The organism is Bacillus carboniphilus, from assembly GCF_020524035.2.
Classification (GTDB): domain Bacteria; phylum Bacillota; class Bacilli; order Bacillales; family JAIVKR01; genus Bacillus_CC.
Window position 1 is genome coordinate 1,672,468 of sequence record NZ_CP129013.1, and the last position, 57,671, is coordinate 1,730,138.

Here is a 57,671-nt window from a genome sequence, read left to right on the forward strand (position 1 = left end):
CATGGAAAATTTCTCGCGTTGCAATGTCACGAGGAACCAGATTACCATATGCTGGATATTTCTCTTCTAAGAAATACCATGGCTTCCCGTCTTTATATGTCCATACTCGACCGCCTTCACCGCGAGCTGACTCACTCATTAATCTGAGCTTATCGTCTCCAGGTATAGCGGTTGGATGAATTTGAATAAATTCTCCGTTTGAATAATAAGCTCCTTGTTGATACGCTATGGCAGCTGCAGAACCTGTATTGATAACAGAATTAGTTGACTTTCCAAAGATAATCCCTGGACCACCCGTTGCCAAAATTACCGCATCAGCTCGGAACGAGTGCACTTCCATATTCGTTAAGTTTTGCGCAACTACTCCTCTTGCGCGTCCTTCATCATCTTTAATCACACCTAAAAATTCCCAACCTTCATACTTTGTCACGAGACCTGCTACTTCATGTCTCCTAACTTGCTCATCAAGCGCATATAACAATTGCTGTCCTGTTGTTGCACCCGCAAATGCCGTTCGATGATGTTGCGTTCCACCGAAACGACGAAAGTCTAAGAGTCCTTCAGGTGTACGGTTGAACATAACCCCCATACGATCGAGCAGATGAATAATGGAAGGTGCCGCATCACACATCGCCTTTACAGGTGGCTGATTCGCTAAAAAATCTCCTCCATAAACCGTATCATCAAAATGCTCCCAAGGAGAATCTCCTTCTCCTTTTGTATTTACCGCTCCATTAATCCCGCCTTGAGCACATACAGAATGTGATCGTTTAACAGGTACTAACGAGAATAAATCAACAGCTATCCCTTTTTCTGTTGCCTTAATTGTTGCCATTAAACCGGCCAATCCACCGCCGACAACAATTAGTTTTTGGTTATTCATATGACCCACTCCCTTTGTGTTCAACTATTCCAAATTGTTCAAAGTCGTTAACTTGTCCTGAACACGTGTTTTACTAGCTATTTGATCCCACATAATTAAACAAATGCGAAAATTGCTCGAACTCCAACAATTGAAAGAGCAATGAAAATTCCAATGGTAACATAAGTTGAAATGACTTGTGAACGAGGCGTTACAGTAATTCCCCAGCTTACTGCGAACGACCATAAACCATTTGAAAAGTGGAAAATGGTAGCTAATACACCTACTAAATAAAAAATAAGATAAAAAGGACTGCTTAATATACTTGCCATCATGTCATAATTCACTTCTGCACCAAAAAATGCTTGTACGCGAGTTTGCCATACATGCCAAGCAACAAAAATTAATGTAATGATGCCAGATACCCTCTGTAGCATAAACATCCAATTTCTAAAATAATTATATTGAACGTTATTGTTTTTTGCTGTAAATGCAATATAAATCCCATAAACCGCATGATACAACAAAGGAAGAAATATAATGAATATTTCTAAAACATATCGAAACGGTAAATGTTCCATAAAAGCAGCTGCTTCATTAAATGCTTCAGGACCTCTTGTTGCAAAGTGATTAACAACAAGATGCTGAATAAGAAAGACTCCAACAGGAATCACTCCTAGTAATGAATGCAGCTTTCGATTAAAAAACTCTTTATTTCCCGCCATTAAAATACCCCCTAGTCTTAAATAGTTCGTTTCTCCATACTCCCCGATTGTTTCCCACATTTAAAGAACACTATTTTCTACTTAATAGTAGAATTCTTCGACAATAATTGTGAATAAAATGCGACAAATTCATTTTACTCCCATCATGTGGTAGCGTCAAGAAAACGCATTCAACAATTCTAATTTTTCGAAAGTTCTTATCTCAATTTTATTTTATCAATATATCTCTGGAAAGCAAATTAATATTAGGAAAAGTTTTTATTTTCTTTCTCAACAGCCCTAGACAAAAATATTTTCAAAAAACATTACATATATTTCAATAAAGGCGAATGCTTGTTATAATAGACAAGAAGAAAGAAAGAGGGGAATTTTGTGAAAGAAAAACCATTTGATCTAAAATTAAAGGATTTAGAAGATATGACGACACCAGCATTTGGCTATGAATTAATTAGGAATGAGTTAATATCTGATATGCTTGGTAAGCAGTCAAACCAAATGCTTTATTGGGCTGGGAAAAGTTTAGCGAGAAAATACCCGCTATCAAGCATTGAAGAAGTTCAATCTTTCTTTACTCTTGCTGGATGGGGTAATTTATCATTGACCACTCAAAAGAAAAATGAAGTCGAATTTGAATTAACAAGCCCCTTAATATCTAAACGATTCCAAATAGAAAAGGACCTTACTTATAAACTTGAAGCAGGTTTTTTAGCTGAACAAATTCAACAAATGAATGGTTCTATTACAGAAACATACGAAAAAATGAAATCGAGAGCTAAAAAGGTAACTTTTACAGTGAAATCAGATGTGAAAGATCCAATAGATTGATTTATTCCCTCTTACAACTACCTTTAGTGCTTGTTCAAAAAGTAGGGAAAAAAGGACGCTGAATAGAAAAGCTGAAACCCTTTGTAAGTCCATCATCTAAGAACAGCCGCGTCCTGCGGCTAACGATGATGCTAGCACATCGTGTGCATCGCCGACAAGCATAAGGCGAACATAACGTGAAGGTGTTCTTTACCTTCACTAAATGTTTGACTTATTCTGAAGATCTACTAAGAACAGTCACGTCGTGTGACTAACGTAGATCCACCTAAATCCTTTAGGCGTCTCCCGATGTAAGGGTTAGAACGAGGCGGTATGCTAAAGGAACACGGGCTAAGTTCAGCCACGTCGCGCGAGCTAACGATGTTGCTTGGCCATCCAGGCCATCGTAGGACTTTTTGAACAACCTCCTTTAGGATATTTCTTGTAAGAGGGCTGTTAAACTCACTTTAAATAAACTGCCTTTTTTGAAATAATAAGAGCGTCATGAAGCGCTGAAACTGCCAGCTCTTTTTCTTCCGAAGAAATGATAGTAGAGACTTTTATTTCCGACGTACTCACCATTTTAACTTCAATACCCTCATTATCTAAAACTGTAAACATCTCTGCAGCAACACCTGGGTTCGACACCATTCCAGATCCAACAATCGATACTTTCGCTAAATGACTTTCTATATCTATATCTTTAAAATTAAGTATTTGTTTTTTTTCTTTTAACACTTTAACTGTTTGAGATAAATCATCTGTTTTTATTGAAAAAGAAATGGTCATTCGGTTTTGTTGGGGGGCACCTTGAATGATAACATCTACATTTACTCCTTTATCAGCAAGAAGCGTGAAGATCGATGACAACGATAACATTGGTACATCTATAAGGGTCACTCTTGTAATGTTATCATCAAACGCAACACCACTTACTATATGACTTTGCTCCACTCTTTTGTCCTCCTCTATAACAGTTCCTCTCTCAGAGCACATACTTGACCTTACTTCAAGTCGAACTTGATAGTTTTTAGCAAATTCTACTGCACGTGGGTGAAGTACACTTGCTCCTAAATTTGCCATCTCTAACATTTCATCATATCCTATACGGTTTAACTTTTTCGCCTTTTCTTCAATTCTTGGATCAGTCGTAAAAACACCCATTACATCCGTATAAATATCACACTTTTTTGCTTTCAAAGCTGCCGCAACAGCAACTGCCGTTGTATCTGACCCCCCTCTTCCAAGTGTTGTAATATTATTATTAACACAAATTCCTTGAAATCCTGCAATGATCACAATTTCATCTTGTGCAAGATGCAAATTGATCCTACTTATATCAATGTCCATAATTCTTGCATTTGTATGAAAAGATTCTGTCATAATTCCAGCCTGCCATCCTGTCAAAGAAACGGCACGATGTCCTCTCTCATTAATCATCATCGCTAGTAAAGAGCTACTCATTTGTTCTCCTGTTGAAAGTAACATATCTAACTCTCGGCTAGATGGACTCATTGTGATTTTCTGAACAAGAGACAGTAGTTGGTCTGTTGTATCCCCCATAGCAGAAACAACAACCACTACTTGATTTCCACTTGTTTTCTCTTCGATGATTTTGTCTGCTACCTTTTCAATTTTCTCAATAGAGCCTACTGACGTACCACCATATTTTTGAACGATAAGACCCATTTCATCACCTACTTTCATAAAACATAAAATACAAAAAGAGCAGTAAAGAGATTTATCTCATTACTGCCCTTAATAGCGATCATTAAGAACGATGAGATAGCACTCCAAAGGACCAGACTAAATCCTTTGACAGTTTTATACTTATTCAGTATAAAACCAGTGTAACTAATAATGGTTTTAGTTCACACTTCGGCGAGTATTCCCTTTTGATATTTTTCACCGGAGACCATTCTCCTCCAAATATCTACTTTTGAAGCTCGCACCTCTATCACAAGTTTTTTGTATCATAACAGACTATGGCTGAAATAACAACCACTATTCTTTAAACTTATCGGTTATATTTTGTGCTATATTAACTGGCATACCAGCGTTTCTTAATTCTTCCATCGATGCTTCCTTAATTTTCTTAATTGATTTAAAATACTTCAACAATTGTTTTTTTCGTTTCTCACCTACACCTGGGATATCATCTAAAGAGGACTGAAAAGACGATTTCGTTCGCAATTGTCTATGAAAAGTGATTGCAAATCGATGTACTTCATCTTGAATTCGTTGTAGCAAATAAAATTCTTGACTATTTCTCGTTAAATGAACCAGTTCAGGGGGGAGTTCCGATAATTAAATCTGAAGTCCGATGTTTTTCATCTTTCACTAAACCTGCCACAGGAATATCAATTCCAAGCTCATTTTCTAAGATATCTGTAGCAGCAGCAAGCTGTCCCTTCCCACCATCAACAAGAATAAGATCAGGAAGTGGTAGTTCTTCCTTAAGCACCCTTGTGTATCTTCTTCTAATCACTTCCCGCATGGACTCATAATCATCGGGGCCTGCTACGGTTTTTAATTTATATTTTCGATATTCTTTCTTGTAGGGCTTTCCATCAATAAAGACGACCATAGCTGATACAGGATCTGTCCCTTGAATATTTGAATTATCGAATGCTTCGATTCTGTTAGGTGTAGGAATTTCAAGTTTTTGTCCAAGCTTTTCTACCGCTTTAATTGTACGTTCTTCATCCCGTTCAATCATTGAAAACTTTTCTTGTAAGGCAATTTTGGCATTCTTATGTGCTAATAATAATAACTCTTTTTTTGGACCTTTTTTCGGCTGTAGAGTCTTTATTTGCAGTAACTGCTCGACAGATTGGGCATCAACATTATTAGGCAAAAGAACCTCTTTCGGTAAAAAGTGATTATTCTGTTGATAAAATTGCCCGATAAACGTTAAAAACTCATCTTCTGGATCTTGATACATCGGGATTAACGAAACATCACGTTCAATTAGCTTTCCATTGCGAATAAAGAATACTTGTATGCACATCCATCCTTTATCATAAGAAAAAGCGAAAACATCGCGATCAAGCAAATCGGTTAAATTCATCTTTTGTTTTTCCATCGTTGCCTCTATATGATGAATTTGATCGCGATATTCTTTCGCTCTTTCATAGTCAAGAGCTTCTGAAGCTCTCATCATTTTATTTGACAATTCATTTTTTATATCATGATAGCCACCCTTTAGAAATCTTGTAATTCCTTCTACCATCTCTCGGTTTTCTTCATCTGAAACAGAATAAACACAAGGAGCTTTACATTGCTTAATATGATAATAAATGCACACCTTATCAGGCATTATTTGACATTTTCGTAGGGGATACATGCGATCTAGAAGTTTTTTTGTTTCTCTCGCAGATTGTACATTTGGATAAGGACCGAAATAACGGCCCTTATCCTTTTTCACTTTTCTTGTCACAATAAGTCTAGGATGTTTTTCTGCTGTAATTTTAATAAATGGATACGATTTGTCATCCTTTAACATAATATTGTATTTAGGATCATACTTTTTTATTAAATTCATTTCTAAAATAAGCGCTTCAATATTGGAAGAGGTAACAATGTATTCAAAATCTTCAATCTCATTAACGAGCCGAGTCGTTTTTCCATCATGTGATCCAGTAAAATATGATCGAACCCGATTTTTTAGGACTTTGGCTTTCCCAACATAAATAACAGTGTCATCCATATCTTTCATTAAATAGCATCCTGGTTGATCAGGTAATATAGCTAATTTATTTCGTAATTTTTCATTCATGTCAATCACTCGTTATCATTCATTATTTTGCTTAATTGTATCAACACCTAGCTGTAAAGTGAAGTAGAAAACATATCAAAAAAAGCCAAAGCTGATTTTTTAAGTACAAAAAAAGATCTGATAAAGATCAGACCTTTTTTTTATATATGCTTAGTCAATAACTCTTTCAAAGCTTCCTTAGGTTGGAATCCAACAACTTGATCAACTACCTCGCCCTCTTTTAAGACAAGTAGGGTTGGAATGCTCATTACTCCAAACTTAGATGCTGTTTCTTGATTCTCATCCACATCTACTTTTACAATTTTAACATCATCACTCATTTCTTGATCAAGCTCATCTAGAACAGGAGCGATCATCTTACATGGCCCACACCAAGGTGCCCAAAAGTCAACTAAAGTGACACCTTCATTTGTTTCAGTACTAAAATTCTGGTCCGTTGCATGAACTATAGCCATTATTAATTCCTCCTAAATGTTAACAAAATTCTCATTATGAATGGTTCAATACAAGTGTTAAGAGAGGTAACCATGAATTTAACTGGTTAATCAAAGTAAATCATAGACATTGGCTACTTAACTTCACCAAGACTATATAATTCCCAAGAAGTTCATCTCTACACATTCACTTGAATGATATCATACTAAAAGTATATCACCTAACCTTTTAAAAATGCGAACTAAACGCTTTTTTGATTATGGATACCTTACAATACAGGAATAAACTTAGTCATAATTAAAACCAAAAGCGTGCGAATTAGTCTGCACGCTTTTGGTTGCCTTATCTATTCGAATCATAAAATTAAGAGTGTACTTTTAGTTTCTTAAGTTCTTCTGTAAGTAGAGGTACAACATCAAATAAATCGCCTACAATACCATAATCAGCAATATTGAAGATGTTCGCCTCTGGATCTTTATTAATAGCAACAATGACTTTTGAGTTAGACATTCCAGCTAAATGTTGGATTGCTCCCGAGATTCCACAAGCAATGTATAAATCAGGTGTAACTACTTTACCTGTTTGTCCTATTTGTAAAGAATAACCGCAGTACTCAGCATCACAAGCTCCTCTTGAAGCACCGACTGCTCCGCCTAGTACATCAGCAAGCTCTTTTAGAGGCTCAAAACCATCCTCACTCTTCACTCCTCTTCCACCTGCAACAACTACTTTCGCTTCTGATAAATCTACACCGTCAGTAGCTTTCCTTATAACTTCTGCAACAATCGTCCGTAAATCTTTAATTTCTACATCTACTTTAGAAATTTCACCAGAGCTTGATTCGTTTTTATCTAAAGCTGCAATGTTGTTCGGACGAACAGTAGCAAATAATAAACCATCCGTTACGATTTTCTTTTCAAAAGCCTTCCCAGAGTATATTGGACGAGTGAAGACAACATTTCCACCTTCTACTTCTAAACTAGTTACATCTGAAACTAGTCCTGAACCTAGTTTTGCAGCTATTTTAGGAGCTAAATCTTTTCCTTGTGAAGTATGGCCAAGTACGATCCCTTCTGGGTTCTCTTGTTCAATGATAGATAATAAAGCTTGAGAATAGCCATCTGGAGTATAATTTTCTAGCTTCTCATCTTCAACATAAACAACTCGGTCTGAACCATAAGCAACCATTTCATCCCCTAAGGTACTTACTTCTTTGCCGATCAGTGCAGAAACAATTTCTCCTCCCTCAGCCATTACCTTACCAGCTGCTATAGCTTCAAATGAAACATTACGAAGTGATTGATCACGGACTTCACCAACTACTAATATTTTTCGACTCATCTTATGTTCCCCCTGTTTTGAAAATTTACCGTATATTTCTCCACATCAATCAATGATTATGTGATGCAAGAAGTTGATGGAAGAGGAGAAAGCACTTTTCTACATATCCTCTTACCGTTTCTTTTTGTTCACATGTTTAATATTTGCTCAAAATAACCTTCCTTTTTGAACACGCACTTAAATAACTTTTGCTTCCTCACGAAGAAGGGACACAAGTTCTTTAACTTGACTATCCAACTCTCCTTCAAGTACTCTACCCGCTTCTTTTTCTGGTGGAAGAAAGACCTCAATTGTTTTAGTCTTTGCTTCAACGTCGTCTTCATCAATATCTAAATCATCGAGTTCAAGTTCTTCTAAAGGTTTCTTCTTCGCTTTCATAATTCCAGGAAGAGATGGATAACGAGGGTCATTTAGACCTTGTTGTGCAGTCACTAGTAAAGGTACCTTTGTTTCAATAATTTCAGAGTCACCCTCAACATCTCTCGTTATTTTCACATCTTCACCATTTATTTGAAGTTCCGTAATTGTAGTAACATAAGAAATATTAAGCAATTCAGCTAGTCTTGGTCCAACTTGACCAGATCCACTATCAATAGCAACATTTCCCCCTAAAATGAGGTCAACATCTTTATCCTGCAAATATTCGAATAAGATTTGTGCTGTAGAGAACTGATCCCCATCTTCTAAGTCATCTTCAGTATTAATAAGAACTGCTTTATCTGCACCCATCGCTAAGGCAGTACGTAATTCCTTTTCTGCCTCCTCAGTACCAACTGTTAAAACCGTTACTTCCCCACCGTGCTCATCACGAACAGTAATAGCTTCTTCAATGGCATATTCATCATAAGGGTTAATAATGAATTCGGCACCATCTTCATTAATGGCTCCTCCACTAATACTAATCTTTTCTTCAGTATCAAATGTTCTTTTCATAATGACATATATATTCATATTCTTATCCCCCTGTATCGTTAAGACTAATAATATATAAAAAATCATAAAGATTTTGTTCAACAAACATCCTATTTTTTGAGCTGTATGGCTCTATTCCCCTTGAAAAGAAGGCTTGCGTTTTTCAATAAATGCACTTATTCCTTCCTTGGCATCATTGCTCTTAAATACTTCCCCAAATATTTCAGCCTCTTTATGAACACTATCGTCAAAAAAGTGATTGTACTGATAGTTTACAAGATCTACAACACCCTTTACTGAAATCGGACTCTTGGTTGCAATTTTCACAGCCAACTCTTGCGCCTTTGAAAGTAGTTCTTCTTCTTCGACGCAGTGATTAGCTAGGCCCCATTTATATGCCTCCTCACCTGAAATTGGTTCAGAGGTAAGCATCATCTCTAACGCTTTCGCATCTCCTACATAACGAGGTAACCTTTGCGTACCAGCAAAACCAGGAATGATTCCTAATTGAAGCTCTGGCAATCCTAACTTCGCTTTTTTGGCTACTATCCTCATATGACAGGCCATCGCTAACTCCAGTCCCCCACCTAGTGCAGCCCCATGGATCACTGCAATAATTGGTTTAGAAAACCTTTCAACCTTACTGAATAATTCTTGACCATTTTTACCTAGATCAGCAAATTCTTCTCCTGATTGAACGGTAGTAAATTCTTTTATATCAGCACCTGCAGAGAAAAATTTCCCTTCTCCTCTTAACACAATCACTCTAACTTGATCATTTGTTTCCAACTCATCAAGCAATGATGAAAGCTCTTTCAAAACAAAGGACGACAATGCGTTCGCTGGAGGATGTTGAATTTCAACAGTAGCGATACGACTTTCAATTGAACATGTTAAATTATTCATACTTCCCCTCCTTAACTCCTTCCACAACCGTGGATAAGTAACTCATTAATACTTGGAGATAGATTAACTAGATCATACTTCTGATCGTTCATAACCCAAGTTGTCACTGCCTCGTCAATTGTTCCAAAAATCATATTTCTAGCAACTTTTGTATTCAATTCTTTTCTAAATTCATTTCTTTGAATGCCATACTCAATAATTTGATCTAGGACAAGAAAGTACCCTTTCAACACTTCATTAATTCTTAAACGAAGCTCCTTGTTGGATTGACGTAACTCAAGCTGGGTAACAATTGCTAAATGATGATCTTCAGCAAGTAATGCTAAGTGCTTTTCAATCAACGCATATAACTTCTCTTCAGCGGTTTCTTTTCCCTCTATCTGTTGCTCAATTTTTTCTACAAATAGACCCATCTTTTCTTTAAATAAAGAAATTAAGATGTCATCTTTATTTTTAAAATATAAATAGATGGTTCCGTCTGCAACTCCAGCTTGTTTGGCTATTTTTGAAACTTGAGAAGCGTGATAGCCATTCTCTGCAATAACAATAACAGCTGCATCAATTATTTGTTTGTACTTTGGTCTTTTATCTTTCACTTTCGTTCTTCCCTTCAAAAATGAATGAATCATCATTCATATATTATGATAATGATATTTGCGAATTTTGTCAACAATGACACTTTAGATTAAACTCTTTTATCGTCATTATAATTTATCTATTCCTGTCATTGAAATAGTATACCCAATAGAATGTGAAGTTTTCATTATAATTAGAAAAGAAAAACACCTATTTAGCGTCCTTTTTTTCCCTACTTTTTATACGAAAATAACCTTCCTATTTTCATTTATAGTGGGGGTCACTAGGCCATGTCAGTTTTGAACACTCACTTATAACGTTATAAAAGTCCACGAATATCTATTTTATCAAATATGTTTTTCAATTTATATAAAATTTAATTAATTGTTAAAAATCAGAAGAAAAGGAGCTCGTCCTGCGAGTCTCCTTTTCTTAAATCAATTTACTTTTTCAATCTTTTTCTTCTCTTCTTCTACTAATGTACGTCTTAAAATTTTTCCAACAGCTGTTTTAGGTAATTCGTCTCTAAACTCATAAATTTTAGGTACTTTATAAGCCGCTAAACTCTTTCTGCAAAATTGATCAAGCTCTTCTTCTGATATTGTTTTTCCTTCTTTTAATACAATGTAAGCCTTAACTGTCTCTCCACGATAAGGGTCTGGCACACCAGCAACAACTGCTTCCTGTATATCTCTATGTTCATATAATACTTCCTCTATTTCACGTGGATATATATTATATCCTCCGGCGATAATCATATCTTTTTTTCGATCCACAATGTAGAAGTATCCGTCTTCATCCATATACCCAATATCGCCCGTTGAAAACCATCCATCTTGTAGCACGGCCTCTGTTTCTTCTGGGTTATTCCAATATCCTTTCATCACCTGTGGGCCCTTAATTAATAACTCTCCCCTCTCATTTGGCTTTGCCCTCTCTTCACCATCAAACGATTGAATCTTCGCATCTGTGCTAGGATAAGGCACACCAATACTTCCTAATTTTCTCATTGTCTTTTCCTTAACAAAAAAGTTAGCATGTGTTGTAGGCGACGTCTCTGATAATCCATACCCTTCTATAACGGTACCTCCCGTTATTTCTTCAAATTTTTCTTGCACTTCTACAGGCAGTGGTGCTGAACCACTAACGCATCCCTTAATAGAAGACAAATCATATTTTTTAATGTCAGGATGATTAAGTAATCCGATATAAATCGTCGGAGCCCCAGGAAAAATAGTCGGTTTAATTTTTTGAATTGTTTTTAACACTTCTTTCACATCAAATTTTGGTAAAAGAACCATCTTATATGCGTTCATCACACTTATATTCATGACCGTGGTCATTCCATAAACATGGAAGAATGGTACAACTCCTAAAATGGACTCTTCCCCTTTTTCACAATTTAACCATTGTACATTCATCATTGTATTAGAAACTAAATTTTCATGTGTTAGCATAACACCTTTTGGAGAGCCCGTCGTTCCTCCAGTATATTGAAGAATTGCAACATCCTCTTTCGGATTGAATTGATAATCAATTTCTGAGGTCTCTGACTGTTTCATAATTTCTGTCCATAGATGGGAATCACCTTTATGTTCAACATCAACAACGACGTTCTGTTTTCTCCCTTGAACAATCGGATAGAGGACATTTTTAGGAAACGGCAAATAGTCCTTCAAACTGGTAACAATGACATGCTTTAACTTGGTTAACGCTTTCACTTTTGATACCCTTGGGTATAATAAATCTAATGTAATTACGATGTCAGCACCACTATCGTTAATCTGATATTCTATCTCTTTTTCCATATACAGAGGGTTTGTTTGAACCACGATACCACCAGCGAGTAATGTCGCGTAATAAGCAATAACAGATTGTGGACAATTCGGAAGCATAATAGACACTCTGTCCCCTTTTTCCAATCCTAAATACTTCAAATAATTAGCCATTTTCAGCGAACTTTCATAAACTTCTTCATAGGTCAATTTCTTTCCTAAAAAATATATAGCTGTTTTTTGAGGGTACTCTTGGGCTGTTTTCTTTAAATATTCTTGAAGAGGAATATCATCCCATTCAACTTCTGTCGCTAACCAATCTGGGTATTTTTGTAACCAAGGTTTTATTGTATCCATTAAATATCTCTCCCTATATACTAGATCCTATTCTACTTTTTTTAGTTTTTCTTTTTCTTCTTCAACTAAAGAACGCCTTAAAATTTTTCCTACAGCTGTCTTTGGCAATTCCTCTCTAAATTCATAAATTTTAGGTACTTTATATGCAGCAAGGCTTTTTCTACAAAACTCATCTAGTTGTTCCTCCGTTAACGTTTTACCTTCTTTCAAAACAATAAAAGCTTTCACGGTTTCACCACGATAGGGATCAGGTACACCGACAACAACCGCTTCTTGGACATATTCATGTTCATACAAAACTTCTTCGATCTCACGAGGATAAATATTATAACCACCAGCGATAATCATGTCTTTTTTTCGATCAACGATATAGAAATATCCATCTTCATCCATATATCCTATATCTCCTGTTAAAAACCAGCCATCCTTTATTACTGCGCGAGTTTCATCTTCTTTTTTCCAGTATCCTTTCATTACTTGTGGTCCTTTTACCCAAATTTCCCCTTTTTCGAATGGCTTAGCCACTTCCTCCCTTCCATCTAGTGGTTTAATCATTGCATCAGTACTGGGCCAAGGAATACCAATACTTCCCTTTCTTCTATTTCCTTTTTCCTCACCATAAACGTTCGCATGAGTTACTGGCGATGTTTCAGATAACCCATAGCCCTCAATTACTGTACCTCCTGTTACTTTTTCAAACTTGTCTTGAACCTCAACTGGTAAAGGTGCAGAACCACTTATACATCCCTTAATGGACGATAAATCATACTTTTTCACATCTGGATGATTTAGTAGAGCAATATAGATTGTTGGTGCACCTGGGAAAAGAGTTGGTTTTAATTTATGAACAGTTTTCAAGACGGTTTCAGCATCAAATTTAGGTAATAAGATCATTTCATACATTTCAATGACACTGTAAAACATCACCATCGTCATACCGTAAACATGAAACAAAGGAACAACTCCTAGCATAGACTCTTTCCCTTTTTCAAGTGAAAACCATTCAGTACACATTCTAATATTTGACAGAATATTTTCATGAGTAAGCATGACACCTTTTGGAAAACCAGTCGTTCCACCTGTGTATTGAAGAATGGCCGTATCCTCTTTTAAATTACATTGAAGTTTAATTTCTGAAGGGTGAAAATGTTTGAGGATCTCTGTCAAGAGATGAGTATCTCCTTTATGTTCAACCTGAACAACAACGCCATGTTCTTTTCTTTGCATAAAAGGATAAACAAGATTTTTCGGAAATGGTAAATAGTCTTTCATTCTCGTGACAATAATATGCTTTAACTTTGTTAACGCTTTCACTTTAGTCACTTTTGGATATAATAGATCTAATGTAATGATAATATCTGTGTCACTATCGTTAAGTTGAAATTCTAGTTCTCTTTCCATATAGAGCGGGTTTGTTTGTACAACAATACCTCCTGCTTGTAATACTGCAAAATAAGCGATGACCGCCTGCGGACAATTGGGAAGCATAATGGAGACTCGATCCCCTTTTTCAAGTCCTAAATGCTGTAAATAGTTAGCTAATTTAAGTGAGCTCTCATAAACTTCATCATATGTTAGCTTTTTTCCTAAAAAGTGAACAGCTGTTTTTTGAGGATGTTCTTCTGCTGCTTTTTTTAAATAGGCATGAAGCGGGATATTTCCCCACTCTATTTCTTGAGGAACTCTTGATGGGTAATGTTTAAGCCATGGTTTTTCAGTATTTATCAAACGTTTCTCCCCCTTTGTTTGATTCATTTGAGAGGTTATTCAAACTTCCCCTAAATTTTTGACCAACCTCTTTAAACCTTTATCAAGATTATACCAAACTTGAATTCAGAAATATAAATATTTTCGAACTTTTTATTTATATATCCAGTTATTTAGTTAAAAAGAACTAAAAAAGAAGCTAAAAGTCCCAGAAAACAGAACTTAAAGCTTCTCTTTACTACAAAGTAAACATTAAATAAAATATTCCAATAATCAAAAACAACGTGGAACAGATCATTAACACCTTCGCCAAAGTTTCCATCTTCTCCACTCCCTAAATCGCTGAACCAATCACAAACGACAAGCCAACAGAAATAACTAATGATATAAATCCTACCGCTCGATTATCTTTTTTGATTTCCGCATCAATTTTAAATCTAGGTGTCATAAATTCAAAAATAAAATAACCAAATAATAATAAAATAAATCCATATAGTCCCCAGCCAATCATTTGAAAGAGAGAGTCATGTTGCTCTATAGAATACCTGAAAATGTTACATATCCCTAATATCTTTCCTCCCGTCGCTATCGCTACGGCGACGTTTCCTTTTTGAACTTGCTCCCAATTTTTATATGAAGTGACTAACTCGAAAATCGATAAAACAATAATACACAAAACAACAACACTGTAATATGCCGCACTTTGAACAAGTTGATTTTCCCAAAATCCATTCATACGTAAATCTCCTATTTATTTATTTTAACTCAACAACCGTTACACCTGTTCCTCCCTCTGATGCTTCACCGAACCGAATCTTTTTTAACGGAGCGGTTATTTCTTAAATATTCTCTCACTCCATTTCTTAATGCTCCTGTTCCTTTTCCATGGATAATTGAAACTCTTGGGTACCCAGCTAGCATCGCATCATCAAGGTATTTTTCCACTCTTAAAAGGGCATTTTCGTACCTTTCTCCTCTTAAGTCTAGTTCAATTGAAACATGAAAGTCTTTCCCTTTGACAGATGAAATAGCTTGCTTATGCTCTTGTTTAGGAGTCGAAACATATTGTAAATTTTTTTCCTCAACGTTCATTTTCATAATTCCGATCTGAACTTGCCATTCTTTATCATTAATTTTTTTAATTAAACTTCCTTTTTGATCGAGATTAATGATCTTTACTTCATCCCCAGATTGAAAATTCCGATTAGAAATCTGCATTGATTGAGATTTTTTCTTTTTAGATTTCATCTCAAATTCAGGTAAAGATTCTTTTAACTTCTTTTTCGCCTCAATTAATTCATGCTCTTTAATATTAGCATGTTTCTCTTTTTGCATTTTCCTTAAATGACGAATGATTTCGCTTGCTTCTTTTTCAGCTTGATGCAGTTTTTCTTCTGCTTCAGCCTTTGCTTTTTCATATACTGCATCAAGCTTTTCTTGAAAGTCATCATTTTGACCTTCCCATTTTTTTCTTAGTTCTTCCGCTTCCCTCCGCAACCTTTGTGATTCAAGCAACTCTTCTTCTGCACTTTTTTTCGATTGTTCTAAAGAAGAAATCATCGAATCCACTTCATTTTGCTCAGAGCTCATCAATGCTCGAGCATCACTAATCACATGTTCTTGTAGACCAAGACGTCTAGAAATTTCAAAAGCATTACTTCTCCCTGGGACGCCAATTAACAATTTATACGTTGGACTTAATGTTTCAACATCAAATTCAACACTCGCATTTGTTACACCTTCTCGATTATATCCGTAAGCTTTCAACTCTGGATAATGTGTCGTTGCTACTACTCTTGCTCCGCGATGATATACTTCATCTAAAATTGAAATCGCAAGGGCTGCTCCTTCTTGAGGGTCAGTTCCTGCACCAAGTTCGTCAAATAAAACAAGACTTCGATCATTAGCCTTATGCAAAATTTCAACAATATTGACCATGTGAGAAGAAAATGTACTCAACGATTGTTCAATAGATTGTTCATCACCTATATCAGCGTAAATATGTTCAAACACGGCCATTTTTGAACCCTCAAGTGCTGGAATTTGCAAACCTGACTGTGCCATCAAGGTAAACAAACCAATCGTTTTAAGGGTCACCGTCTTTCCACCTGTATTCGGTCCTGTAATCACCATCATGGAAAAAGGAGTTCCAAGCTCAATATCATTGGCGACTACTTCATCAGCAGGTATTAACGGGTGTCTCGCCCTCTTGACTTGAATCATTCCTTCATCATTCATTGTTGGCATGGACGATTTAGTTGCTTTTGCATATCTTGCTTTCGTGAACATAAAATCCACTTCTGCTAAAACGTTAACATTATGCAAAAGCTCATTTGCTACTTCAGCAACGGAAGAAGATAAGGAGATTAATATACGTTCAATCTCTTGTTTTTCTTTTACTTTTACTTGTTGTAATTTATTATTTAATTCAACGACCGCTTGAGGTTCAATAAATAACGTTTGACCTGAGGAAGATTGGTCATGAACAATACCTCCATAAGCAGCTCGATATTCTTGCTTAACTGGCAATACATAGCGGTCGTTTCGAATAGTGATAATGGCATCGGATAACTGTTTTTGTGCAGCAGAAGATCTTGTCATTCCTTCCATTTTCTCGCGCACCCTTGCTTCTGTTAACCGCAATTGACTTCTTAACGTTTGTAATGTAGGACTTGCAGAATCAACAAGACCCCCGCTCTCGTTTATACAACGATAAATTTCCTTTTCTTGAGTCGTTAACTGGGCAATTTGGCTGATATAATCATGTAAATGAGGAAGGTTAACGTCCTCTTCCTCAAGTACTTTTTCGATAAAACGCTTCACATTCCTTGAAGCATACATCGTCCCCGCAATCGATATCAACTCATCTGGTGATAACACACCACCAATTTTTGTTCGCTTTACATTTTCTTTTACATCTGTTAATCCGCCCAATGGGATATCTCCATTTAAACGTAAAACTGTGCTAGCCTCTTCTGTTTGTTGTTGAAGCTTTTGAACCTTAGACAAAGTATTGGCTGGTAAAAGTTCGATTGCTTTTGCCTTTCCTAAAGAGGAAGAAGCGTAATAGGCTAATTGTTCACGTACTTTATCAAATTCTAATACTTTCGTCGCTTGCATTTTTCTCTCTCCTTGCTTAACAGCTTGCTTCATTTATTTGTACAAAAAATCTTTTAATTGGTTTACATCCATCGTATTTAAAACGTTTCCGGACAAGATTCTTGCCCTTCTAGCCGCGGCCACTCCAATATTCATATGCCCTAACATATCAATATTATGAGCGTCCGTGTTTATAACCAGTCTTACCCCTTTCTTTTGTGCTTTTACTAAGTGTTCCATACGTAAATCTAATCGATTAGGGTTGGCATTTAACTCTAATGCCGTGTTTGTTTCTTTCGCCAGCTCAATAAGCCCATCCACGTCAATCTCATAGCCTTTTCTTTTCCCAATTAATCGACCTGTTGGATGAGCAATCATGTTAACATGATGATTTTTTAAAGCCACCTTTAAACGCTCCATAATCTTTTCTCTATCTTGAGAAAAGTTAGAGTGAATCGAAGCAATGACAAAATCAAGTTCTTTTAAAACGTCATCATCAAAATCTAACGTTCCATCCGGTAAAATATCCATTTCAATTCCTGAGAAAATATAAAAATCATGATATTTTTTATTTAACGCATCAATTTCTTTCTTTTGTTCCCTCAAGCGTTGTGGTGTTAAACCATTGGCTACCTTCAAAAACTGTGAGTGGTCCGTTATCGCCATATACTGATAGCCTTTTTTTCTACAAGCCTCTGCCATTTCTTCAATTGTATAAGCACCATCACTCCATGTTGAGTGCATATGTAAATCACCTTTTACATCCTTTTGGTCAATAAGTAGTGACAGTTCATCTACCTTGTCCACTTCCGAACCATCAATTCGCAATTCAGGTGTAATAAAAGGCAAGTCAAAATGATTAAAAAATGCTTCCTCTGTTTCAAAATGCTGTATTTCTTCCGTCTCAACTTTTTCAACACCGTACTCACTAATCTTTTCCCCGCGCTCTTTTGCTAATTGTCTCATTTTAACGTTATGGTCTTTCGAGCCTGTAAAATGATGTAACGTAGTAGCAAACTCTTCTTTTTTCACAAGGCGGAAATCTACACTCACATGATAATCATACTCAAGTTCAATCGATACTTTCGTATCCCCATTTGCAATGACATCCACAATATGAGGAATAGATAGAAGCTGTTCCCTCACTTTTTGAGGGTGATTGGTTGATATAATAAAATCTAAATCCTTTATCGTTTCTTTTAACCTTCTGATACTACCTGCCCTAGAGAACTGCTCAATAGAATGGAAAGATTGCAAGATATTTTCTATATCATCAGCGACCGGAAGCATAAACGCTAAAGGTAACCGCTCAGGTCTACTTCCTAACTCTTCAATCTCGGCTAATATTTTTTCTTCTGTTTTTTTACCGAAACCCGCTAATTCTTGCACTTTTTTCTCTTCACAAGCTTTTTTTAATGTTTCAATATCAATAACTTGCAATTGATGGTATAGTTTCGCAATTTTCTTCCCACCTAATCCAGGAAGTTTCAGCAAAGAGATTAGCCCTTGTGGGACATCTTGTTTTAATTCTTCGAGCACAGAAGATTTGCCGGTTTCAATAAACTCATTAATAACGGTGGCTGTTCCTTTACCGATTCCTTGAATTTTCGTGAAATCCTCTATATTCGTTAAGCTCCGTTCATCTTGTTCAAGGGCATTAGCCGCTTTTCTAAAAGCCGATATTTTAAAAGGATTCTCTCCTTTTAACTCCATATGAACAGCAATCGTTTCGAGTAGTTTGATCACATCTTTTTTATTCACCATCATTTACACCCCACATCCAATTATCCATTAGCTCTATCATATCTTTTTTTACACAATAAAACAAAAAAGATAAGGGAAAACAACCCTCATCTTTTTTCTATTAAATACTGACATAATCAATCCAAAGAGCTTGAATCTTAGACGAAAAATATGGAGTATGATTCACCATCATTTTTGCAATGACTGAACCATCCATCGCTGTTTGTAACTGCTCGATAGGAAGTAAAGCTGCAATAAACAGAAGGATAAACAAAATTAAATAAACTTCTAAAAAACCTAAAAGAGCCCCTGCATATCGATTCAATTGTTTCAAAATTGGCAACATTGCAACAAAGTCAAGCATTGATCCTATGATTTGTAAAAGAAACTTTGACCCTATGAATAGAATAACAAAAGCAATCGCCAGGTAATAAGCCTGTTCTAAGTTATCACCTTCTAATAAAGCAAAAACCGGAGCAGTTGAACTGAAAGATGGATATGGAATCCATAAGTTAAGGTGTGGTGCTAAGTCATCATAATAAAACACGGCGACTATATAGGCAACAATAAAACCAGTTAAATGAATGGTTTGCAAAATAAAACCTCTTTTAATGCCAACTAACAAACCACTAAATAAAATAAACAGTAAAAGCAAATCAAGCATGTGTTTCAATCCTTTTCCTCAAGTAATGATTCTAATGCTTCATAATCTTCCTTTAATTTTAAATAATCATGAACAACATTAATCGCCGTCAAAACAGCTAATTTATTTAAATCTAGGGAAGGGTTTTTATCACTAATTTCTCTCATTTTTTCATCGACAATGGACGCCACACTTCTCATGTGGCTAATACTTTCAGGTCCAACAACTGAAAATTGTTGACCATATATATCAACTATTGCTTTATTTTTACGTTCATCAGACAAGATTGGAGCCCCCATCCTTTACAATCCTAAACCTTATAATAACATGATCTATTAAGTTATGGAAAGATAGACATGGAAACGATAAAATAAAACTACAATGAACACCACCATCATATATTATTAAACTGATTATTTAAGATGTTGTTTATGATACATAAAGAAAAAGGAGGAATTTGATTGTCACATAAAGTAATGAAGGTCGATAAAAAGCGCTTGGAAGAAATGAAAATGTTCTATAAAAAATATCAAAAGAATGTCGTTCCCTCTGGAGCCATTTTTACAGCTAAAAAGGATTTATGTACTATTACAGCTTATCACTCTGGAAAGGTTCTCTTTCAAGGGAAAGGCGCAGAGAACGAAGCAAGCTTTTGGGATAAAGGAGATCAGACCCCCCAATCATATAATAAGGGTTCAGCTGATAAGCAAGCCCCTTTACAACAAAAGAAAAAAGCGAGTTCTGTTCGTAATCATACCTTTCTACCTCCTCAAAATATTGCTGATATGAGTATCATTGGAACGGATGAAGTAGGTACTGGTGATTATTTTGGTCCTATAACGGTAACAGCAACTTATGTCAATCATGATGATATAGAACTAATGAAGGAACTTGGTGTAAAAGATTCAAAACATCTAACAGACAAACAAATCGTTGAGATAGCAAAAATATTGATCAAGCATGTACCTTATAGTTTACTTGTCTTACATAATCCAAAATATAATCAACTTCAAAAATCAGGTATGTCTCAAGGAAAAATGAAAGCTATTTTACATAATCAAGCGATTAGTCATTTATTAGATAAGATTTCTCCAGAAGAGCCAGAGGCGATTTTAATTGATCAATTCACATTACCCACCAACCTATTTCAAATACCTTCAAGGGAAAAACGTTCCAATGAAGGATCTCACATATTTTAAAACAAAAGCTGAAGGCATACACGTTGCTGTAGCAGCCTCATCCATCATCGCAAGATATTCTTTTTTAAAAGAGATGGACAAGCTATCTGAAATGGTAAACATTGAAATACCCAAAGGTGCGAGTGCAAAAGTTGATCAAGTTGCCGGAAAGATTATAAAAAAGTATGGAGTCGAACAGCTCGATGAAATGACAAAAAAAACATTTTGCAAATACAGAAAAGGCGAAAAAAATAGCAGCAAGACTTTAAGAAAAGCGCAAGCTCCCGTTTAGTAACCAAAGAAAGCACCATCCAAATAAGGACCTATTTATATACTTTCTTACTCTTTAACATAGACAAAAAGACTCGTCAAAATTGACGAGTCTTTTTGTTTTATTATGATAAGAAAAATTAACTTCTCAAAGTAGCAGCAAATTTCTCTTCTAACACTTTTAATACTTTTTCATGCTTACTTGTCACTTCTTCATCTGTTAATGTTTTTTGTGGGTCTAAATAAGTCAGTCTATATGCAATCGACTTTTTCCCTTCAGGTAAGTGTTCTCCTTCGTAAACATCGAAAATAGAAACTTTCTTAAGCAAGTTTCCTCCTGTAACACGGATTTGTTCTTCTAAATCTCCAGCTACAACTTTTTGATCAACAACAAGAGCAATATCTCTTGAAATAGAAGGATACTTTGGAATAGCCTTATATTCCAATTCAGGAACAATAACATTCATAAGGCTTTCTAAAGCAAGCTCAAACACATAAGTTTCTTGTAAATCATGCTCTTTTTGAACAGTTGGATGAAGCTGTCCTATATAACCGATAAGCTTACCATCAAAGATGATCTCAGCTGTTCTTCCTGGATGCAGTCCTTGTCTTTTCGCCTGCTTATATTCCACTAAGTCTAAAACATTTAATGTTTGAAGAACACCATCAACAATGCCTTTTGCCACAAAAAAATCTAAAGGCTTCTTTTCTCCTTGCCAAGGATGACTCTCCCATAAACCTGTCAATGCTCCTGACAAACGCTCTTTTTCTGTTAGCGTTTCATTTTCTTTTAAAAAGACCGAACCGATTTCAAATAAAGCTACCTTCTCTGATTGTCTTGCTATGTTATGCTTTAAAGCTTCAATTAAATGTGGAATTAAACTCAATCTAAGAGCACTTCGGTCCTCACTCATCGGCAAAGCTAGCTTTGTTAATTCAGAATCTTCTAAGGCAAACTGCTTCGCTCTTTGCTCACTTGATAAAGAATACGTAATGGCTTGGTATAGTCCTGCTCCTTCTAAAAAGCGACGAACTTTTCTTCTTTTTTGCTGATACGTCGTTAACTGTCCAGGGGTTCGCTCTCCTACTGGTAAAGTAGTTGGGATGTTGTCATAGCCATACAATCTAGCAACTTCCTCAATTAAATCTTCTTCAATTGAAATATCTCCCCGTCGAGAAGGAACATGAACAATTACTTTCTCTCCAATTATTTCAACGTCAAATTGCAAACGTCTGAAAATATCACTGACTTCTTCTTGTGTAATGTTGGTACCTAAGGTAGCATTAACTTTTCCAACCGTTGTGGTGACTGTATTTACTTTCCAATCATACGTATCTACTTCAACTGACCCTTTCAACACAGATCCACCTGCTAGTTCTTGCAACAGTTTTGCCGCTCTTTCTGCCGCTAAACGGACACGACTTGGATCAATGCCTTTTTCAAAACGAGTGCTTGCCTCACTTCTTAAGTTATGGGCTTTTACAGAACGACGAATGCTCTCTGGATTAAAATAAGCGGCTTCAATTAACACGTTTGTAGTATCAGATTGAACTTCCGTATTCGCTCCGCCCATGACTCCTGCTAAAGCAATTGGCTCACGTCCATCAGTAATGACTAACTGATCTGAAGATAGTGTTCTTTCTACTTCATCCAATGTAGTTAACGATTCACCTTGCTTAGCAAAACGTACTAGAACCTCCTTAGAAGAAATTCGATCATAATCAAACGCATGTAAAGGTGTACCATACTCTAATAAAATGAAATTAGTAATATCAACTACATTATTATGTGGTCTAATCCCAGCAGCCATAAGTCTTGCTTGAAGCCATAGAGGAGAAGGAGCTATTTTAACATTCTCAACGACTTTAGCAATGTATAATGGATTCGCTTCAGCATCTTCTACTGAGACTGCAACAGTTGCATCTGTTCTTTTTTCAACTGCTTGATGCTCAGTTGGAGGATAGCTTACCTCTTTATCTAAAATTGCCGCCACTTCATGTGCGACGCCAAGCATACTTAATGCATCCGCTCGGTTAGGTGTTAAACCTAATTCTAACACCGTATCATCCAAGTGCAATTGAGCTAAAGCATCTGCTCCCACTTCAACATTTTCAGGGAAAACGAAGATTCCTTCTGCATACTCTTTAGCAACCAGCTTGCCCTCTACTCCTAGCTCTTGCAAGGAACAAATCATGCCATGTGATTGCTCACCTCTAAGTTTTGCTTTTTTTATTTTAAAGTTACCTGGTAATACCGCTCCAACCTTAGCGACAATAACCTTTTGACCTTTATCGACATTCGGAGCACCACAAACAATTTGCACTGCATCCTCTCCCCCAATATCAACTAGACAAACGTTTAGCTTATCAGCATCCGGGTGTTGATTTTTTTCTAAAACGTGACCAATTACGACACCTTTTATTCCTTCATTAAGCGTTTCAACGCTTTCTACTTCAATTCCTGACCTTGTAATTTTTTCTGCTAAATCACTTGGTGAAATTCCTAATAGATCAACATATTGTTCAAGCCATTTATATGAAACGTACATAGAGCCAACCTCCTTATAGTTGTTTAAATTGTGATAAGAAACGCAGATCATTCGTGTAAAAATGACGAATATCGTCAATTCCATATTTGAGCATGGCAATTCGTTCTTGACCAATCCCAAAAGCAAAACCTTGATATTTTACAGGATCAAATCCAGCCATTTTTAACACATTTGGGTGAACCATGCCCGCTCCTAATACTTCAATCCATCCCGTTCCTTTACAAACGTTACAGCCTGCCCCGCCACATTTAAAACATGATACATCTACCTCAACTGAAGGTTCGGTGAACGGGAAAAAGCTTGGACGCAAGCGAATTTCTCTTTCTTCACCAAACATCGCCTTTGCAAACACTTCTAACGTCCCTTTTAAATCACTCATTCGGATATTTTCATCAACAACAAGACCTTCTATTTGAGCAAATTGATGAGAATGGGTGGCGTCGTCACTATCTCGTCGATACACTCTTCCTGGACAAATAATTTTCACTGGACCTTTCCCTTCAAATTGCTCTAACGTGCGAATTTGTACGGGAGAGGTATGTGTTCTTAACAATGTTTCTTCGTCGATATAAAAAGTATCTTGCATATCTCTTGCAGGATGAGCCTTCGGAATATTTAGTGCTTCAAAGTTATAGTAATCAGACTCAACTTCTGGTCCTTCAGCGATTGAATAGCCCATGCTTAAGAACAGATCCTCAATTTCCTCTGTTACAGCTGTAAGAGGATGGGTTCCACCTTGCAATATTGGGCGTCCTGGTAGCGTTACATCCACTGTCTCATTCGCTAATTTTTTCATTACTTCTTCTTCTTCTAATTGCTGTTGCTTTAAAGAAATTTTATTAGCGATTTCTTCACGAACAACATTTGCTAATGCCCCTATTTTCGGACGTTCCTCTTTTGAAAGTTTCCCCATCCCTCTAAGCACTTCTGTTATCGGGCCTTTTTTTCCTAAATACGATACGCGAATCTCATTTAATTTTTTGGAGCTTTTCACTTCATTTATGGCATGGATTGCTTCTTCTTTTAAATGCTGTAGCTTTTCTTGCATGCTTGATCCTCCTTTTTTAAAAACGGAAAAACACAAAAAACTCGCCCCAAAAAAGGGACGAGTTCGTCGCGTTACCACCCTTGTTAGTGATTTTTTTAAAATCACTCACCTCAGCTCACAATAACGGTGTGATCACCGAACCGCCTTTACACGTCTGTGGTCTAGGCGTCAACTCGAGAGGTGAACTTCATATGCAGCATACATTAAAACGCTTCCAGTCTATGGCATTTTATCCCTTGTATGTCACTCACATATTACTCTTCTCTGTCATCGTTTTTCCGTTCTTTTTGTTGATTTTTATTATATGTAATACAAACAGTAAATGCAACCCTTAATAACAAGGTTAAGTCACAACCCATATCCCAATAGACATAGCTAAGAAAACCATCCCACCGCAAAACATTAATATTCTCAACGCAAGTGTATGATGATTTTTGGATACTGTTTTAAACAACTTATGAAAACCCATGAATATCCAACCTGTTATTAAGAAAAAACCCGTGTCGTCAAATCCATCATTTGTTTCCTTATAAAAATCTTCAGCTTTTTTTGAAAAGGTAAAGTAAAAGGTGAATATACTTAAGAGTCCAGTAATAATCGACACACCTAGTACCTCCATAAATCCCATTCCAACGCTCCTCTCTTCTTAAAAAGACTAGCGATAATAATACATCAAAATCCCTGCCGCAACAGCTACATTTAATGATTCAGCTTGTCCATAAATAGGCAAAGAGACATTTACATCTGTTTGGGTCAACAGCTGTTTATTCATCCCCTTCCCTTCATTCCCAACAATGATAGCAAAACGAGAAGGCTTTTCAAGCTTATTATAGGACTCACTATTTTCCAAAGCTGTTCCAATGACCTTTATTTGATGATTTTTCAAATGTTCAATAGCCTGACTTAAATCTTCTTTTACAATTGGCAGGTGAAAAATGGAACCTTGGGTAGAACGAATCACTTTACTGTTATATAAATCAACCGTTCCTTTCCCTATAATAACTGCATCAAAACCAGCCGCATCAGCTGTACGAATCATCGTCCCTAAATTCCCTGGATCTTGAACGCCATCGACTAGTAAAAATCGTTTCTTTGTAAAATCAATAAGAGTGGTACTCATATGACAAACGGCTACTACTTCTTGGGATGTTTCCGTTTCTGACAACGACTTCATTACTTGTGTCGTAGTACTAATAATATCGGCCGTTTTCCAATGATTTGGGATTTCCACTCCCTCTGTTTTGATAATCTCTTCAACTATCCCTTTATACTTCAGTGCTTCTTCAATTAAATGAAATCCTTCTATTAAAAAAAGTTGTTGTTTTTCTCGATATTTCCGTTCGTGAAGTTTTCTCCATTTTTTCACTCTGTCATTTTGAGCCGATTCAATTTTGATCAATTCTAGACACCTCTATCTCACTTACTTCTCTTATTTTAATGTTTACTTTTCAAGAAATCCTTATTTATACATTAATATGTTTTTTACAACAAGCCCCTGCGTCGCTAAACGGGCGCTTCCGCTTTTCTTTTGTCTAGCTACAGCGCATAGCCACTAGAGGTTATAAACCACAGAGAACAGAAGATAAAGAACATCTTCTTTTTCTCCGCGTTTTATACTTGTCGTGACTGTTCAATGCGCTTCCGCTTTTCTTTTTATACTACAATATTTACATGAAAATTGAAATGTAGGAAACATTAAAAGTATCAAGAATAAATGAGGTGAAGAGATGAATTTAAATTTACGACATGCCGTCCTTGCTAATGTTTCCGAAAATACACCAGCACAATTAGAAGATACGATAGTAGATGCGATTAAAAGTGGTGAAGAAAAAATGTTACCAGGATTAGGCGTTCTGTTTGAAGTGATTTGGCAAACCGCAAACGAAGCTGATCGTGAAGAAATGCTTCAAATATTAGAACAAGGGTTAAAGAAATAATGAACTCAATAACTTTATATTAGATTTTAGCTAGTGTTCCTTCTCGATAATTAGGGTCACTAGCTTTTATTTCGAACATTACAAACATCTCATTGTTCGCCTTATTACCACCTAGAAATGATCTAATTTTCTGATAGAATAGTGTGACATATAAAAGATGGTTGTTTATAATTGGAATAATAAATACACTAAATAGGGGATGTAATTTAAATGATGCCGAATTTCAAAAATCTATACTCGATAAAAGATCCCTCCCAATGGAAATCAACCTACAATGAAGAGATAAAGAAATTAGATAAACTATACCAAGAAGAGGAACAATTACTATATAAATACTATATTGATGGACAAAAACCTAAGAGAATGGACGAAATAGATACCATCAAAACGAATATTTTGATGGACAAAAGTCTAAAAAAAACACTTATTGACGTGGAAAGAAACCCTAAAAGACAATAAATTATGGAACAGAAGACTCGAAGTTTTTTTATCTAAGCTTAATATTGAAGAACTAGAGTGTCATCCAACTATAAGTAGGATTCAAAATGAACTTCAAGAGAAATTAATGAATCAAACATTTTTTATTAATGGTGAGGAGTACAGCATAGGAAAGGTACAATCGACTGTTATGGAGAATGGTGATCGTGAACTGCGAAGAAAACTGTTTATGCAATCAAGTAAAATTGCCAAAGAAAATGAAACTCTTTTTAGAGAGCTATTGAAAATTAGAAATACACTTGCTCAACAACGTGGATTCGACAATTATTATGAACTTGTTTTCAACCTTAAAGAAATTAATACTAATACATATTTTAAAGAAATGAATCTCTTTTTTAGAGAAAACAAAAGAAAAAACGGAATATTGGAATGAAAAAATTCAAAAGAAGTTTAATTGGAAAACCATCCATCACTATGATCAATATTATACTACCTTTAACTTTCATGAAATTGATCGAAGTCAATTCACATCGAAAAAAATAATAGAAGTGTTAAAAGATATTACAGAAACCATAGGATTAGATATGAATTCTCTTCCTATGTCTATTAAACTTTTAGAAATCCCTTATGGGGGGATTTTGTATGAACATTTCTCCTGATGATACTAGATTAGTCATTAACAAACGAGACAGCTATTCCGCTTTCTTAACAGGAGTCCATGAATTAGGGCATGCGATTGACGGACATCTGGGCTCCTATGAATATCCAGAACTATACCGTTTTTATTCTAGTATTGCAGCTGAGGGGATAGCTGAATTATTTCAAACCATCCCAACAGATCCAACGTTCCTTAAGAAAAGTTTCACTGTTTCTGAAGAAACTTTGTCACACATCCAAGAGTTAGAGCAATTAACTTCTCTAAACATGGTGAAAATCAATTATTATTATAGTTTAGTGGAATACGAACTGTATAAGGATCCAGATGAGGATTTTCATGAAATTGCTTCAAAATGTTATAAACAAGTTTTTGGATATAACGGAGAAGTGTTCCACCCAGCTAGTGAATTATTTTACATTGAACTTCCTGTATTTTTCCAAGATTATAATTATGCTTTAGCTACAAGGGAGATGATCCGACACAAATATAAGTTAAATAGCCTCTATAACCAAGAAGATGTTTTTAACGAGATCGAAGAGAAATATATAAAACCTTGTCAACTTTTAACATGGAGTGAAAGGGTAAAGCAACTCTGTGGTGAAGAACACACCTTCAAATATTTAGCAAAAAGGGTCAATAAAACCATAGAATCTTCTACTTAAGAAAGACTCAAAAAGCTGCACTTCATAGGTTAAAAACTTTTATCTATTGAGGTGTAGTTTTCACTTAAACACTCTATCATAAGAGAAAGCTTTAAGCAGTGTAATTCAACTAACACCAAATAGAATTGTTTAAATTTCCCACTTTACTTTCAAATTTCTAAATAATATAAATATACCTGTTCCCAATAATAGTAAGTAAAGGATACTTGGATAAGAATCACTCCAAGATAATTCACTTATCCAAAGCATTTGTGTGACCTCTACACTGTGAAACATCGGAAAAATTTTAGCTATAACTTGGATATATTGGGGCAATGAATCAATTGGTAACACAATTCCTGAAGTAAACAGTAAGGCTATAAAAAAACCAGAGGATACTAGATTGGCTGTTCTAGAAGATTTTATAAATAAAGCAAGTAAAAACCCTATAGAATAAAAGATATAAATGATCAAAAAATAGAGTAGAATAAATATGGTGGTTTCAAAGAGATTCATAAAGTAGGATGCACCGTACACAAAAAATGATAGTGACATAAATAAACATGTTGAAATGATACTGAATAAAGAGAAGGCAGCCATTAGTGAAAGGAAGTAATTTCTCATATTAATGGGGTAAGTACTATACCGTTTTAATACACCTTGCTCCTTCAACTCCAAAATGGTAATAGGTATTCCCATTAATCCCACATTTGCTAGAAGAAAAACGATATTGATTGGAACCACTGTATCGATCCCGAGTACATTTTCACCAAAGTGGGTTTGCTCATCTCCAAACACCCCGCCAAAAACAATCATTAAAATAATCGGAACGACAATCAAAAAAAACAACGATATAGGTTCACGTAAAAGGGCTTTTATCTCGATTTCTAGAAATGCCATTCCATTCTCACTCCACTTCTTCCAAGTATTCCCCTGTATAATAAAAGTAAATATCCTCTAAATTTATGGGGTGAATATTATATTTTGGAGATAAGTGAATAGAACGAATTGAATCGTAATCTTCTCTCCTAAAGAAATAATTGTAAACAGAACCAGATATCTTTATATCAAATAGGATGTTTTCTTTCTCTATAATTTTATTCAATTCTTCAATGTTTCGTTCTCTAGTTTTAATTACATATCCTTTATCAAAATGTTCAATAAGATCAGTTGTTTTTCCTTCTAAAATGATTTTTCCTTTTTTAAGTAGATAAACAAAATCACTATACTGAGCAGCTTGATTTAAATAATGGTCAGATACTAGAACAATTTTATTTGAAGCATACTCTGTAATCATGTTCCAAATTTCGTCTCGGCTAAACGTATCTAAACCTGATACAGGCTCATCCAAAACGACAATCTCATAGGAGGGCATAAACAGCATCGCAATCAATACTCTTCTCTTTGTACCTCCTGAAAGTTTTTTTGTCATAATATGATAATATTCTTGCAATTTAAACTTTTCTAGAAAGGCATAAGGATCAATATTCAAGTTAAACAGCTCTTTAACTAACTGTAATTCTTCACCAACGGTACAGTTTTTCCTTAACGTATTATGTTGCGTCAAAAAGCCTACCTTCTTTTTCATTTTAATGTCATCTTTGCTCGATCCATTAATTTCTATTTTTCCCTTATCGTATTTTCTAAGTCCTACAAGGGTCTCTAAGAGTGTCGTTTTTCCACTTCCGTTTGGACCGGCAATTAAATAAACGCCTGGGTCTTGAATGAATATGTTAATCCCATTTAATATTGGGTTCTTTCCATATCTTTTTACTAGAGAATTAATCTCAATTCCCAATTTACACACCCTCTCACCTTAGTTTTAATTTTTGATGTAAAAGAACCTATACATGAAACATAATGAAATAAAATAATTCCCCGAAGAAAAAAGAGACTGAAAATTGAAATTATTAAGTTGTTAAAAATACACCCTATTCTTATGTAACTTTCAGACTACGAATACTTGAAACCATTATACTATAATGACTAGTTAATATCTGTATAAAATGATGAATTTATCTTTTTTAAGATGAATCACAATTAGCGATAAATCAAAATTTTGCTTCTCAAATAAAATTTTTTAAAAAAATGAAACCTTTCTTTCTCTCATCCGTATTAACACTTACTAGGACTGTGGATAATTCTATATAGGAGGAAAAGAGGATGGTCATCGTATTAAGAATTGTATTAATAGGCTTATTCATTTTCTTCATTTATACTGCCTTTAAATATATTTTAAATCCTAAACGAAAGCTTGATCTATCACAGGAACAAAAGCGGTATTATCTTTTAGATAACCGAGAACATGTACAGAAGAATATGCAGCTTACGTATAAAGGTGCTTTATTTGAAGGAGAGAAATATTTAGGTACTACGGAACAATCCTTTGAAGTCATCTCGATTTTTATTTGGTGCAAAAAAGAAGAACAACTTCAAGGGCTTCAATAGTGAGGACTTCCGATTTCTAGAAGAAAAAATAAAAGAACACTATCCTTATGCAAAAATTGATTGGAAAAGTCCAATTAAAGAGTTGTTGACCAATGAAAAAAGCTAACTCACTCGGAGTTAGCTTTTTTCATTATTTATTTAATTGCGCTTTAGCAGCATCTGCTAATTGAGCGAATGCTTGTTCATCTGAAACCGCTAAGTCAGCAAGCATTTTACGGTTGACTTCGATACCAGCTAATTTTAAACCGTGCATTAAACGGCTATAAGAAAGTCCATTCATGCGAGCAAGCTGCATTGATACGTGTAATCCATAGTTTACGGAAATCACGTTTTTTCTGACGACGATCACGATAAGCGTAGTTACCTGATTTCATGACCTGTTGATTTGCTACTTTATATAAACGGTGTTTAGAACCGAAATAACCTTTAGCTAACTTAAGAACCTTTTTACGACGTTTGCGAGTTACTGTACCGCCTTTTACACGTGGCATAGTGTATTCCCTCCTATTGCTTCATTTTCGAATTATTTAAGATTGTCTAACAAATGACGAATACGTTTGAAGTCACCTTTACTTACAACAGTAGCTTTACGAAGCTTGCGTTTTTGTTTAGTTGATTTATTCGCAAATAAATGGCTTGTGTAAGCGCGAGAACGTTTTAGTTTACCTGATCCAGTCTTTTTAAAACGCTTTGCAGCGCCACGATGAGTTTTCATTTTAGGCATAAGGTGTTTCCTCCCTTTTATTTCTTTTCTGTATTAGGTGCTAGAACTAAGAACATACTACGTCCGTCCATTTTTGGAGCCGATTCAATCGTACTTAAGTCAGCACACTCTTGAGAAAATCGATCTAACACGCGTTGACCAATTTCTTTATGGGTAATGGCACGACCTTTGAATCGAATACTCGCTTTAACTTTATCGCCTTTTTCAAGGAATTTACGCGCATTACGTAATTTTGTGTTAAAGTCATGTTCTTCAATTGTCGGACTTAAGCGAACCTCTTTCAAGTGAATCACTTTTTGATTTTTACGTGCTTCTTTTTCTTTTTTCTGTTGCTCGAAACGGTATTTACCAAAGTCCATAATTCTTGCAACAGGTGGTTTGGCACCAGGTGCAACTAAAACTAAGTCTAAGTTTGCACGTGTAGCAATTTCTAAAGCTTCTTGACGAGATTTAATTCCTAATTGATCACCATTTGCTCCAATTAGACGAACTTCACGAGCACGAATGCCCTCGTTTACAATCATGTCCTGCTTGCTAATAAGTAGCCACCTCCATGTTATATTAACTGAATAGCTTGAGCTAAGTTCAGCTGTTACAAATCTTTAAACCCACTAAAAAACGTGTAGGTACAAAGCACCCACACGTGTTGATTACGTAGTTAACAAAATCTCCGTGAACCTGATAACTGCTTTTCTAGCGTCAAACAGGTGAGAAGCGGGCGCCTCTTCTTGTATCAGACTATTCAATTACTCTATACATACTATCATAAGGATAAACCATTCGTCAATATTTTTTTTATCAGCGATTGACTTCCTCGGAAATTCGCTCAATAAACATATTGAAATCGACGGTTTCAGATTTTTGCTCACCATATTTTCTCACATTTACTGTATGCTCTTCAACTTCGTTATCTCCTACAACAAGCATATAAGGTGTTTTTTGCATTTGGGCCTCACGAATCTTATAGCCAATTTTTTCGTCTCTACTATCGACCTCTACTCTTAACCCTTTTTGTTGCAGTTTTTCTTCTACTTGTTTTGCATAATCTAGATGAATAGAAGGAGATACTGGAATCACTTGAACTTGAACCGGTGCAAGCCATGTCGGTAAAGCTCCTTTATATTCCTCAATCAAAAAGGCGACAAAACGTTCCATCGTTGAGACAACTCCGCGGTGAATAACAACCGGTCTATGATGCTTCCCATCTTCACCTACGTAAGTCAGATCAAATTTCTCTGGCAATAAGAAATCAAGCTGGACCGTTGATAATGTTTCTTCCTTACCAAGAGCCGTTTTTACTTGAACATCAAGCTTCGGTCCGTAAAAGGCCGCTTCACCCTCTGCTTCATAATAGTCAACATCTAACTCATCCATTGCTGCCTTTAACATCTCTTGTGCTTTTTCCCACATTTGATCGTCATCAAAATATTTTTCTTTGTCTTCTGGATCACGGTAAGAAAGGCGGAACGAGTAATCGTTAAGACCAAAGTCTTTGTATACCTCTTCCACTAATCGTACGACACGAATAAATTCATCTTTAATTTGGTCAGGACGGACAAAGATATGAGCATCATTCAATGTCATTCCTCTTACTCTTTGTAAGCCGCTTAACGCACCTGACATTTCATAGCGATGCATTGTCCCTAGCTCGGCAATTCGAATTGGAAGCTCTCTGTAACTATGCATCTCATGTTTATAAACCATCATATGATGTGGGCAATTCATCGGACGTAATACTAAATCTTCATTATCCATCGACATCGCCGGAAACATATCATCTTGGTAATGCTCCCAATGTCCTGACGTTTTATACAAGTCAACACTTCCTAATACAGGAGTATAAACGTGTTGATAGCCAAGCTTTTCTTCTTTATCGACAATGTAGCGCTCAACAATTCTTCGAATCGTTGCCCCTTTTGGAAGCCATAACGGCAATCCTTGTCCAACTTTATCAGAATTTGTGAATAGCTTTAATTCTTTTCCAATCTTTCTATGGTCACGTTCTTTTGCTTCCTCAAGCAAACGAAGGTGCTCTTCTAAATCAGCTTTTTTGAAAAAGGCTGTTCCATAAATACGTTGTAGCATCTTATTGTTACTATCTCCACGCCAATAGGCACCCGCTAAATTTAGTAATTTAAATTCCTTAATTTTACTAGTTGATGGCACATGTACCCCTCGGCAAAGGTCAAAAAATTCTCCTTGCTCATAAATAGACAGTACTTCACCTTCAGGGATATCATCAATTAACTCAAGTTTTAATTCATCACCAATGCCTTCATATATGTTTTTCACTTCATCCCTTGGAAGCTCTTTTCGTTCAACAACGAGATTTTCACCAATGATTTTTTTCATTTCTTTTTCTATTTTCGGAAGGTCTTCAGGTGTTAACGATTCTTCCATATCAATATCGTAATAAAAGCCTCCATCAATGACAGGTCCAATGCCAAGTTTTACGTTGTCATATAGCCTTTTAATCGCTTGGGCCATTAAGTGAGCTGTACTATGACGAAGAATCTCAAGAGCTTTCTCATGATCTGGAGTGACAATTTCAATCTTTCCGCTTTGAAGAATTGGGAAGCGTAAATCTAGTAGTTCTCCATCAATCATTCCAGCAAGAGCTTTTTTCTTTAGACCTGGACTTATTGAAGCAGCAACTTCTTCTGTTGTTGTACCTTGTTCAAACTCTTTCTTATTGCCATCTGGAAATGTTAGTTCAATCATTGACATATTTCACTTCTCCTTTATTAATAAAACTTTAAACACAAATAAACCCCGCCCCCAACAAGGGACGAGGTAATCAACGTGGTTCCACCCTTTTTCCTATTATTTAAATGTACCGTTAAAAAGCAGGAATCCCCCCTATCCTTTTAACCATACGTAAGAAACATAAATAATAGCTTAAAAGAACGTTAACGGACGATCCGTCAGACACTACTTAAATTTCGCGACTGAAGTTCAAAGGTGGTAAGAATACTCTGTTCGTTAGGAGGCTTCCAGCCCTTGTCCTCCCTCTCTTTAAACTCTAGAAATATTCCCGTGTCCTTATCATTACTTATCGATTATTGAATTAATACGTATTATAAGTGTATTAAAAGCAAAAATCAAGATTATTTAACATAAGAATTAAACATTCGTTTCTGCTCATAAAACCCATTAACATTATATACACATACTCGTTCTTGAAAAATATTTTGAATCGTTTGAAGCATGTTATCATCTTCTTGATCTGTATAAATAAATAATTTTTTCGGAGCAATTGAAACTAAAGGGGCTATTAACTGTGAATCTATGTACATTGGATGATGATAAATAAAATGCCGATCAATGAATTGTTGAAGCTCTTTATAAGATAATGGCAAATATTCGTTATTGAAGAGGTTATAATTTCCTTCATGAAGAAGATGTACAATTGGTAGTTGACATTGACGTGTAACAACATAGTCCCTTAAACTTTGAATAAAGTTTTGGTATTCTTGTTCCAGTTTATACTCTTCAATCGCAATTTCAACATATTGTTGAATCGTTTCTTGATAACCGTTTAACCGAAAAGTAATGAATGAATCCATTGAAAAAGATAAGTGAGGATGAATGATTTCATGTAATGCTTCCATAATATGCTTCTCTTTAGGAGTGACTTCTTCTATTTTTGGAATTCCTTCTCTCTCTCCCTCCATAATTGATTGAGTAATATGTAAGATTTCCTGCTGCTCATCTAAATCTAAAAAAAGATATTTTTGCTCAACGATCGTTAAAATTATGCCCGTGTCTTTAAAATAATGGAAATATTGAATAAAAACTGGCGTTAAAATGTGACTAACAAATAAAGCTGAGTCCGTAAAATGACAAGAGATGATACTTTCATTTGTAAGGGAAACATCCATTACGGAATCAGGTTTGTCTTCTTTTCTTTTCTTGATCCATTTATAAACAGACTGTGCCTCTTGCTCAGTAGAGAATGAAATTTGCACAAATTGTCCCCCCCTTATTACCGATTACCTGCTTCTATATATATGGGGGGATGTTTTTTTTTAGAAGTAAAGAAAAAGAAAGGCGATAAAAAAAAGACCAACTCCTTTGCCTGAGCAATTATACATCAACACCAAAATAACAATTTCTACTATTGATTTCTTCTATTCTCTCCTTCTAACTCTATTGGAATTGATAAATATTTTATTCTTTCCATCACTCTCGCAGCTTTCACTTTTTCCTCTTCCCCTCTTTGGGTATAGGCAAGGTGATGTTCTAGCTCTTTCAAATCAAAATTAGAAGTGAAAAACGTTGGTAAATTTTCAAGCATTCGATACTGTAAAATTGCGCCAAGTATATCGTCTCTAACCCAACTTGACATAGATTCTGCACCAATATCATCTAGCATTAAAACAGGGGCTATTTTGACGGCTTCAATTTTTCTATTAAATGTATCGTTTTGGAGAGATGTTTTAAGTTCCCTTACAAATTCAGGAACATAAAGAAGGACTGATGCCACACTTTTTTCCGCTAACTCATTTGCAATGGCTCCTAAAATAAAGGTCTTTCCTACACCAAAAGCACCATAAAGATATAACCCCTTTATTGGTTTAGTTGGTTCATAATTCTCTAGAAATTCATGAACATATGAAACAGCCTTTAATCTTGAATTATCCTCATAATCAATATTATTAAGGCGAGCCTTAAGGTTTTCTCTAGGAATATAAATACTTTCAACCAATGATTTCTGTTTTTTCTCTTTTTCGTATAACTTTTGGTTCTCACATTTCACATATTTTATATTGATTGTATTTCCTTCGCGTTCAAGTAAGGGATAATGACCTTGTAAAATATTTTTACACTTGTCCAAGCTTGGGCATTCGGAACATTGTTGACTTTGACTAGCAAATTCATATAGCTTAACTAAATTTTTCTCTATCACTTGTTCTGGAACTTGTTCCTTCTCTAAAAATAAAAGGATCTGATCATTTTTTAATAATTGTTCTTTCATTTCTTTTAATTTCGATTGAAGATTGTTATTCCCAACAATATTTTTCAGTGAATGCTGAATTGAATCCAAAGGTTTCCCTCCTAGTCAGTACTCTTCTTATTACTCATATACTGTTTTATCCGTTTTTCCAATTGTTGTTTCTCCCGCTCAAACTGTTCATCTGTTTTATTGTTCGTATTGCTTTTCTTTTCATCATCAGTTTGTTGCATCCATTTCGGAAGCTTTTCTTTACGAATGACAGAACTACGCTTATCCTTTGAGCGTTTAGGTTGATCTGAGCTTGCCCACTGTTGATATTTTCGATGCTCATTTTTTGCTAATGTCATTGCATCTGAGACGGTCTCAACTTTGCACCTACTCCAATGACTAGCTATCTTTTGAATATAAGCCTTGGAAAGCTTCATATTTGTTTTTAACATGACATAATAAATTAATACGTTGACTACCCCTGGCAATAAATTTTGTTGAAACATGACTTCTTCTATGATTTCTAAATCACTTGAAGATGGTTCAGCTCCATTGGCCAAATCGATTAAGAATTGTCTCGGGGTAATGGATTCTAGTTGTGTCACTAATTGTTTTTCTTTATCGTCTAATTGATTTGTAGGGGATTTCTTTTGTAAAGGTTGCTTTCGATCCACTAACTTTGGCACTTGATCACCATATGAAAAACTATACCAGTCTCTTGCTGCTTTTCTTAAAGATTCAATATTCACCTTATCGTCATGATCAAGTGCATTTAAAAGCACATTTTTCATTTCAATCGCATCAATTCCATATAAGTATGAAAGTTTATAAACGGCTTCCATCACGTTAGCCGTCAAAGCCTTTTTAGGAACAATATGTTCTGATAACCCTTCAAGAAATAAAGATTCATTAAAAGTTTCTGGTGCCACAATGACTTGTTTTCCATCTTCTTTTTCAAGAAATTCTCCTTCAATTTCATCGTTGTGATCAAATTCTGAATTTTTCAGCTCCGATGTATGAATGGATTTAAACACTTCACTGAAACTTTTCGTTATCTCTTTCCCTCCATTTGGAACGGCCTCATCAAGAAAAAACTGTTTTAGCTGATTATACTTATTTTTTCCTACTCGATTAAACAAATAAATATTCAACATACCATCTTGGAAAAACTGTTTTGGAGTTAAAGGAGGAAGTAATTCATAAATAAACAATCGAGGATCTTGTTCATAATAATATAATTTTAATAGCCCTATTCCCTCTAACTTCATTCTTTCTTGATAAATAAGTTTTAAATTCAACTGCATAGCTGTCATCAGACTGTAATGGTTGTTTTCTTTGCCCCATAAACGATTATGTTCGAGCTCTTCCCATAAAGTCATATATAGGCTATAACTAATCGCTCCAATTAAAGGCTGGTATAAGGCAGTTATCACCTTTCGATCTAATTCTTGAAGAACTCCCCGAGATTTCACTTGATATTTATCAATCGGAAGTAACTCTTTCCAATGTTGTTCCATCAAAAACAAACCTTTCCTGAGGTACTTTTAGATGATGGAGGTTGCTTAACAGATTATGTTTTTTTTATAAGTTCCTTCAATTCATCAATAAAAACATTAATATCTTTGAATTGACGGTAAACAGATGCAAATCGAACATAAGCTACTTCGTCAACTTCTGCTAAGCGATCCATTACCATTTGCCCAATATAATCACTTTGAACTTCAGAGCTCCCTTGGTTCCGTAAATCCTTTTCAATGTCTTTAACAATATCCTCTAACTTTTGTAAGGGGACAGGTCTTTTTTCACAAGCTTTAATCAGTCCTCTTAACATTTTTTCAGGACTAAATTCCTCCCTTGTCCCTTCTTTTTTAACAACAATTAACGGCATTTGCTCCACTTTTTCAAACGTTGTAAAACGATAGCGACAACTTTCACATTCTCGCCTTCTTCTAATCGATTTTGAATCATCAACGGGTCTAGAATCTAATACACGTGTCCCGTTATGATAACATGAAGGACATTTCATTCGTACTAACTCCTTTCTACATTAGTAATAATATGCGAGCTTTTATTATCCTTAATTGTAGCATAACTCTCTTGTTACTGGTGTGGGCACCACTATTTTGTTTGAAGGTACAGAAAAAGAGGTAGCAATGGGCTACCCCTTTAATCTGATTAAATAGTTAAAGAACATTTAACGTCCTATTCACTTGTACTGTTCCCATCCCTCTTGGAATTTCAATTGTTTCATTCGTATTTGCATTCAGGGCTTCAGCAATGTAATTCGCTGCCACATTTGGGTCTAAATCTCCACATGTATAAACATCAATACTGGCATAGCCATGCTCTGGAAAACTGTGTATAGTCAAATGAGACTCTGAAATGATGACAACTCCACTCACTCCTTGAGGAGCGAATTTATGAAAAGCGACTTCTCTAACTTCAGCACCTGATTTTAGTGCAGCATTAACAAATGTTTTTTCTATATATTCGATGTCATTTAACTTATTAAAATCGCAACCCCATAACTCTGAGATCACGTGACGTCCGATTGTTTCCATAATCATTTATTCCCCCTTCAACCAATAATAATCTATAAATCCTGTCATTACAGAATGTTTACTACCACGGGGGGAAAGTTAGTCCAAAGAGGTCCTAACCCTTTAAGTAGCAACATGTGCCCATATTCGAGGAGTTCACGAAAAATAGTATACTTTGTTTAATTTGTTTTTGCAACACACTTTCATTAAAATATTTTGGCAAAGGTTGTAGAAGGATAATCAGTCTTACTTTTCCCACCTTACATTATTTCATTCATTTTAATGAAGTCAGTAAACAAAAATGGCTGCCTAATATCAAATTAGACAGCACCACTAACGGCATTTAACTTATACTGCAGACAACGTAATCATGTTGATCGCTACATATTTTACTAAGTCCACTACTCGATTTGAATAGCCCCATTCATTATCATACCATGCCAAAACCTTTACCTTCTTTCCTTCCATAACCATTGTCGACAACCCATCAATAACTGCTGAATATGGATTGGTATTATAATCAATTGAAACTAAAGGTTCGTTTGAAAAAGATAATATATTTAACAAGTCCTTTGAAGCAGCATTTTTAAATACATCATTTACTTCATCAATCGTTGTTCCCCTTTCAACATCAACCACAAGATCAACTAATGAAACATTAGGTGTTGGTACTCTTAGTGCCATTCCATGTAGCTTCCCCTGTAAATGAGGCAACACTTTACCTAAAGCTTTTGCTGCACCTGTCGATGTGGGAATGATTGATTGACCACAAGCTCTAGCTCTCCGCAAATCTTTGTGAGGATTATCAATATTCTTTTGATCGTTCGTATAGGCATGAACAGTTGTCATTAATCCATTGACTATTCCAAATTTTTCATCTAGCACTTTTACCACAGGTGCTAAACAGTTAGTTGTACAAGATGCATTCGAAATTATTTTATGTTCTTTATGCTTATACTGCCTTTCATTCACCCCCATCACTATCGTAATATCTTCATTTTTACCAGGTGCTGTTAATACCACTTTTTTAGCACCAGCTTCAATGTGGGCCCAAGCTTTCTCTCGATCATTGAATTTTCCTGTAGCTTCGATAACAATATCTATATTAAGGCTTCCCCAGGGTAAATCCTTCGGGTTACGATTATTTAACAAAATAACTTTTCGACCGGCTACCATAAGATGATCTTCAAAAGGATATACCTCTTCGGAGAATTTCCCATGGACGGTGTCATATTTGATTAAATGAGCAAGCGTCTCAGCAGGGTAACTTGCATTAATAGCAACTACTTCTAAACTATCGTCCATAATTGCTTTTCTAAAGACCATTCTTCCAATTCTCCCAAAACCATTAATCGCTATTTTAGCTTTCATGTGTTTTCCCCTCCAGCTAATAGGTTATACTTTAAACCCCATTGTTAGAAATAGTATAACATAATTATGAATAAAAGGGGGTAATAATTTCATTTTTGGGTGAATAATAAGAAAAGCGTACGAGCCCGTTTAGCAACGAAGGGGCTTGAGCACTCCGTATGAGATAAAGGAAACACGAATAGCCGCAGGCTTCGATGTTGACTTATCATAAGGAGGAGGGCGAAAACTTACGAGTTGCTGGGCGATGGAGTAGACAATAAGAAAAGCGTAAGAGCCCTACTGACTTATAAGCTTGTCCATTTAGTAATTAATTCCATCAACTGCTCTTTTGTTTCATCGATTGTTCCATTGTTATCAATAACCTCATCAGCAAGTTTCCTTTTTTCCTCAAGGGAGAGCTGCGAGTGAATCCTACTTAACGCTTGTTCTTTTGTATATCCGTTTCTCTCCATTAACCTTCTTAATTGAGTATCTTTATTAACATATACCACTAAGGTTTGATCTACTAGTGATGTTAACTTACTCTCGAATAACAATGGAATATCTAATACAATCATGTTATATCCTTGTTTTATTAATGACTCTTTCTCCTTTAACATTTGCAACGAAACAGCAGGATGAACGATGTTATTTAGTTGTTTTCTTTTTTTCTGCATCGTTAAAGATCATATCGCCAAGCAATTCTCTATTGATGGTCTGATTCTTATTTAAAATTTGCTCACCAAAAGTTTCAATCACCTTTTGGTAAGCTGGTTTTCCAATTTCAACAACACCTCTAGCGATCTGATCTGCATCAATAACAGGTATAAATAATTGTTCAAACATTTTTGAGACCGTACTCTTTCCACTTGCTATTCCACCTGTTAACCCGATAATCATCTTTTATCAACCTTTCTAAAAGTACAACCTTTTTATATTCTAAACAACCCGATCATAATGAGAAGAAAACCTGGAATGCACGTCAGTTTTTCCATCCATTTAAAATTCGAAAAGGTGAGCCCAATATTCATCCCTATAGTCACAAAAAGAGAACTCATAACAGCGACCACAAGCGCCATCGCGATAGGAGAATAACCTAATAAGGCTGCTCCGATTCCAGCTCCGAATGCATCCAATGATAATGCAAAGCCTAATAAGACAGCTTCAACTCCGGTAATACTTCCAGACTTATCAATATCGGCACTCATTGGCTTATGCAAAATTTTAATCACAATTCCTAATGTTTTAATTTCAAAATCAACTAATAGCTTTTCTTTTTTGATTGTATCATGATCTGACATATCTACAGTGCTAAAAAATTGATATAAAATCCATCCTCCTATTGCAATTAAAATCAAACCACCTAAGGTTTCCGTTACTTGAATTGGTAAAAATTTTAATAAAAGCTCTCCAAACGCCATGGCAACTAGCATGGTTATCGCAGAGCATCCTGTTATCACGGCAATTGATTTTAGGGGAATTTTAATCTTCCTCATCCCATAGGTAAAACCTACTGTAAAACTATCTAAACTAACTGCCAAGGCAAGGAAAAATAAAGAAATAAAATAGACCATCATTATTTTAGCCCTTCTTTCCAACAACAAAATTGAAGAATGCTAAATATAATATATGGTCAAAACAAGATTTTGGAGCTTGTCAAAAGAGAATTGTGTTATCGCTTATTTTTGACAGTCTTCACAAAAGTGTGTACCTCTCCCGCCAACTTTGATTTTTTTTATAGGTGTCTGACATTGTTTACACGGTTGTTCCTCTCGTCCATATACATACAGGTCATTTTGAAACATCCCTATTTCACCTTGACTATTTACATAAGAACGAATGGTGCTTCCTCCCTTATCTACCGCCTTTTTCAGCGTTTGAATAATATAATGGTGAAGCCTTTCAATCTCCTCATCTCCAAGTTCATTAGAGATTCTTTCAGGATGAACCCCTGAAAGGAATAATGCTTCATCTACGTAAATATTCCCTAGTCCGACAACGAATCGTTGATCTAAAAGAGCTACTTTAATAAATCGTTTCGTTTTACTCAATTTCATTTTTAGGTCTTCAAATGTGAAATCTTTAGAAAAGGGTTCAGGACCTAGTTGAGATAAAGGGAGCTGTTTTTCCTCTTCTCCTTTAGGAAATAGATGCATTGTACCAAATTTACGCACATCGCGATATCGTAATTCCTTGCCATCTGTAAAATGAAAAATAACATGGGTATGTTTATCTATTTCTTCTGTGTGTGTGTATACACCAAATCTTCCTTCCATTCTTAAATGGGATACAAGAACAAAGTCATCAAGGAAGATTTTCAAAAACTTTCCTCGACGGTCCACTTGATGAATTTTTTGTCCTTTCAAAAGCGTTTCAAATTCAAGGGCATCATCAGGATGTTTAATGATTTTGGGCCACTGAATAGTAACCGATTCAATTTGCTTACTTATTATTAAATTATGAAGGGTTCTGCGAACCGTTTCCACTTCAGGTAGCTCGGGCATTGTTGTACTTCCTTTCTATTTCGCATCATACCAAGATGGCCCTGAAGAATAATCAACTTTCAATGGAACTTTTAGTTGAACCGCATTTTCCATTACTTCAGGTACGATCTTTTCTAAGATTTTGATTTCATTTTCAGGTGCTTCAAAAATCAATTCATCATGAACTTGTAATAATAACGTCGATTGAAGGTTTTCCTTTTTCAGACGTTCAGCCATAACAATCATCGCCTTTTTAATAATATCAGCAGCACTTCCTTGAATAGGCGTATTGATAGCTGTTCGTTCTGCAAAGCTTCGAACATTAAAGTTGCGACTCGTAATTTCAGGAATATATCTCCTTCTTTGAAGTAAGGTCTGTGAGTATCCTAACTGTTTCGCTTCTAAAACCGCTTCCTCCATGTATTCCTTAACCCCTTGATAAATTTCAAAATAACGATCAATAAATTTCCCCGCTTCTTTACGAGATATATTTAGATTTTGTGATAAGCCATAATCAGATATCCCGTAAACGATCCCAAAATTCACAGCTTTGGCTTGCCTTCTCATATTTGAAGTAACATCCTTCTCTTCAACATGAAAAACATCCATTGCTGTTTTTGTATGAATGTCCAGACCTTCATTGAACGCTTTAATCAAGTTTTCATCTTCAGCTATGAGCTAACACTCTCAATTCGATTTGTGAATAATCTGCTGCAAACATTAACCAATCCTTCTGAGAAGGAACAAACACTTTTCGAATTTTTCTTCCTTCTTCTAAACGAATAGGTATATTTTGCAAGTTAGGATCTGTAGAACTGAGTCTCCCCGTTTGTGTTAATGCTTGGTTAAAACGGGTATGAATTTTTCCCCGTTTTTTGGTGAACCATTTTTAATAGCCCTTCTATATAAGTCGACTGTAGTTTGCCTAACTGACGATAATGTAATATTTCTTCGATGATAGGGTGTTTCTGCTTTAACTTATCAAGGACATCTGCAGAAGTCGAATAGCCTGTTTTTGTTTTCTTTATAACGGGTAACTCTAGTCTCTCAAATAAAATAACACCTAGCTGCTTCGGAGAATTTATATTAAATGTTTCACCTGCTAACTCATAAATCTTTTTCTCTAAACTTGTTAATTTATCCGCTAGTTGGGCACCCATTTCTTTTAATTGATTAACGTCGACAGATACACCTTGTATTTCCATTTCAGATAAGATTTTTGCTAGTGGCAGTTCTAAATTCTCAAATAAATCTAGCTGTTCATTCTTCTCTAGCTTCTCTACTAATAATGGCTCTAATTCCAAAATAGTGGCTGCTTTTCGAATAAGGTGTTCCCCTAACTGCTTCTCATCAGGTACCTTTCTTTTTGCTCCTTTTCCATAGGCAGATTCATCTGTCAACACTGTGTTTAATCCATGTTCACTTGCAATACTAGCTAAATCATCATTGGATAGAGAAGGATTGATAATATAGGCGGCTAATTGTGCATCAAACTTCATTCCCTTGACATAAATTCCTTGCCAATTGAGAGATACAATTGTTCTTTTTGCATCAAAGACGATTTTTTCAACAGTCTCATCTTCCAGCCATTCTTTAAATAGTGTCGAGTTAAGAGCCGTTTCATTTGAGATGAAATAATAGTCTTCTTCAGTTGCTAATGAAAAACCAACAATGTTTCCTTGGTGATAATTTTCTTCCATCACTTCCACAACAAAGGCTGCTTTTTTAGGAAGAAGGGACGATTTAATTTCTTCAACAATGTGAAAATCATATGATTTCAACTCGACTTCTTCCTTTTCCACACCTATTTTTTCTAACATCGTTGTAAAACCTAATTCTTTAAAAATAGGGACAATCTTATCCGTTTCATAGCCGTTATACGATAGATCGTCAAGTTGAATAGTTATAGGAGCCTCTATTTCAATCGTAGCTAGCTGTTTACTCATAAATGCTTGTTCTTTATTGTCCGTTAGCTTTTCCTTTAATTTTTTACCGCTCACTTCATCCATGTTTTCATAAATATTTTCAATCGTTTCAAATTGATGGAGGAGCTTTAGTGCCGTTTTTTCACCAACACCCGGTACACCAGGAATGTTATCAGAGCTATCTCCCATTAACCCTTTCATATGTATAATTTGTTCAGGCTTTATTCCATATTTTTCGTCAATGAATTCTGGCGTATAGGAATCAACATCCGTGATTCCTTTTTTTGGTAATATCAACAGTGATATGTTTTGTAGAGAGCTGTGTTAAGTCTTTATCACCCGAAATAACTTTAACCGATAGTCCTTCTTTTTCGGCTTGCTTAGCTAACGTACCGATAATATCATCTGCTTCATAATTTTCTAACTCATATTTAGGTATACCATAAGCATCTAACAGTTCATGAATAAACGGAAATTGTTCCGATAGTTCAGGTGGAGTTTTTTGTCTTCCTCCTTTATATTCGTCAAACGTTTTATGGCGAAACGTTGTTTTTCCTGCATCGAAAGCAACAAGAATATGAGAAGGCCTTTCTTCTTCTAAAATTTTTAATAGGATATTGGTAAACCCATAAACCGCGTTTGTATATACCCCTTTATCGTTGTTCAGCAAGGGAAGAGCAAAGAAAGCTCGATAAGCTATACTGTTTCCGTCAATTAGTACTAATTTTTTTGACAACCTAAAATCCTCCTTCAAGCGAGTCCGTTATACTTATTTTATTTTATCATGTTCAGAGATAAAAACATAAGCGGTAATAGTGGTGGATTGAGTCAAGTCTTTATGGTTTTTTCACAAATAACTCACTCCCTAATAGAAAGTCAAAAGTTCTATTGGATTTCTTTCAAGCTCTTTTCACCAAACTAGCTTTATTTTATATAACTGTACCTCGCTTTCTGCGGACGTCCTAACAATTCTCCTTGTTCGTTTCTCACATTGTGGTCAGACCTAGCCATTCCCGTTTTTCCGCGGGAGTCTTGCGTTTCCTTATAAAGTTTGGCTATAGAAAATTACATTCTTTTTATGATCAATTTTATTATGAAAAAGGGTTGTTTTCATTTATCACTTCTTTATAATATCTAGGTTGCTTCTTCTCTCCTTCAAAAATATTCAATCTGTTCAATAGAGTCTGTCTGTTGCTGGCCTCTTATAGATTCCACTTCAAAATAGACGCCCTTGCGTCAAGATAATTTCCCCTTCCACCTTCACGGATTAGAACTTCCCCCCTATAGATAGATTCCATCCATACCATGCACACTTACAAAACCCACCAAAGATTCACTTTGGTGGGTAGTAGTTTTAGAGATTAGTATCCCTAATATCATCTTGTGTATGCTGTATACTTGTAAGACCAAGAAACAGATAGATTATAATCATCATAGTAAAACTTTCCTATAAGATTTCCAAAGTGTCCATCACTGTTCATAGTGAAGTCATCAAAGTTTGCCGAAATCGTTCTGTATACTTTTCCATCATATGCTAATTTCTGTCTTTCGACAGTATTTTCATATTCTCTTGACTGTCCTAATGGGAGTGGATCTTGACCAGTTAAACTTTCCCAAAGATTGTACACTTTATCTGCATAAGGAATTAACCCAAAGAAAGCTTTTACATAGTTAGAATTGCCGTCAAGGTCTGCATTAATCTCCTGACTAATATATATGTCATTCCCTTCCAGTCCACCATGCGCTAACTCCAAATCCTCAATTTTTAGACCTAATCCATAATAAAATACTGACAAAATGCCAGAGTAATGATCATACTCGAGAGTCATTCCATCATTCTGCCCCACTTGAAGTACAAACTCGGTAGTACTATTAAACCTACTAATTACATTTAGGTAAGAGATTTGTGTCAGTGTGTATGAACCTGAATCTACGCTGCCAGCAGTGTATGCACCGCGTGGTTCACCATTAGTATAGTGATAACTTTTCCATCCAGTACCTTTAAAGAGACTTTCCGGAACATCGTAATCAGATAATTTAACAGACCGATCAGGATTACTTGAGTAGTCCTTTAAATCATCTAGTAATCGGATTAACTCTTTTTGATTGACATATATTGTAGAACTCTGAGTAGAACTTTTTTCACTCACTGAAAGATCTCCACTAGAACTAGCTACTCCAGATAATTGTTGTGTTGATTCCTGACTAATATTTTGAGAGTAATCGGATTTATTGTTCATGTTGTACAATTGAATTATTTTCTCTTTCAATTGGTTTTCTGATAAGTCCTTTTCGCTTATCAATTTTAGCGCTCCATCAAAAAAATCCTGAAAATTTTGATCTGATATTTCATTTTGTATATAGATTTTTTCACCGGTCTCTTTATGTTCCACAATCAATGAGAGAACATTTTTTCCAATCAAATTATTATTCTGATTTGTAAGGGCAGTCTGTCTGCTTTCCTTCTCAACTCTAAACTGGAGAATATTAAACTCCTTGGAACCACTCAATTCACCAAGGACTAGCTTTTTACTATATGCACCTTCACTAATTTTAGGATAGAGATTTCCATTCAGATTAAGTGGGTACTTACTATTTTTATACCACAAATCCCCTTGAATTGTTACATTACCATTTTCTTGAGATATCTTAAAATTTTCAGCGTAGGCACTGGATTTAGCTGGTTCATAGTCACTACCTTTTACAATTCCTTCAATATGGTCGGCAACAATTTGTTTTTTAGATATTTCGCCGCTTGCTTCAACTTCAAACACAAATACAGAAAGAAACAAAATACTTACAACAAAAAGAAAACCTGCTTTCTTCATTAGAATCCCTCCATTTAAGTTTGAATAAGCATTCAAGTCAAATAACTCAAATTTAGGAAATCAGATAACGAAAATTCCCACTAGACTTTCATTTAAATGTTCACTCTCTCTTGTTAGCAATCATGGCTTTTGTGTCTATTCAGGGAAAATTATTCACGTTTAGCCTTTTGAATTCGAAGCCTAGCAAAAGAGAATGAGCCATCATATACTGATATGCACCACATGACATTAGAAGAGTAAAATGTAGATTTTTTAATCGCCCAATTGTACATTTAACTTGATTCCCTAGTAAATTCAATTGTTCAGGATATAAATAGTGAAGTTTTTCTCAATCTATACTTTTCTTATTTCGTCTTGCATTCTAAAAATGGGCAAATTACTAAACTTATTCGAGTACAGCTTTCATGACTAAAATAGGGATATTTACAAAAGTGTCTGATATCACTTATAGTAATTCATCTTCGTTGGGATTTTAGCAAATGATATTAAAGCTTTTGCTTAAACAATAACTGGAGAATATATTCCGAGTGTATTAGATTGGGATTATAAGACGTGGTGTTTAAAGTCTTAAACTTTTTATTATGGAATATTAACGTTATAATCTCTCTACTTGAGAATATTTTACAGAACGCTTTTCAACAAGTATAGTATCATATCAATAAATGAAATTAAACCCTTTTTCTGGTATTTAATATTAAAAAGTAATATACTTAATGAGTATTACAAAGGAGGTCTTGGGTGTGCGAATGGTGAAAATAGTTTTTATTACTTTTGGAATACTATTCATCACTTGTTGTCAATCCGAAACACTTCTCTCTGGAAAATTACATGCAGTTGCTCATCTGGAAGATTCTTTCTATATTATCTTAGATAGAGGAGTCGTTAAGGATGGCTTTGCTTTTCATGAAGACGTTAAATTGATTATGGTTGAGACTTCAATTGAAGAACGTGAACGAAAAGAATTTGCTCAAAAATCTCTTACTTATCTGTTTGATATGAGGCATGATAAAGTAAACGCACATATCATCAGTCAAGATGAGGCTGGATATTCAGGATTTGTGGATATAAACAATCAGGATATAGCTATTCTTTTACTCGAAAAAGGCTACATTAAAGTGGATGAAGATTCTAAATACATCTCTAAATATCCGGAAAAATTCCAACAATATATGGAGAGTCAATCAATGGCTAAAAAAAAGAAGGTGGGGTTATGGCAGGATGAATAGATAAAGCATCATTGCACCAGATGTATTTCTAAAAACCACTAACTCAACAACTAAAGTATTGAAGAAATAAATTAGCAAAAATAATATAAATAAAACAAGGGGAGGGGAGGTCCTATCAAACTGACTTCCCCTTAAGATCTATTAGTCTAATTTCTCCAACTACCCAATTTTTCGAAACTATAAAGGTAAAGGTATACCAATCAAAGGAGGAGGTTTTATTCACTCCCTAACAGAGTATTGGCATAAGGAGAATCAAGTGGAAGGATAATGACCGTTTCTCCATCGATTGTTTTCTTATAAGATTGCAAGGTGCGGAACATCTCATAAAACTCTGGGTCTTTGGAATACGAATCATTGTATATTTGACCTGCTTCTTTTTCTCCTTCTCCTCGAATGGCTTCGGCTTCTGCTTTTGCTTTCGCTAACATTTCTTTCACTTCTCTGTCCGTCTCAGCAATTTGACGATTTTTCTCTGCTTCACCTTCTGATAAATATTCTTGAGACTTAGCTTCCCTTTCAGAAATCATTAAGTTATAAACGGAATTCTCGTTGTCATTAGGCAAATCTGTTCGTTTAATTCTGACATCTGTTACTACGATACCAAAATTGTTACTGTCTAGAAGAGTGTTTACCGTTTCAGTCACTTGATCATTTAAACTTCCTCTTGATTCATTTTCATCATTAATAATTTCATCATAGTCAAGTTTACCTAACTGAGAACGAATCGTTGAAAAGATAAACTCTGACATTTTTGCTTCTGCATTAACAACGGTTTTTGCATTTGCTATCATCTTTTTCGGATCCTCAATCTTCCAGACCGCATAGTTGTCGATAATAATCCTCTTTTTATCTTTTGTATTAATTTCCGCTTCTTCTACACTCATTTTCATTTGATTTTTAGGAAGCGTTGTTACCGACTGAACAAAAGGGATTTTCACATGCAATCCTGGATCTTCCACAATTTTTATTACTTCTCCAAATTGACGGACCACTCGATATTCGTTTTCTTTCACGATATATATATTCGTTAATAAAAAGCCAATGATCACGATAAGAAGAAGAAAGAATACACCACCTCGAATGTATTTTCTCCAATTTTGTGAACCTTTTCTTTCTTCCATATCTACCACTTTACTGCTCATTCTGATCACTTCCTTCCTCTGCTGGAATGATGTCTTTTGATTTTTGGAGGTCAGTAATCGGGAAATATTTCATTGTACTTCCATCATCCTTCATCATGTAAATCGTGGCATCAGGAAGAACTTCATCGATCGTTTCTAAGATTAATCGTTTTTCCGTTACTTCTTTAGAACCTGTATATTTCTCATAAACAGAATTAAAGAGAGCTACTTCCCCTTTTGCTGTTTCTATACGTTCTGTTTTATCTCCTTGGGCTGCCGAAATGATCGCATCTCGCTCCCCTTCCGCTTCTAATTTTTTTTGATTGGAGTACTTTTCAGCTTCTTTTATTTTCGTGTTTTTCGTTTCACGAGAATCCGTTACAGCAGTGAATGCCTTTCTTACTTCTTCATTCGGTAACTCAACGTCTTGAAGCTTTACAGCCAAAATAGAGATACCGACATCATATTTCTCTATCAACTCGGTTAAAAGATCTTGAACCTCAGCTTCAATCTCTAACTTTCCTGATGTTAAAGCATCATCAATTTCAGAACTTCCGATAATACTTCTTAATGATGCAGAAGTAGCATCGTGTAAAATATCTTTAGGAGCTTCAGAGTTAAATAGAAACTTTTTAGGATCTGTTATTTTCCATTGAACAACCATATCCGCTAACACAATCTTTTCATCACCTGTAATCATTTTCGTTTCTTTTGGGTATTCAACGATTTCTCCATCTTTTTCTTCATAGCCAAATTGCAAACTAAACGTTTCTTTTGAAAGTTTTTCGACAGTTTGAATCGGCCAAGGCATTTTAAAATGAAGGCCCGAGCCAATAATTCCTTCTTCTACTTCACCAAAAGTGATAATGACCGCTTGTTCTGATTCATCGACGGTATACCATGAAGTGAAGGCGACAATTCCTAAAACAATAATGACAAAGAACAATCCTATAATCTTATAAATACTTTTTAAACTCATTTTACCCTTCCTTTCTACATAATAGTTGATACTAATAAATACGATTAAACCATCAATTAGTTTCATATAATGATAGGTTTTTATGAGTATACAAAAAAGAGCGAGAGCTCATTCGCTCTCGCCTCTCCAATTGGCTCCTTGGATGAAGGGGTTTTCACAGATTATCTTACCAACCATTTGTTAAGTTGGAATAAATTAATTGTAAACATCATGTAAACATAAGAAAAGCGCAAGCGCCCGTCTAATGACGACAACAAGCATTTGAACATCATCCTAAAAGCGAAAACGTTCATTTAGCGAAGCAAGTGCTTACCTTCCTTATTAAAAGTAATAGTAAACGTAGTCCCTTCCCCTACATGGCTTGTTACAAAAATGTCTGCATGATGCGCTTCAACTAAATGTTTCACGATGGCTAAACCTAACCCTGTTCCCCCTGAATCTCTACTTCTCGCTTTATCAACACGATAAAAACGTTCAAAAATTCTAGGGATCTCTTCTTCCTTCATTCCAATACCCGTATCTTTTACTGTCACCACTACTTGATCATCCAAGTTTTTGACAGTAACAAAAACTTGGCCTCCTTCAAGTGTATAGTTGATCGCATTTCCAATTAAGTTAATAAAAATCTGTTTTAATCGATCTGGATCTCCTTGTAAATAAACGTGGTGGTATGGGTTATCCACATTTAAATTAATATCCTTTGCTTTCGCTTTTTGTTCTAGTAACATGATTATTTCATCTAATATCTCTTTGAAATCACATTTTTCGATATTTAATTCAAATCCTTGTTGTTCAATTTTTGATAAATCCAGTAAATCTTGAATAAGTGATTGCAGGCGATCGCTCTCTTTTAAAATTATAGATAGAAAATAAGTTAGCGTTTCCCTTTCATTCATGGCTCCATCGAGAAGCGTCTCCGAAAACCCTTTAATGGAAGTAATGGGTGTCTTCAACTCATGAGAAACATTAGCGACAAAATCTTTTCGCATTTGCTCTAGTTTTTTCAACTCTGTTATATCATGAAAGACTAAAACAACACCCTTCCATTCATCACTGTTTCCTATGATCGGAACTCCATATACCTCAAAATGTCTTCTTTCGATTTTTAAGGGAACCATCAGCTGCCTTCTAACACCTACTTCGGTCATAAAAATCTCTTCAACAATATCAATGATTTCCTCATGTTCAAACGCCTCATAATACAACTTATATAAATAAGAGTTCTCATCAATCTGGAAGATTTCTTTATAGGCTCTATTGACTAAATTTATATATCCTCTACCATCAATTAAAATTAATCCACTCCCCATATTTTCTATTAACGTTTGTAATCGATCCTGTTGCATTTCTTGAGCTTTGGTCATATCCTGTAAATTCCGAGCTAAAATATTGATTGATTGACTCAACATTCCCGTTTCGTCTAAATGATTTTCATATGTTCTTGCCTTATAATTTCCTTTAGCCAATTCCATTGCCACTTGAGTAGCTGATTCAATTGGTTTTGTATACTGAGATGTTATTCGTACCCCTATAATTAAAATCACAATTAAGGCTAATCCTAGACTAATAATCAATAATCCCCATATTTGTTGGTTAACTAGTTTTAGTGATGATACAGGAAGACTTAAAACGATAAATCCCTCTTCATCTGAATCATTAATAATAGGCATCCCATAGAAAAATAAATCATCTTCCGTTCTTATTTCATAAAAAGATTTCTTCTTGTTCCTATTGTCACCCAAAAGCTGTTCAAGTGTACGGTCGTAATAAGGGGACTTTTCACCGTAAAGTGCTTCAGTGACAATCGCTCCTTCAGAGTTAATAATGGCTACATTGGATTCCAGTTGCTCACTAATCGTTTCAATTATAGGTTGAAGATTAGTTGAATCTATTCCTTCTTTTAAAACAAGTGTTTCTGTTAATTCTGCTTCCTTCTTTATGCGATCTTTATATGTATCAATATAGTAAGTTTGAAATAATTGCCCTATTAATATTCCTAACCCTATTAACACCGCAATAATAAGGGTTAATAAACCAAATAAAAGTCTAGTACGAAACTTATGCATTCAGTTTCGGCTCCTCAAATTTATAACCAAGACCTCTAATTGTTTTAATATAGATTGGTTTCTTTGTATTTCGCTCTATTTTTTCTCGCAGGTGACTAATATGAACATCTACTATCCTCGTATCTCCAGCAAAATCATAATTCCAAACAGCACTTAATAATTGATCTCTCGTTAAAACTCTCCCCTTATGTTTTGCTAAGTAAACAAGTAGTTCAAACTCTTTTGGTGTTAACTCAAGCTGTTCTTCTTGAAAATATGCTTCATAGTGATCTGGTAATATTTTTAAATCTGCAATTGTCATGACATCATCATCGTGTTCTTGAGTACCATCCGTTTGATTAGAAGATTGAGTTCTTCTTAAAATTGCTTTTATTCGAGCAACGACTTCCCTTGGACTAAAAGGTTTCGTCATATAATCATCTGCACCTAACTCCAAACCTAATACTTTATCGAACTCATCATCCTTAGCAGTTAGCATTAAAATGGCAGTCATCACTTTTTTCTGCCTAAGTTGCTTACACACTTCCATACCATCAAGCTTTGGCAGCATTAGATCAAGTACAACTAAATCTGGTTTCTCCTCAAGAGCAAGCTGAAAACCATCTTCCCCATTCATTGCGGTTATTACTTTATAACCACTTTGTTCAAGATTGTATTGTAAAAGCGTTACAATCGATTGCTCATCATCTACAACTAAAATTTTCTTACTCATCAGAAAGCCTCCACCATCTTTTTATTTCCCTTATCATGGAGCCGAACCATTCATAATTACTTATCTCTTTTTTTTACTCCCTAATGTATATTTTAGCGAAAAAGTGACTAAAACTTCAACTTTCTTTCTAACTTAGGCTGCTGGTTGGTTCTAAATAACCATAAGAAAAGCGCAAGCGCCCGTTTAGCGACGCAGGTGCAAAGGAACGTCAACTAAGTACAGTCACGTCTTGTGACTAACGTTGACGCTAGCCCGTCCTGGGCATCGCCGCATGAGATAAAGGAAACACGAAAAGCCGGAAAGCGGAGGATCTACTAACTACTGCCACGTCGCGCGAGCAAACGTAGATCCACCTCCCTCCTGGAGGCGTCTCCGTTGACTTATCCGTAGAGACATGGAACATCAACTAAAGACGCCCACGTCCTGTGGGCAACGTTGATGCTAGCACTTCCTGTGCATCGAAAGCGCTACCCCGTCGCTGGGAGCTGGAGCTAGACAAAAATAAAAGCACCATCTGAATAAGGACCAGTTTATATACTTTCTTACTCTGTAAAAAAAACGCTGATCTTACTGTCAGCGCTAGAAATTCTCTAGTGATTTCCCATCCATCTTCTTCATTTTTTGCGGTGGACAAACGCTCATCCTACCTGTTAATACTTCTTTCCCTTCTTCATTTTTCACCTGTACCTTAATTGAAATGCGTTTTAATTTCTCATCTTTATCGACGACTTCAAATAAGAAATGAATCACTTCATAATGATAAACTGGAGCCAAAAAATCAATTTGCTGTGATTGAATATAACTCCCTGGTCCTGGTAAATATTTAGAAACAGCCGAAAGAACAATTCCCGTTAACATAATCGAGGGAACCACTGGCTTTTCAAATGTTGTTTGAGTAGCATAATCATGTTGAATAAATAATGGATTTGCATCATTCGTAAGGCCTAAATAAAGAAGTAAGTCTTTATCTTCCACTTTTTCTGTAAGCGTCAACTTTTCTCCAAGAGTGATCTCCTCAAAAGTTCTCCCAAGTTTCCGCTTTTTACCTAACACCATTTCATCACTCCATTTTATAAAAATCAAAAATATGTATAATTATCTTTTTAAAAAGGATGACCCAAAATCATGATTTCGAGTCATCCTCATATGCTATATATCACTTACGATAAAACAGTCATAACATTCTTAACAGACGCAGCTGATTTTTCAAGCTGACTTTTTTCCTCTTCATGCAGATCTAATTCGATAATTTCTTCAATTCCGTTTCCACCTAAAATAGTTGGTACACCAAGGTAAATACCTTCAAAGCCATATTCACCTTCTAAATAAGCGATAGAAGGAAGAACTCTTCTTTGATCTTTTAAGATCGCTTCTACCATTTCAACAAGAGAAGCAGCTGGTGCATAATAAGCACTACCATTCCCAAGCAAACTAACAATCTCTCCTCCACCTTTACGCGTTCTTTCAACGATAGCTTCTAAACGCTCTTTTGAAATAAGCTTATTAAGTGGGATTCCTCCTGCGTAAGAGTAACGAACGAGTGGAACCATGTCATCACCGTGACCACCTAAAACAAAACCAGTAATATCCTTCACTGACAAGTTTAATTCTTCTGCAATGAACGTTCTAAATCTCGCCGTATCTAAAATACCTGATTGTCCTATCACTCGGTGCTTTGGAAATCCTGACTCTTTAAAAACCGTATAAGTCATAGCATCAACAGGATTGGTTAAAACCACAATTATACAGTTAGGTGAATATTTTACGATTTCATTCGTCACACTCTTCATTACTTTTTCATTGGTTTGCACAAGATCATCACGACTCATTCCCGGTTTACGTGCAATACCTGCCGTAATAACAACGATATCTGAATCAGCTGTATCTTCGTAATTAGAAGTCCCTTTAATATTTGCATCAAACCCTTGGACAGGTCCAGCTTCTAACATATCTAAAGCTTTTCCTTTTGTCGGGTTTTCATTTTGAGGAATATCGACTAACACTACATCTGATAACTCTTTTTGAGCGAGTAAAAACGCTGTAGTCGCTCCAGTAAAACCAGCACCAATGACAGAAACTTTTTTACGTCTATTCATTATATAGCATCCCCTTTGTTTACCTCTAAGTAATTGAAATAATTTCTCCCGATAGATCCTTGCGTTTGCTTTTAAAGATTAGCAATTAATTCATCAGCAAATTGTGAACATTTCACTTCAGTCGCCCCATCCATTAATCGTGCGAAGTCATATGTTACAACTTTAGATGCAATGGTCTTTTCCATTGATTTTGTAATCATATTTGCCGCTTCAATCCAGCCTAGATGTTCTAGCATTAACACTCCAGATAAAAGAACGGATGAAGGATTCACTTTGTCTAAACCTGCATATTTAGGAGCCGTTCCATGTGTCGCTTCAAAAATAGCATGTCCTGTTTCATAGTTAATATTGGCACCAGGTGCAATACCAATACCTCCAACTTGAGCGGCTAGAGCATCAGAAATATAATCCCCATTTAAGTTCATTGTTGCAACTACATCGAACTCGGCAGGTCTTGTAAGGATTTGCTGCAAGAAAATGTCTGCGATCGCGTCTTTAACGACAATTTTCCCTTCTGCTACGGCTTGATCTTGTGCTTTGTTAGCCGCTTCTTTTCCTTCAACTTCCACAATACGATCATATTCAGCCCAAGTAAACACTTTATCACCGAATTCTTGTTCAGCTAGCTCATAACCCCAATTTTTAAATGCACCTTCTGTAAACTTCATAATATTCCCTTTATGAACGAGCGTAACCGATTTTCTACCATGTTCAATGGCATAGTTAATGGCTGCTCTTACGATACGCTTAGTCCCTTCCTCAGAAACTGGCTTAATACCGATACCAGATGTTTCAGGGAATCTAATTTTGTTAGCACCCATTTCTGTTTGCAAAAATTCAATGACCTTCTTCACTTCATCAGAGCCTTTAGCATATTCAATCCCAGCATAAATATCTTCCGTATTTTCTCTGAAGATAACCATATCTGTGTCTTCTGGACGTTTGACAGGCGAAGGTACACCTTGAAAATAACGAACAGGACGTAGACATACAAAAAGGTCCAACTCCTGTCTAAGAGCAACATTTAAAGACCTAATTCCTCCACCAACTGGTGTTGTTAATGGGCCTTTAATAGCAACCATATATTCACGAATCATATTTAACGTTTCTTCAGGAAGCCATTCTCCAGTTTTATTGAAGGCTTTTTCTCCTGCTAAAACCTCTTTCCATACAATCGATTTTTTCCCATCATACGCTTTTTCTACTGCAGCTTCTAATACTCTAGATGCAGCTGCCCAAATATCTGGACCAATTCCGTCCCCTTCGATATATGGAATGATTGGTTGGTCGGGAACATTTAGCTGTCCGTCTTTAACTGATAATTTTTCACCGTTTGTCATGATGATTACCTCCTAATATGTAACTTGTTCGTAACGAATAGACTAGCCTCTCATGAAAGAGTATTTAAAATGAATGAGAAGCTAGTACTTTTTAAAAATTTACTATCTTTGATTAATAGGAACATAAGACTGTAAAGATGGTCCCGTATATTCAGCACGTGGACGAATTAAACGATTATTCTCGTACTGCTCTAGAATATGAGCTAACCATCCAGAAACACGACTCATTGCAAAGATTGGTGTAAATAAGTCATGTTCAATTCCTAAGCTATGATATACAGAAGCAGAATAAAAATCAACGTTTGGTGGTAAACCTTTCTCACCAGTAACAATTTCTTCAATTTTAATTGAAATATCGTACCATTTTTTTTCACCAGTTATTTCTGTTAACTTTTTCGACATTTCTTTAAGGTGCTTGGCGCGTGGATCGCCTTTTCTATATACTCTATGTCCAAAGCCCATGATTTTTTCTTTAGCCGCTAATTTTTCGCGGATAAATGGTTCAG

General features: G+C 35.5%; 47 protein-coding genes, 6 pseudogenes, 1 riboswitch and 2 other annotated features (2 of these 56 only partly in view). Of the genes and pseudogenes, 8 read left to right on the forward strand and 45 right to left on the reverse strand.

The window, feature by feature from the left end; translation table 11 throughout:
- Together sdhA and LC087_RS08585 are read right to left on the reverse strand one after the other, a co-directional pair.
- Window positions 1–883: the 5' portion of a succinate dehydrogenase flavoprotein subunit gene (gene sdhA, locus LC087_RS08580; RefSeq protein ID WP_306020654.1), read on the reverse strand. Its footprint begins 875 nt before the window's first position; 883 of the gene's 1,758 nt are visible here — the first part of the coding sequence; it begins with the start codon at window positions 881–883; its stop codon lies off the left edge, out of view.
- A 95-nt stretch (window positions 884–978) separates the two neighbouring features.
- Window positions 979–1,587 (reverse strand): succinate dehydrogenase cytochrome b558 subunit, encoded by a 609-nt coding sequence (locus LC087_RS08585; RefSeq protein ID WP_226539242.1) that lies wholly within the window; start codon window positions 1,585–1,587, stop codon window positions 979–981.
- A 417-nt stretch (window positions 1,588–2,004) separates the two neighbouring features.
- Between LC087_RS08585 and LC087_RS08590 the strand changes: the two genes are divergently transcribed.
- On the forward strand, window positions 2,005–2,412 hold the full coding sequence (locus LC087_RS08590) for a YslB family protein (protein ID WP_264189832.1): 408 nt from the start codon (window positions 2,005–2,007) through the stop codon (window positions 2,410–2,412).
- A 441-nt stretch (window positions 2,413–2,853) separates the two neighbouring features.
- Here LC087_RS08590 and LC087_RS08595 read toward each other — a convergent pair whose 3' ends face one another.
- The 14 genes and pseudogenes from LC087_RS08595 to zapA all read right to left on the reverse strand — a co-directional run bounded on the left by LC087_RS08595 (window position 2,854) and on the right by zapA (window position 19,947).
- Window positions 2,854–4,080: an aspartate kinase gene (locus LC087_RS08595; RefSeq protein ID WP_226539240.1), complete on the reverse strand. Its 1,227-nt coding sequence runs from the start codon at window positions 4,078–4,080 to the stop codon at window positions 2,854–2,856.
- Window positions 4,081–4,169: 89 nt separating this feature from the next.
- Window positions 4,170–4,356: riboswitch (Lysine riboswitch) on the reverse strand.
- A gap of 39 nt (window positions 4,357–4,395) precedes the next feature.
- Window positions 4,396–6,169: pseudogene (gene uvrC, locus LC087_RS08600) on the reverse strand (excinuclease ABC subunit UvrC).
- A gap of 140 nt (window positions 6,170–6,309) precedes the next feature.
- Complete coding sequence (gene trxA / locus LC087_RS08605; protein WP_226539238.1) at window positions 6,310–6,624, reverse strand: thioredoxin; 315 nt, start codon at window positions 6,622–6,624, stop codon at window positions 6,310–6,312.
- A 343-nt stretch (window positions 6,625–6,967) separates the two neighbouring features.
- Window positions 6,968–7,945 (reverse strand): electron transfer flavoprotein subunit alpha/FixB family protein, encoded by a 978-nt coding sequence (locus LC087_RS08610; protein WP_226539237.1) that lies wholly within the window; start codon window positions 7,943–7,945, stop codon window positions 6,968–6,970.
- Window positions 7,946–8,122: 177 nt separating this feature from the next.
- Window positions 8,123–8,896, reverse strand: coding sequence for an electron transfer flavoprotein subunit beta/FixA family protein (locus tag LC087_RS08615; protein ID WP_226539236.1), 774 nt, complete (start codon window positions 8,894–8,896; stop codon window positions 8,123–8,125).
- A gap of 93 nt (window positions 8,897–8,989) precedes the next feature.
- Complete coding sequence (locus LC087_RS08620; RefSeq protein WP_226539235.1) at window positions 8,990–9,763, reverse strand: enoyl-CoA hydratase; 774 nt, start codon at window positions 9,761–9,763, stop codon at window positions 8,990–8,992.
- 11 nt (window positions 9,764–9,774) lie between these two features.
- Window positions 9,775–10,359, reverse strand: a complete 585-nt coding sequence (locus tag LC087_RS08625) for a fatty acid metabolism transcriptional regulator FadR (protein ID WP_226539234.1) — start codon at window positions 10,357–10,359, stop codon at window positions 9,775–9,777.
- 417 nt (window positions 10,360–10,776) lie between these two features.
- Entirely contained in the window at window positions 10,777–12,471 is a 1,695-nt protein-coding gene (locus LC087_RS08630) for a long-chain-fatty-acid--CoA ligase (RefSeq protein WP_226539233.1), read from the reverse strand.
- Between the two features lie 27 nt (window positions 12,472–12,498).
- Window positions 12,499–14,196 (reverse strand): long-chain-fatty-acid--CoA ligase, encoded by a 1,698-nt coding sequence (locus LC087_RS08635; RefSeq protein WP_226539286.1) that lies wholly within the window; start codon window positions 14,194–14,196, stop codon window positions 12,499–12,501.
- Window positions 14,197–14,512: 316 nt separating this feature from the next.
- Window positions 14,513–14,914 carry a DUF350 domain-containing protein gene (locus LC087_RS08640; RefSeq protein WP_306020662.1) on the reverse strand — a complete coding sequence of 134 codons (402 nt, stop codon included), beginning with the start codon at window positions 14,912–14,914 and terminating at the stop codon, window positions 14,513–14,515.
- A gap of 19 nt (window positions 14,915–14,933) precedes the next feature.
- Window positions 14,934–17,298 (reverse strand): annotated as a pseudogene (locus LC087_RS08645) (endonuclease MutS2).
- A gap of 33 nt (window positions 17,299–17,331) precedes the next feature.
- A complete protein-coding gene (gene polX / locus LC087_RS08650) occupies window positions 17,332–19,044 on the reverse strand; it encodes a DNA polymerase/3'-5' exonuclease PolX (RefSeq protein ID WP_226539230.1) in 1,713 nt (570 codons plus the stop codon).
- Between the two features lie 97 nt (window positions 19,045–19,141).
- On the reverse strand, window positions 19,142–19,684 hold the full coding sequence (locus LC087_RS08655) for a CvpA family protein (protein ID WP_226539285.1): 543 nt from the start codon (window positions 19,682–19,684) through the stop codon (window positions 19,142–19,144).
- A 5-nt stretch (window positions 19,685–19,689) separates the two neighbouring features.
- Entirely contained in the window at window positions 19,690–19,947 is a 258-nt protein-coding gene (gene zapA / locus LC087_RS08660; protein WP_226539229.1) for a cell division protein ZapA, read from the reverse strand.
- A 177-nt stretch (window positions 19,948–20,124) separates the two neighbouring features.
- On the opposite strand from zapA, the pseudogene rnhC reads away from it, so the two are divergent.
- Window positions 20,125–21,110, forward strand: a pseudogene (gene rnhC, locus LC087_RS08665) (ribonuclease HIII).
- A gap of 141 nt (window positions 21,111–21,251) precedes the next feature.
- Here the strand turns inward: rnhC and pheT are convergent.
- From pheT to LC087_RS08685, 4 genes are all read right to left on the reverse strand, one after another.
- Window positions 21,252–23,660, reverse strand: coding sequence for a phenylalanine--tRNA ligase subunit beta (gene pheT / locus LC087_RS08670; RefSeq protein WP_226539227.1), 2,409 nt, complete (start codon window positions 23,658–23,660; stop codon window positions 21,252–21,254).
- Window positions 23,661–23,673: 13 nt separating this feature from the next.
- Window positions 23,674–24,708, reverse strand: coding sequence for a phenylalanine--tRNA ligase subunit alpha (gene pheS / locus LC087_RS08675; RefSeq protein WP_226539226.1), 1,035 nt, complete (start codon window positions 24,706–24,708; stop codon window positions 23,674–23,676).
- A gap of 50 nt (window positions 24,709–24,758) precedes the next feature.
- Window positions 24,759–24,988 (reverse strand) — a binding site (T-box leader).
- A 63-nt stretch (window positions 24,989–25,051) separates the two neighbouring features.
- Window positions 25,052–25,336 carry a hypothetical protein gene (locus LC087_RS08680; protein ID WP_226539225.1) on the reverse strand — a complete coding sequence of 95 codons (285 nt, stop codon included), beginning with the start codon at window positions 25,334–25,336 and terminating at the stop codon, window positions 25,052–25,054.
- Window positions 25,337–25,363: 27 nt separating this feature from the next.
- A complete protein-coding gene (locus tag LC087_RS08685; protein WP_226539224.1) occupies window positions 25,364–26,107 on the reverse strand; it encodes a TrmH family RNA methyltransferase in 744 nt (247 codons plus the stop codon).
- Window positions 26,108–26,435: 328 nt separating this feature from the next.
- On the opposite strand from LC087_RS08685, the gene sspI reads away from it, so the two are divergent.
- From sspI to LC087_RS08705, 4 genes are all read left to right on the forward strand, one after another.
- Window positions 26,436–26,645 carry a small acid-soluble spore protein SspI gene (gene sspI, locus LC087_RS08690; protein WP_226539223.1) on the forward strand — a complete coding sequence of 70 codons (210 nt, stop codon included), beginning with the start codon at window positions 26,436–26,438 and terminating at the stop codon, window positions 26,643–26,645.
- A gap of 210 nt (window positions 26,646–26,855) precedes the next feature.
- Entirely contained in the window at window positions 26,856–27,104 is a 249-nt protein-coding gene (locus LC087_RS08695; RefSeq protein ID WP_306020668.1) for a hypothetical protein, read from the forward strand.
- 106 nt (window positions 27,105–27,210) lie between these two features.
- Entirely contained in the window at window positions 27,211–27,516 is a 306-nt protein-coding gene (locus tag LC087_RS08700) for a M3 family metallopeptidase (RefSeq protein ID WP_306020670.1), read from the forward strand.
- A 209-nt stretch (window positions 27,517–27,725) separates the two neighbouring features.
- Window positions 27,726–28,403: a hypothetical protein gene (locus tag LC087_RS08705; protein ID WP_306020672.1), complete on the forward strand. Its 678-nt coding sequence runs from the start codon at window positions 27,726–27,728 to the stop codon at window positions 28,401–28,403.
- Between the two features lie 129 nt (window positions 28,404–28,532).
- On the opposite strand, the gene LC087_RS08710 is transcribed toward LC087_RS08705, so the two are convergent.
- Window positions 28,533–29,282, reverse strand: a complete 750-nt coding sequence (locus LC087_RS08710) for an ABC transporter permease (RefSeq protein ID WP_226539221.1) — start codon at window positions 29,280–29,282, stop codon at window positions 28,533–28,535.
- Between the two features lie 7 nt (window positions 29,283–29,289).
- Window positions 29,290–30,180 carry an ABC transporter ATP-binding protein gene (locus LC087_RS08715; protein ID WP_226539220.1) on the reverse strand — a complete coding sequence of 297 codons (891 nt, stop codon included), beginning with the start codon at window positions 30,178–30,180 and terminating at the stop codon, window positions 29,290–29,292.
- Between the two features lie 365 nt (window positions 30,181–30,545).
- On the opposite strand from LC087_RS08715, the gene LC087_RS08720 reads away from it, so the two are divergent.
- Complete coding sequence (locus LC087_RS08720) at window positions 30,546–30,830, forward strand: sigma-w pathway protein ysdB (RefSeq protein WP_371932669.1); 285 nt, start codon at window positions 30,546–30,548, stop codon at window positions 30,828–30,830.
- 130 nt (window positions 30,831–30,960) lie between these two features.
- On the opposite strand, the pseudogene rplT reads toward LC087_RS08720, so the two are convergent.
- The 15 genes and pseudogenes from rplT to LC087_RS08795 form a co-directional block, all read right to left on the reverse strand.
- Window positions 30,961–31,321: pseudogene (gene rplT / locus LC087_RS08725) on the reverse strand (50S ribosomal protein L20).
- A 32-nt stretch (window positions 31,322–31,353) separates the two neighbouring features.
- The gene (rpmI, locus tag LC087_RS08730) at window positions 31,354–31,554 is read right to left on the reverse strand and encodes a 50S ribosomal protein L35 (RefSeq protein ID WP_226539217.1); all 201 of its coding nucleotides are present in this window, start codon (window positions 31,552–31,554) and stop codon (window positions 31,354–31,356) included.
- Window positions 31,555–31,571: 17 nt separating this feature from the next.
- Window positions 31,572–32,078, reverse strand: coding sequence for a translation initiation factor IF-3 (gene infC / locus LC087_RS08735; protein WP_226539216.1), 507 nt, complete (start codon window positions 32,076–32,078; stop codon window positions 31,572–31,574).
- 84 nt (window positions 32,079–32,162) lie between these two features.
- Window positions 32,163–32,290, reverse strand: a sequence feature (ribosomal protein L20 leader region).
- A 62-nt stretch (window positions 32,291–32,352) separates the two neighbouring features.
- Entirely contained in the window at window positions 32,353–34,281 is a 1,929-nt protein-coding gene (gene thrS, locus LC087_RS08740) for a threonine--tRNA ligase (RefSeq protein ID WP_226539215.1), read from the reverse strand.
- 380 nt (window positions 34,282–34,661) lie between these two features.
- Window positions 34,662–35,522 (reverse strand): putative sporulation protein YtxC, encoded by an 861-nt coding sequence (gene ytxC / locus LC087_RS08745; RefSeq protein WP_226539214.1) that lies wholly within the window; start codon window positions 35,520–35,522, stop codon window positions 34,662–34,664.
- Between the two features lie 149 nt (window positions 35,523–35,671).
- On the reverse strand, window positions 35,672–36,601 hold the full coding sequence (gene dnaI, locus LC087_RS08750) for a primosomal protein DnaI (protein ID WP_226539213.1): 930 nt from the start codon (window positions 36,599–36,601) through the stop codon (window positions 35,672–35,674).
- A gap of 11 nt (window positions 36,602–36,612) precedes the next feature.
- On the reverse strand, window positions 36,613–38,016 hold the full coding sequence (locus LC087_RS08755) for a replication initiation and membrane attachment family protein (protein WP_226539212.1): 1,404 nt from the start codon (window positions 38,014–38,016) through the stop codon (window positions 36,613–36,615).
- 53 nt (window positions 38,017–38,069) lie between these two features.
- A complete protein-coding gene (nrdR, locus tag LC087_RS08760) occupies window positions 38,070–38,525 on the reverse strand; it encodes a transcriptional regulator NrdR (RefSeq protein WP_226539211.1) in 456 nt (151 codons plus the stop codon).
- A gap of 157 nt (window positions 38,526–38,682) precedes the next feature.
- Window positions 38,683–39,060 (reverse strand): adenosylmethionine decarboxylase, encoded by a 378-nt coding sequence (gene speD, locus LC087_RS08765; protein ID WP_226539210.1) that lies wholly within the window; start codon window positions 39,058–39,060, stop codon window positions 38,683–38,685.
- A 327-nt stretch (window positions 39,061–39,387) separates the two neighbouring features.
- Window positions 39,388–40,410 carry a glyceraldehyde-3-phosphate dehydrogenase gene (locus LC087_RS08770; RefSeq protein WP_226539209.1) on the reverse strand — a complete coding sequence of 341 codons (1,023 nt, stop codon included), beginning with the start codon at window positions 40,408–40,410 and terminating at the stop codon, window positions 39,388–39,390.
- A 284-nt stretch (window positions 40,411–40,694) separates the two neighbouring features.
- Window positions 40,695–41,289 (reverse strand): annotated as a pseudogene (gene coaE, locus LC087_RS08775) (dephospho-CoA kinase).
- Between the two features lie 32 nt (window positions 41,290–41,321).
- Window positions 41,322–41,963 (reverse strand): sporulation membrane protein YtaF, encoded by a 642-nt coding sequence (gene ytaF, locus LC087_RS08780; RefSeq protein WP_226539284.1) that lies wholly within the window; start codon window positions 41,961–41,963, stop codon window positions 41,322–41,324.
- A gap of 105 nt (window positions 41,964–42,068) precedes the next feature.
- Window positions 42,069–42,893: a DNA-formamidopyrimidine glycosylase gene (mutM, locus tag LC087_RS08785; protein ID WP_226539207.1), complete on the reverse strand. Its 825-nt coding sequence runs from the start codon at window positions 42,891–42,893 to the stop codon at window positions 42,069–42,071.
- 15 nt (window positions 42,894–42,908) lie between these two features.
- Window positions 42,909–45,533, reverse strand: a pseudogene (gene polA / locus LC087_RS08790) (DNA polymerase I).
- Between the two features lie 640 nt (window positions 45,534–46,173).
- Window positions 46,174–47,625, reverse strand: a complete 1,452-nt coding sequence (locus LC087_RS08795; RefSeq protein ID WP_226539205.1) for a hypothetical protein — start codon at window positions 47,623–47,625, stop codon at window positions 46,174–46,176.
- A 746-nt stretch (window positions 47,626–48,371) separates the two neighbouring features.
- Between LC087_RS08795 and LC087_RS08800 the strand changes: the two genes are divergently transcribed.
- Complete coding sequence (locus LC087_RS08800; RefSeq protein WP_226539204.1) at window positions 48,372–48,851, forward strand: thermonuclease family protein; 480 nt, start codon at window positions 48,372–48,374, stop codon at window positions 48,849–48,851.
- Between the two features lie 215 nt (window positions 48,852–49,066).
- On the opposite strand, the gene hflC is transcribed toward LC087_RS08800, so the two are convergent.
- The 8 genes from hflC to citZ all read right to left on the reverse strand — a co-directional run.
- A complete protein-coding gene (gene hflC, locus LC087_RS08805; protein WP_226539203.1) occupies window positions 49,067–49,993 on the reverse strand; it encodes a protease modulator HflC in 927 nt (308 codons plus the stop codon).
- Entirely contained in the window at window positions 49,983–50,951 is a 969-nt protein-coding gene (gene hflK, locus LC087_RS08810) for an FtsH protease activity modulator HflK (protein WP_226539202.1), read from the reverse strand. Before hflK ends, hflC begins: the two co-directional genes overlap by 11 nt.
- A 293-nt stretch (window positions 50,952–51,244) precedes the next feature.
- Window positions 51,245–53,017, reverse strand: a complete 1,773-nt coding sequence (gene pnpS, locus LC087_RS08815; RefSeq protein WP_226539201.1) for a two-component system histidine kinase PnpS — start codon at window positions 53,015–53,017, stop codon at window positions 51,245–51,247.
- Entirely contained in the window at window positions 53,010–53,729 is a 720-nt protein-coding gene (locus LC087_RS08820) for a response regulator transcription factor (RefSeq protein ID WP_226539200.1), read from the reverse strand. The genes pnpS and LC087_RS08820 overlap by 8 nt, the downstream gene beginning before the upstream one ends.
- A gap of 579 nt (window positions 53,730–54,308) precedes the next feature.
- Window positions 54,309–54,785, reverse strand: a complete 477-nt coding sequence (locus LC087_RS08825; protein WP_226539199.1) for a MaoC family dehydratase — start codon at window positions 54,783–54,785, stop codon at window positions 54,309–54,311.
- A 104-nt stretch (window positions 54,786–54,889) separates the two neighbouring features.
- Window positions 54,890–55,828, reverse strand: coding sequence for a malate dehydrogenase (gene mdh / locus LC087_RS08830; protein WP_226539283.1), 939 nt, complete (start codon window positions 55,826–55,828; stop codon window positions 54,890–54,892).
- Between the two features lie 68 nt (window positions 55,829–55,896).
- Window positions 55,897–57,165 (reverse strand): NADP-dependent isocitrate dehydrogenase, encoded by a 1,269-nt coding sequence (gene icd, locus LC087_RS08835; protein WP_226539198.1) that lies wholly within the window; start codon window positions 57,163–57,165, stop codon window positions 55,897–55,899.
- A 102-nt stretch (window positions 57,166–57,267) separates the two neighbouring features.
- On the reverse strand, window positions 57,268–57,671 hold the end of the coding sequence (gene citZ / locus LC087_RS08840) for a citrate synthase (protein ID WP_226539197.1). Its footprint extends 712 nt past the window's final position; the window shows 404 of its 1,116 coding nt (coding positions 713–1,116); its start codon lies off the right edge, out of view; it ends in the stop codon at window positions 57,268–57,270.

Excerpts from the sequence above, each read along its gene's own strand:
- LC087_RS08585 (WP_226539242.1), bottom strand. The coding sequence starts at position 1,587 with ATGGCGGGAAATAAAGAGTTTTTTAATCGAAAGCTGCATTCATTACTA.
- LC087_RS08590 (WP_264189832.1), top strand. The coding sequence starts at position 2,005 with ATGACGACACCAGCATTTGGCTATGAATTAATTAGGAATGAGTTAATA.
- LC087_RS08595 (WP_226539240.1), bottom strand. The coding sequence starts at position 4,080 with ATGGGTCTTATCGTTCAAAAATATGGTGGTACGTCAGTAGGCTCTATT.
- trxA (WP_226539238.1), bottom strand. The coding sequence starts at position 6,624 with ATGGCTATAGTTCATGCAACGGACCAGAATTTTAGTACTGAAACAAAT.
- LC087_RS08610 (WP_226539237.1), bottom strand. The coding sequence starts at position 7,945 with ATGAGTCGAAAAATATTAGTAGTTGGTGAAGTCCGTGATCAATCACTT.
- LC087_RS08615 (WP_226539236.1), bottom strand. The coding sequence starts at position 8,896 with ATGAATATATATGTCATTATGAAAAGAACATTTGATACTGAAGAAAAG.
- LC087_RS08620 (WP_226539235.1), bottom strand. The coding sequence starts at position 9,763 with ATGAATAATTTAACATGTTCAATTGAAAGTCGTATCGCTACTGTTGAA.
- LC087_RS08630 (WP_226539233.1), bottom strand. The coding sequence starts at position 12,471 with ATGGATACAATAAAACCTTGGTTACAAAAATACCCAGATTGGTTAGCG.
- LC087_RS08640 (WP_306020662.1), bottom strand. The coding sequence starts at position 14,914 with ATGAATGGATTTTGGGAAAATCAACTTGTTCAAAGTGCGGCATATTAC.
- polX (WP_226539230.1), bottom strand. The coding sequence starts at position 19,044 with ATGATGGTGAATAAAAAAGATGTGATCAAACTACTCGAAACGATTGCT.
- LC087_RS08655 (WP_226539285.1), bottom strand. The coding sequence starts at position 19,684 with ATGCTTGATTTGCTTTTACTGTTTATTTTATTTAGTGGTTTGTTAGTT.
- pheT (WP_226539227.1), bottom strand. The coding sequence starts at position 23,660 with ATGTACGTTTCATATAAATGGCTTGAACAATATGTTGATCTATTAGGA.
- pheS (WP_226539226.1), bottom strand. The coding sequence starts at position 24,708 with ATGCAAGAAAAGCTACAGCATTTAAAAGAAGAAGCAATCCATGCCATA.
- LC087_RS08680 (WP_226539225.1), bottom strand. The coding sequence starts at position 25,336 with ATGGGATTTATGGAGGTACTAGGTGTGTCGATTATTACTGGACTCTTA.
- sspI (WP_226539223.1), top strand. The coding sequence starts at position 26,436 with ATGAATTTAAATTTACGACATGCCGTCCTTGCTAATGTTTCCGAAAAT.
- LC087_RS08695 (WP_306020668.1), top strand. The coding sequence starts at position 26,856 with ATGATGCCGAATTTCAAAAATCTATACTCGATAAAAGATCCCTCCCAA.
- LC087_RS08700 (WP_306020670.1), top strand. The coding sequence starts at position 27,211 with ATGAATCAAACATTTTTTATTAATGGTGAGGAGTACAGCATAGGAAAG.
- LC087_RS08705 (WP_306020672.1), top strand. The coding sequence starts at position 27,726 with ATGAACATTTCTCCTGATGATACTAGATTAGTCATTAACAAACGAGAC.
- LC087_RS08710 (WP_226539221.1), bottom strand. The coding sequence starts at position 29,282 with ATGGCATTTCTAGAAATCGAGATAAAAGCCCTTTTACGTGAACCTATA.
- LC087_RS08720 (WP_371932669.1), top strand. The coding sequence starts at position 30,546 with ATGGTCATCGTATTAAGAATTGTATTAATAGGCTTATTCATTTTCTTC.
- rpmI (WP_226539217.1), bottom strand. The coding sequence starts at position 31,554 with ATGCCTAAAATGAAAACTCATCGTGGCGCTGCAAAGCGTTTTAAAAAG.
- infC (WP_226539216.1), bottom strand. The coding sequence starts at position 32,078 with ATGATTGTAAACGAGGGCATTCGTGCTCGTGAAGTTCGTCTAATTGGA.
- thrS (WP_226539215.1), bottom strand. The coding sequence starts at position 34,281 with ATGTCAATGATTGAACTAACATTTCCAGATGGCAATAAGAAAGAGTTT.
- LC087_RS08755 (WP_226539212.1), bottom strand. The coding sequence starts at position 38,016 with ATGGAACAACATTGGAAAGAGTTACTTCCGATTGATAAATATCAAGTG.
- nrdR (WP_226539211.1), bottom strand. The coding sequence starts at position 38,525 with ATGAAATGTCCTTCATGTTATCATAACGGGACACGTGTATTAGATTCT.
- speD (WP_226539210.1), bottom strand. The coding sequence starts at position 39,060 with ATGGAAACAATCGGACGTCACGTGATCTCAGAGTTATGGGGTTGCGAT.
- LC087_RS08770 (WP_226539209.1), bottom strand. The coding sequence starts at position 40,410 with ATGAAAGCTAAAATAGCGATTAATGGTTTTGGGAGAATTGGAAGAATG.
- ytaF (WP_226539284.1), bottom strand. The coding sequence starts at position 41,963 with ATGGTCTATTTTATTTCTTTATTTTTCCTTGCCTTGGCAGTTAGTTTA.
- mutM (WP_226539207.1), bottom strand. The coding sequence starts at position 42,893 with ATGCCCGAGCTACCTGAAGTGGAAACGGTTCGCAGAACCCTTCATAAT.
- LC087_RS08795 (WP_226539205.1), bottom strand. The coding sequence starts at position 47,625 with ATGAAGAAAGCAGGTTTTCTTTTTGTTGTAAGTATTTTGTTTCTTTCT.
- LC087_RS08800 (WP_226539204.1), top strand. The coding sequence starts at position 48,372 with ATGGTGAAAATAGTTTTTATTACTTTTGGAATACTATTCATCACTTGT.
- hflC (WP_226539203.1), bottom strand. The coding sequence starts at position 49,993 with ATGAGCAGTAAAGTGGTAGATATGGAAGAAAGAAAAGGTTCACAAAAT.
- hflK (WP_226539202.1), bottom strand. The coding sequence starts at position 50,951 with ATGAGTTTAAAAAGTATTTATAAGATTATAGGATTGTTCTTTGTCATT.
- pnpS (WP_226539201.1), bottom strand. The coding sequence starts at position 53,017 with ATGCATAAGTTTCGTACTAGACTTTTATTTGGTTTATTAACCCTTATT.
- LC087_RS08820 (WP_226539200.1), bottom strand. The coding sequence starts at position 53,729 with ATGAGTAAGAAAATTTTAGTTGTAGATGATGAGCAATCGATTGTAACG.
- LC087_RS08825 (WP_226539199.1), bottom strand. The coding sequence starts at position 54,785 with ATGGTGTTAGGTAAAAAGCGGAAACTTGGGAGAACTTTTGAGGAGATC.
- icd (WP_226539198.1), bottom strand. The coding sequence starts at position 57,165 with ATGACAAACGGTGAAAAATTATCAGTTAAAGACGGACAGCTAAATGTT.